Source organism: Streptomyces sp. NPDC047072 (assembly GCF_040643855.1).
Taxonomy (GTDB): domain Bacteria; phylum Actinomycetota; class Actinomycetes; order Streptomycetales; family Streptomycetaceae; genus Streptomyces.
Genome location: NZ_JBEYVC010000081.1, coordinates 1 through 43,342 on the forward strand (window position 1 = coordinate 1; position 43,342 = coordinate 43,342).

Here is a 43,342-nt window from a genome sequence, read left to right on the forward strand (position 1 = left end):
GTCGGCGACGGTCGGTGTCGTCGCGGCGGTCGGACTGGTGGCGGCGATCGTGCTGGGCGGGTGCGCGGGTGCGGTCATGGGCCGGTTCGAGGGCGTGGTCCCGGGCGGGCACGACGGCCTGGCCACAGCCCTGCCGGTCGCCTGCGCGGCCGTGCTCGTCGCGGTGCTGTGCGCCGGGCGCGGTCCGGTGGTCCGGCTGCTGTCGGGCGAACTGCTCACCGAGGTGGGGCGGCTGTCGTACAGCCTCTTCCTGCTGCATCTGCCGGTGTTCTGGCTGCTGCGGGACGGCCGGCCGGGCCTCGGTCCGCTCCCGTTGTTCCTGGCCGGCGGTGTGGTCGCGTGGTTCCTCGCGATGCTCGTCCACTACCTGCTCGTGGAGCGCCTGGCCACCCGGCCGTGGCGCCGGTCCGCCGGACGGGATCCGGCGGACCGGGTGACGAACCGCTGAACTCGGCCGGCGGCGGGATCAGGCCTCGTCGGCCCACTTCTTGAGCGCCGCCTTGCTCGCGAAGTCCGCGACGTTCTTGTCGACCGGGTCGTCGGTGTACTGGTGGAAGCGCCACTTCGCCTTGATGCGGGGCTTGCCCGCGGTGACGTAGTCGGCGATCCAGAGGCCGTCGCCCGCGTAGGACGTGGTGTCGACGTTGAGCCAGTAGTGGCGGTTGGCGTACAGGATCACCCGGTTGTCGGGCCGCAACTCCCGTACCTTGCGGATGAAGTTGTCCTTGTCCGCGTTGCTCGCGTGCGTGCCGTCGCTCGTCGTCTCCCAGTCGACGGCGAGGATGTCGCCGGTCTTCTCGGGGGCGTGCTTGACGAAGTACTCGGCCTGGGCGGTGAGGTTGCCGGGCCACAGGAAGTGGTAGAAGCCGACGACCAGACCGGCGTCACGCGCGTGCTTGGTCTGGGCGGCGAGCTTCGGGTTGACATACGAACGCCCCTCCGTCGCCTTGATGAAGACGAAGGAGAGGCCGTCCGTGTCGAAGGAGGAGGACTGGTAGGCGCTGACATCGATGCCACGGAGCATGTGGGGGCTCCTTGAAGCCGAGGAGGAAGTCGAAGTGGGGGGACGGTAGTTGATGATGCCCCACATGCCGCCGGGGGAACCTCAGCCTCGCGTGGCCACCGAGGAGAGCACCGACGCGGACTTCGCGGACCAGTCCGAGGTGATGACGCTCGCATGGTCCGCCGCCAGCAGGGACAGCCGCGCGGCCACCTCGGCGTCCGTGGGATCGGTGGAGGAGATTGCGGGGGACACTCCGTACGCGTCCGTCATGATGAGGATGTAGTGGTTTGTCGAGTAGAACGACGTGTCGTAGGCGTTGTTGACGTAGGTGGCCGCGTCACCGTCGAAGAAGACGAACCAGGGGCGGATCGTGGTGTCCGAGTAGCGCGTGCGCGGGTCGCCCGCGGCGGCGCCCAGCACCGCCGGGAAGGCCTGCGCCGCCGCGATGTTCCCGGCCGCGTAGAGGTCGCGCAGGTGGTCGGCGTACTCCTCGTCGGTCCAGTAGGAGTCGAGCGGGTTGGACTCCTCGACGGTGCCGGGAATCAGCTCGAAGACGAACTTGCCTTTGAGGGCGTCCCTCGTCGGCCAGGCGTTCGCCTTCGCGGCCGCGTCCGGCGTGGAGTACGACGAGCCGAGCAGGTCGGACGGTTTGTAGACGCTGCTGCCGAGCTTCTGCGAGACGAGCGTGTCGAACTCGTCGGGGCCGAGGCCGGCGTCGTTGTCGAAGCCGACCTTCATCTCGACCTTGACGACGATCGGCGCGTGGTCCGGGTGGAGTTGCTCCCAGGCCGCCATGTTGTCGAGGCAGCTGCCGAGGTCCTGGTTGCGGTCCTTGCTGTACAGCTCGCTCGGCTCGTCCGCGTACTCGCAGTTGTTGTCGTTGGCGAGCGGCTTGTCGTGGCTGACCCGCCAGCGCTTGTTCACGCTGTCCGCGTACACGTCCAGTTCGAGCAGCGAGGCGCCCGAGTCCAACGCCTGGGCCCAGTAGGTGTACTTGTCCTTCTCGTACGCGTTGTGCGTGCCGATCGTCGTCGTCTCGCCGAACGTCGGTGTCGCCGCGTGGGCGTTGCCGGGGATCGCGATCAGTATCGCCGCCGCGCCCGCGAGCGCCGCCAGCCGTCTCACCACTCGCATGCGTCACTTCTCCTTCGCTGTCACCGAGTTGGCGGCAGCGTAGGAGCAAGCGGTTACTGCGCGGTAGACCCAAGGGGAACATCATCTTCCGCAATACGGGCCGCGAGCGCCGAGAAGGCCGCCGACAGCGCCTGCGGGGGCCGTCCGAGGTCCACGGCGTGGGCGGTGACGGTGACTCCGGAACGGCGGATGACGTGGTCCTTCGCACCGCCCTCCGAGGCGCCCGCGTACACCAGATGACCGCGCGGGAGGCCCAACGCCGTGCAGTATCCAAGGAGTTGGTAAAGATGCTCGACGCGGGGCGCGGCGGTCCGCAGGAAGGCGTACTTGGCGTCCACGACGGACACCGGACGACCGGCCCGGTAGAGCACGAGATCCGGCCGGAAGCGCACCCGCCCCGCCTCGTCCAGCCGGTGCCGCGTCTCCTGCGCGGCACACCGCACCCGGTACCCGGCCAGGGCGTCGCCGAGGGCCCGCTCGACGAACCGCTCGAACACGTCCGGCATGTCGAGCACGAAGCCGTCCACCGCGGCCGGCTCCCCTCCTTCGGGTCGCACCGACCGGCCGGCCAGGACCAGCTCGGCGAGCCCGAGGGCGTGTGTGTAGCGGGAGTTGAGCCGGCTCGGGGTCCACTTCGGGAGCGGCTCGCCCGCCCGTGGCGGCCGTACGCCGGTCAGGTGGTCGGCCAGGTGACGCAGGGCCCGGCGGGTGGTGCCGGGGACGCCCGGCAGCCGGGCGGCGAGGAGCAGGGCCGCGAGCAGGACGCGGTTCTCGGCGATGTCCGGGGTGTGGTCGTCGTAGCTGACGGCGACGGGCAACGGCAGTCCGACGCGGCGCAGTTGGTCCGCCGTACGGATCCGGCCGCGCAGCAGGGAGAGGTCCTCCTCGACCGTGCGGTAACCGTGCAGGACACCGCCCTCCAGCGTGCGCCGTGCGCTGCGGGCGAGCAGGTCGGCGACGGCCGGCAGCAGGTCGTCGGCCGCGGCCGCGGTGACCGGCTCGGGACGCCAGGGGTCGCCGGGGGCGTAGGAGAGCAGGAACAGCAGGTCCCGGACCGCGATCTTCGGGCGCAGGCGCAGCTGGACGGCCCCGCCGGACGGGGTGCGCACCCGGACCAGGCCCGCCTTCTGGTTGCCGGACACCCGCCAGCGGCCGCCGGTCATCGGGGTGAGCCGGACCAGCCCGGGGACGGTGAGCAGCGCGGCCACCTGGTCGCCGGTCAGCCCCGCCACCGTCCCGGGACCGGTCTCCGCCACCTCCAGATCGAGGTGGGTCACGGCTCCACCGTCGCGCGCAGGGCGGCGAGGCCGTACTCCTCCTCGACGTCCACGCCCGTGCCGTACAACTGGTCCTCCAGCAACGGCAGGATCTGGGTGCGCCAGATGAGTTCAAGGCCCTCCGGCCGGGCCACCGAGGGCTTCATCAGGTACGACGGCCCGATCGCGCGGTCGGCGTCGCCGAGCCGGGAGTTGAGCTCGGCCAGGATGCGGGCCGGGGTGTCCGGCAGGCCGCGGGAGTCCAGCCAGCGCTCCAACAGGCCCTGCACGGGAGGGCGTTCGGGCGAGAGCCGGCGGAAGGCGAAGCGGCGGCGCATCGCCGCGTCGACCAGGGCGATGGAGCGGTCGGCGGTGTTCATCGTGCCGATGAGGAACAGGTTGGCGGGCAGGTGGAAGGGGTCGTGCGGGCTGTACTGGGTGGTGACCGGCTCCTCCCGGTACTCCAGCAGGAAGTACAGCTCGCCGAAGACCTTCGCCAGGTTGGCCCGGTTGATCTCGTCGACGATCAGCACGTAGGGGTTCGCCGGGTCCTGGCGGGCGCGCTCGGCGATCAGCTTGAACGGGCCCGGCTGCACCTCGAACACCACGGACCCGGCCTCGCCGCGCACCGGCCGGAAGCCCTCGAAGAAGTCCTCGTAGGTGTAGGAGGGGTGGAACTGGACGAGTTCCACCCGGTCCGGTCCGGCCAGATGGCGGGCCAGAGCGCGCGCGAGGTAGGTCTTGCCGGTGCCGGGCGGGCCGTGCAGGACCAACTGGCGCTGCTCCTGGAGCTGTTCGGCGGTCTCCCGCAGCCAGGGCAGCGGCATCAACAGCTGCGCCGCCAACTCCTCCGTCACCGACGGCAGTTCGAGGGGCTTGAGAACGTCCGCCTCGATCAGCGGCTCGGCGACGGCGTCCTCCAGCCCCGCCCGCTCGGCGAGTTCGGCGGCCACGCTGCTGATGTCGTACAGGGCGGGCGGCCGGGTCAGCTTGGACTGTACGGTCTCCGGCAACTCGGCCCTGGGCAGCGGCCGTTCGGAGGTCGCCCAACGCACCGGGCGGCGGCGGGCGTTGTCCGGGCCGTCCGAGGCGTCGTAGGAGGCGGGGCCCTGGACAGTGCCGACGTGGACCTCGTCCGGGGTGACGGTGACGACGAGGTCGCCGGGCTGTACCAGGGTGAGGAAGGCGTGCAGTTGGTAGGCGGCCTGGCCGCGCAGCTGGGCGGTGGACTCCGGCATCGCGTCGGCGACCGCCCGCTGGACCGCGCGCTTGTCGGACCCCGCGGGGATGTCGGGCACCTCCGACCAGGACAGCGAGCAGTAGCCCCGGTCGAGCCAGTCCGGGACGAAGTCGTGCCCGTCCACGTTGTTCCCGCGCACCAGCCAGCCGCGTTGGCCGTGCTCGGTGGAGCCCACGCGCCACCGGCCCACCCAAGGGTCGTCGTAGAACTCCACGCGACCGCCCGCCTCGGGCCGCAACCGCTCTTGGAGCGCGAGCAGGTCGCGGTCGTCGTCGCCGGTGAGGCCGGGCAGTTCGTCGGCGAAGGCCTTCACGATGCGCTGCTTGTGATGGACGCTGGCGATCGGCTCGAACACGTCGGGGAAGAGCAGGTACAGCAGGACGTGGATCTGCGCGCGGCCCTTTTTGTGCCCTACCGAACGCTGCACGTCCAGGCACTCCTCCCGGAAGCGCCACGGGTCTTCGAGGACGGCCTTCCGGTCGGGGCCGGACATGTCGGTGAGCCGTTCCACCAGCAGCACCAGGATCTGGAACTGCGCCCACCGGTAGTTCAGGAAGCCCTGCCCGCCGTTCATGAAGCCCTTGAGGGACGGCTTGAACTCGTCGGGGACCGTCAGCCGGTCCATGTGGGTCCAGGACAGCACCTCGCCCAGGATCTGCAGCTTTTTCGTGACGCCTATCTGCGCGGGCACCAGCGGCGCCATGTTCACGAACAGCAGCTCGGCCGCGAGCACGATCGTCGAGTCGGGCGCGCCGTCCAGCTGGCGGCGCAGCTTGACGAGGAAGGTGTCGGTGCCCTCGTCCGGCTGGTCCACGAACCGGGCCCGCAGATCCAGCGCCCTGGGCCGGGTCCACGCCTGGTGGTCCGGTGCGAACGCGGACTTCCCGGTCAGCAGCCCGTCCCGGAAGACCCGCTGCACGACCGCCACGGTCTCCGCCCCCACGGGCTGCTCCGCCGCCATCCGACCCCCTGCGTCCGTCGCGTCGCTCGAAGATCCCAGCGTAGAAGGGGCCTTGAGTGGTCGTCACCCGTTCGGGCCCGGGCGATCGTCACCCGTGCTCGGGCCCGAACGGATCCTCCAGCTCCCCCCGCAGAATCTCCGCCGCCCCCTCCGCGTCCCCCTCCGCAACCGCCCGCACCAGCGCCGCGTGGGCCTCGTCGGCCGCGTTGGGGTCCTGGTCGCGCAGGCCCGTCAGGGCGAGGAGGTCGAGGAGGCCGGTGCGCAGGGACGGGGTGAACTCCCGGAAGAGGTCGGCGAGTACGGGGTTGTGGGCGGCGGCGACCACGGTCGCGTGGAAGGCGATGTCCGCGTCGATGAAGGCCGCGTCGTCCCTCGCGGCCGCGGCCCGGCGTGCTTCCAGCGCCGCCTCGATCGCCTCGATGTCCTCCGGCGTACGGCGCCGTGCCGCGAGCCGCGCCGCGTGGACCTCCACGGCCATCCTGACCTCGTAGACGTCCGTCACCGCCGCCCTCCGCAGCCGCGTCGGCCAGTCCTCCGCCGGCTCCGTTGCGACGACGAAGACGCCCGCGCCCTGGCGGGCTCGCACCAGCCCCGCCCCGGCCAGCGCGCGCAGCGCCTCGCGGACCGTGGAGCGGCCGACCCCCAGCTCTTTCGCGAGGGTCGTCTCGCCGGGCAGCCGGGTGCCGACCGGCCACTCGCCCCCGGTGATCTGCGCCCGCAGCCGGGCCGCGGCCTGCTCGACCAGGGGGCTGGGGCGGACGGCGCCTAGCGGGGGCATGGACTCACCGATCTGTCGAAGGAGAAGGGAGGAGAGGGGAGGGCCCTTCCGGCGGAACAGCAGGAACAGCAGGACCCTGTACGGGAATTCTCACTTGTCTGAGGACCTGAGGTGTGGATAGCGTACCGATCATGACGCTCCGCGGTCTCCTTCTTCTCGGCTGCCGCGGCGGGGCCTGACGCGACCGGCACCCCGCCGCGGGTCGCCGTGCTGCCGGTCCCCGACCGACCGAAGCCGAAGGACACCCCGTGACCGTCGAAGGACACACCGCGCCTTCCGTCTGGAATCCCCAGCGGACCGGTGGCATGCCCCACCACCGCTACCGCCCCTACGACCAGCGTGTGAACGTACCGGTCACCGACCGGAGTTGGCCCTCCGCCCGGATCCTGCGGGCCCCGCTGTGGGTCCCCGTGGACCTGCGCGACGGCAACCAGGCGCTGGCCGAGCCCATGGACACCGCGCGCAAGCGCCGCCTCTACGACCTGCTGGTCGCGACCGGGTTCAAGGAGATCGAGGTCGGCTATCCGTCCGCCAGCCGCACCGACTTCGACTTCGTCCGGCATCTGGTGACCACGGACGCCGTACCCGACGACGTCACCCCCGTCGTGTTCACCCCCGCCAGGACCGACCTGATCGACCGCACCTTCGAGTCGGTCGAGGGAATGCCCCGGGCCGTCGTCCACCTGTACCTCGCCACCTCACCGGTGTGGCGGGACGTCGTCCTCGGCCGGGACCGGCGCGAGCTGCGGCAGACGCTGGAGAAAGCCGCCGGGCACATGGCCCGGCGAGCCGGGAACAGGCCCGTACGCTTCCAGTTCTCGCCCGAGACCTTCAACCTCACCGAACCCGACTTCGTCCTCGAACTGTGCGACCTGCTCACGGAGTTGTGGGACGCGAGCCCCGACCGGCCGGTCACCCTCAACCTCCCGGCCACCGTCGAGATCGCCACCCCGAACGTGTACGCCGACCAGATCGAGTACATGCACAGAAACCTCTCCCGCCGCGACTCGGTCATCCTCTCCGTCCACCCGCACAACGACCGCGGCACCGGCGTCGCCTGCGCCGAACTCGCCGTGCTGGCAGGCGCCCAGCGGGTGGAGGGCTGTCTGTTCGGCAACGGCGAGCGGACCGGGAACGTCGATCTGGTGACCCTCGCGATGAACCTGTACGCCCAAGGCGTGGACCCCATGGTCGACTTCAGCGACATCGACGCCGTGCGGGAGACCGTCGAGCACTGCAACCGGATCCCGGTGCACCCGCGCCACCCGTACGCCGGCGACCTTGTGTACACCGCCTTCTCCGGCACCCACCAGGACGCCGTCAGCAAGGGCCTCGCCCACCGCGACGCCCACCCGGACGCGCCCTGGCAGGTCCCGTACCTGCCGATCGACCCGGCCGACGTCGGGCGGACGTACGAGGCGGTCATCCGCGTCAACTCCCAGTCGGGCAAGGGCGGAACGGCGTATCTGCTGCGCACGCACCACGGCCTCGACCTGCCGTCCCGTATGCGACCCGACTTCTCCCGGGCCGTCCAGGAGGCCACCGACGCGAGCGGCCGGGAGATGACTCCGAAGGAGCTGTACGAGCTGTTCCGGGCCACCTATCTCGTCGAGGGCGAGGTCCGGCTGCGCGACGGGAGGGCGTACGAGGAGGCGCCCGGCGTCCACCGCTTCGTCGGCACGCTGGAGTGCGGCGACCGCGTCGGCGACCACGAGGGCACCGGCACCGGCCCGGTCTCGGCCTTCGTGGACGCGCTCGCCGGTGCCGGGTACGCCGTCGAGGTCACGGACTTCGCAGAGGACGACGAGGCGGCCTACGCCGAATGCCGGGTCGACGGCCGTACGACCGCCTGGGGTGCCGGCACCGGCCCGGCCGCCGCCGTCGACGCCGTGCTGTCCGCCGTGAACCGGGCGCTGCGGTGACCGAGGTCCTGCGCGCCGAGGACGTGCACGTCACCAGGGACGGGCGGCCGATCCTCCGGGAGGTCTCGCTGACCGTCCGGACCGGCGAGCACTGGGCGCTGCTCGGCGCCAACGGCGCGGGCAAGTCCACGCTGCTCAGGCTGCTCGGCGCGCTGGTCCACCCGACCCGGGGCACGGTGGAGGTGCTGGGCCACCGGCTCGGCCGGGTCGACCTCAGGGAGCTGCGCGCGTACGTCGGTCACGTCGATCCCCGCCATCCGCTCACCGCGCCGCTGCGGGTCCGGGACATCGTGCTGACCGGGCTGACCAACTCGGTTGCCCCGCTCCCTCGTTGGCGGCCCGGCGGCGAACAGCGGGAGAGGGCCGACCGGCTCATCGGCACCCTCGGCCTCGCCGACCTCGCGGACGCCCGCTGGCCCACGCTCTCCCAGGGGCAGCGCGGCCGTACGCTCATCGCCCGCGCGCTGATGCCGAAGCCCCGGCTGCTGCTGCTCGACGAACCGGCGACCGGACTCGACCTGCCGGGCCGCGAGCAGCTGATCGACGCGCTGGACTCGCTGCGACGCGCGCATCCGACGCTCGCGACGGTCCTGGTCACCCACCACCTGGAGGAACTCCCGCCCGGCACCACCCACGCGATGCTGCTCCGCGAGGGCCGCGTCCTCGCGCAGGGCCGGGCGGCCGAAGTCCTCACCGGCGACCGAGTCGGCAAGTGCTTCGGCCTGCCGCTGGTGCTGGACCGGCACGACGGCCGCTGGAGCGTACGGATCACGGGCCGGGCATGACGAAAGGGGGCGCCTCGCGGGGCGCCCCCTTTGCGTACGTCCTACTTGTTCAGGAACGCCCAGAACTCGTCGAACGAGAGGAGGTGGTCGCCGTTCAGGTCGCGGCTGTTGATGATCGCCTCGGCGACCGAGTCGGTCACGTTCCAGTCACCGCCCTGGGCGAGGGCGGACTTGAACTCGGCGGCCGTGATCGAACCGTCCCCGTCCGCATCGATGCGCTCGAACTGCTTGCGTGCTTCCTCGATGTCGATGTGCGCCACCGATCCGCCCCTTTTCGTCGTGCCGTGTCCTGGGTGTCTTGTTGACGGAGGTCAGATTAGCCGTCCGTCCGGGCCCGCAGTGCGGCGACCACCCAGGCCACGTCCTCGGCGTGCATCGTCCCGGGCTCGTGGCCCTTCAGTACGGCGATCAGCCTCCGGTAGCGGTTGGCCTCGGTGTGGAACGCCGACTCCAGGCGTTCCAGGACCACGGCCCGGTCGGCGTCCGGCCCGAACAGCTCGTCCAGGACCGGCCCGGCCTCCGGTGCCCCGGGCACGACACCGTCCTCGCGGGCCCGCCCGGCCAGGTCGACCAGCCGCTTGAAGAACTGCATCGAGGCGCCCACCGGCACGTCGGGACCACGGTCCTGGGTGTTGTACTCGACCATCTGCCGCATCCGGGCCCGGAACTCCGGGTCCTGCACCAGTTCCGCCAGCTCCACCCAGGCGTCGACCTGCCGCGGTGTCGGGTCGTCGGGCAGGTCGACGGCGGTGTGCCGCAGGCGGCGCTCGATGTCCGGGTCGGCCATGTCGAGCCCCTGGAACACCTCCGTCACGAACTCCTCCATGATCCGCCTGCGCTCGGCCGCCGACAGCCGTGCCAGTTTGTTCATCAAGGTCATCTCCTCCGCGCTCGAATCGCGTCTCGCGACCGTCGACAGCACCGCACGGATCACCTTCAGCGAGCGGATCTGCGCGTCCAGGGCCACCACATGCGTGGCGGCGACCTGCGCGAGACTCTTCTCGCCGGCCAGTACCTCGCGTACGGCGTCCAGCCCGAGCCCCAGCTCCCGCAGCGTGCGGACCAGCTCCAGGCGGGCGACGGACCCGGCGTCGTAGAGCCGGTAGCCGCCGGAGGACCGCGTGACCGGGTGCAGGACACCCTCGTCGGACCAGTAGCGGATGGTCCGTACGGTCAGTCCGGTGGTCCGGGCCAGCTCGCCGATGGTGAGGAGTCCGGTGCTGTCGTCGATCACGTCTGCGAGTCTGGGCCTTCCAGTGGGTGGAGACTCAAGGAGCGCGGATGGAGACCTTGCGGGACATTCTCGACGCTGCGGCCCGCGGTGTCCTCCCGCCGGCGGACGGCGCCACGACCGTCGTGGCGCAGCCCTCGCACCGTGACGCCGGGGTCTTCGCCTTCACCGCGCACACCGTGATCGCCACCGACGAGGACCCCGACTGGGTGTACGAGACGCTGCGCGCCGCCGACTGCGACGCGCTCGCCGCGCCGCTGAACCCGTGGTTCCTGGCGGCGCTGATGGAGCGGACCGGGCGTGCGGCCGAGACCGTGGACGCGATGCTGGTGGCCGATCCGCTGCCCGGGGCGCCGGAGGTCGCGCTGCGGGAGATCGAGGACGCGGACCACCCCCGGATCGGCTACGCCCGCGGCCGGCGCGACGACGTGCGCGCCTGGACGGCGGAGGGCGGGGTGGTGGTGACGGGGCGCGGGATCGGCGGGCGTCTGGAGGTCTCGGTCGAGGTCGACGAGGGCGTACGGCACCACGGTCTGGGCCGGTCCCTGGTGGCCGCCGCCCGCCATCTGGCCGACGAGCCGCTGTGGGCCCAGGTCTCGCCGGGGAACGCCCGCAGTCTGCGGGCGTTCCTGGCGGCCGGTTACCGGCCCGTCGGCTCGGAGCTGCTGCTCAGTGCCAGGCCTCGAAGTGCGGGTTGCTCTCGCAGCCGCTCATGATCTCGACCTTGGTGGTCTTGTTCACCGGGCAGACGCCGACGATGTACTTGCGGTCGATGCCGCCCGGGAAGGCCACCTCGACCTGGTCGGCCCACTTGTGGGTGTCCCCGATGGTCCTGTTGACGTCGATGCCGCCGGGCGCGTCGATGTAGTAGTTCCAGCCCGACTTCCACCACTTCTTGTACAGGTCGTGGTCGTAGGTCGTGGAGACGTACGGGGAGGGCTGGTTGACCAGCACGTACTGCTCCAGGTCGTACTGCCCGTTCACCACGTCCTTGGGCAGGAAGCCCTCCTCGAAGACGACGGTGGGCCCTCGGCCGTCGGCGCGGTACAGGGTGCCGCAGGTCCTGCGCCAGACCGGCTCGGGGGTGATCCGCCCGACGTCCACCCGGCGGTCGGCGGCCGCCTTGACCGGGTCGTCGTACTGGACGCCGCACTCGGCGGCGGCCTTGGTGGGGGTGGTGGCGGCCGTGGTCGCGAAGACGGCGGCCAGGGACAGGACGGCGGCAGCGGCACGCCGCCGGAGACGAGTTGTGATCATGGGAGCACAATCCCGGCTCCCGGACGGCCAGTTGTGGATCATCACCCGTGCGGGGGCGTGTCACAGGTCCGCGGCGGCGAGGATCCCGTACATCCGGGCGGGGCTCAGGGCGGGGTGCGACGCGGCGTCGTTGGCGACGTTCGGGTCCGGGTCCGCGAGCAGCCGGTCCAGGAGGTCACCGCTGACGCGCGGGTGGCGGGCGACCGCGCGGCGCACGAAAGGCTCGGCGTCCGCGGCGAGTTGCTCCAGGAGCGGCTCGGGCAGGTCGGGGTCCTTCAGCGCGAGTCGGCGGGCGTTCGGGTACGGCTCGTCGGCGAAGGTGCGGAGCCGGTGCCGGGGGAAGTTCGGGTGCTCGACGAGCGTCGGGCGGATGTGGGACACGTCGCCGTGGGCGCGCAGCAGCCGTTCCAGGACGTCGGCGGGGGCGTCCGGCCGGCGGGCGGCGGCCCGGCGGACGCCGAGGTCCGGGTCCTCGTCCAGCCGGCGCCACGCCTCCTCGGGCAGGCCGCGGGAGGAGGCCAGGACCCGCCGGAACACCGGGTACGGGCTGTCCAGGTGGCGCAGCCGCTCCGCGAGCGGGGCGGTGCGCAGCCAGTCCGGCGCGATGAAGTTCCAGGTCAGCGCCGACTCGGCAGCGATGCTCCCGGCCGCTCGCTCGGCTTCCACGAGCGCGTACAGCCGCGCGCGGGTCTCGTCGTCCACCTGCCGGTTCTGGGCCAGCGCGACCCGTACGAGCGGGTCGGCGCTGTCGAGGAGCCTGGCGACCGTGTCGGGGGTCAGGTGGGGGTTCGCGGCGAGGGCCTCCCTGACCTCCTCGTCGTCGACCGTGATGAGCCGGGCGAACTGCTCGGCGGTGAGCGGGACTTGGCGGGCCGCGTTGGCGCGGGTGGCCGGGTCGGCGAGACAGCGGTCCGCCGACTCCGGTGGGATGCCGGGATGTCGGCCCTCGGAGGCGACCGCGCGCACCGCCGGCTCGGGGTCGGCGAGCAGGCCGGCCTGGACCGTGAGCGGGCGGTCGTACCAGGACCGGGCGAGCGCGGCCCGTACGTCCGCGTCGGCCGCGCGGGCGAGTTCGGTCCGGGAGAGCCCGTAGGTCTCCTCCAGATCGGCGAGGCTCACCCGCGTCCCGCGGCGCACGCAGCCCCGGACGTACTCCGCGTGCGCGTCCCGGATCTCCGGGTCGGGGTGCTCCGCGATCCGGCGGCGCATCGCCGGGGAGATCCGGTCGCCGTGCAGGCGTACCGCGCTGTCGGCGCCGCCGTGCGTGAGCAGCGCCTCGGCGACGGCGTCCGGCAGGCGACCGCGCCGCAGTTCCATGCCGTGCCGGCCCGCCGGGTGGGCGGCCAGGCGCACCAGCACGTCGTCCGGGGCCACCGGGTTGCCGCCCAGCCCGGACAGCCGGGGCTGATGGAGGTGCACCATGCGCCCACCCTAGAGCCCTGTGGATCAGCGGAAGATGCCGGTGTGCCCCAGCGAGTAGCGGCCCGGCTGCGGGTACACCGCGAGACCGTGCGGTCCGCTGCCCACCTTGATGCGGGCCAGCTGCTTTCCGGTGCGGGTGTCGATGGCGTACACCTCCGCGTTGTAACGCCCGGACAGCCACAGGACCTTGCCGTCGGCCGAGACGCCGCCCATGTCGGGGCTGCCGCCGTCGGGCAGGTGCCACTTCTTGGTGAGGCGGTTCTGCGTGAAGTCGAAGACGGAGATGCTGCCCTCGCCCCGGTTGGAGACGTACATCTCGCGGGAGTCGCGGCTGACGTAGAGGCCGTGGGTGCCCTTGCCGGTGGGCAGGAGCGTCGGCACGGTGAACCTGTCGCCGTCCAGGACCCACATCCCGTCGGCCATCATGTCGGCGATGTAGAACCGCTTCCCGTCCGGCGCGACCTTGACGTCCTGCGGCATCGCCCCGTCGAAGGGCAGTTTCAGCTGCCCGATCACCTTCATCTTCTCGGTGTCGACCTTGAGCAGTTCGCCGCTGAACTCGCAGGAGACGATGAAGTACCGCCCGTCCGGCGAGAAGTCGGCGTGGTTGACGCCGTAGCAGCTGACCGGCACGGTCTTGGCGACCTTCATGGTGTGCGGGTCGCGGAAGACGAGTTCGCGGTCGAGGGAGGCCATCACGACCGCGTACTTGCCGTTCGGCGTGAAGTAGAGGTTGTAGGGGTCGTGCACCTCGACCGGCTCGCCCGCCTTCCCGGTGCGCGGGTCGATCGGGGTGAGGATGTGGCCGCGGTTGTTGTTGACCCAGAGCGTCTTCAAGTCCCAGGAGGGCACGACGTGTTGGGGCTGCCGTCCGACCCGGACGGTCTCGACGACCTGGTACGTCGCCGGGTCGATGACGGAGACGGTGTCGGACTCGGTGTTGGGCACGTAGACCCGGGACGGGAAGTCCCTGACCACCGGGGAGAGCCGGTTCGGCCGGTCGGCCGCGTAGACGTCCCGCGGGTCGAGGACGGGTGGCATCCCGGGCAGCCCCCGGACCTGCTTCTTCTCCGGTACGGCGGGAATCGCGGCCTGGGTGGCGCGGTGCGGGGCGTGGTCGCGGGTCTCGGTGCCGCAGGCGGCGAGGGCGACCAGCGCGGCGGCCGCGATCAGGGTGTGCTTGAGGAGGGTGCGGTGCATCAGCTGAACAACTCCGTGGTCGTCACCGCGGACAGGCCGCGGCGGTCGAGTTCTTCCAGTACGGCGGGGAGGGCGGCGACCGTGTCGTCGTAGCCGAAGTGCAGGCTGACCACGGATCCTTCGCGCACCTCCCCCAGCACCGTGCGGGCGACGGCCGCCGCGCCGGGCGAGGTGAAGTCGAGGGAGTCGACGTCGTAGGAGAGGACGTGCGGGTAGCCGGCCTCGCGGGCCAGGCGCTCGACGAGTGGGGAGGCGCGGGTGGCCCGGGAGGGCCTGAACCAGTTCCCGGCCGACCCGGTCAGCCGCCGCAGCCGCTCGGCGCAGCCGGCGATCTCCTGGCGGGCCTCGGCCTCGGGCATCGCGTTGATGTCGAGGTGGCGGAGGGTGTGGTTGCCCAGTTCGTGGCCGCCGTCGAGGACGCGCCGGGCCAGGCCGGGGTGGGCGTCGAGCCAGGTGCCGACGGCGAGCACGGTGACGCGGGCGCCGTGCCGCTCGGCCTCGGTGAGCAGGGCGCGGGCGGTGGCGGGGTCGCCGCCGCCGTGGAAGGTGAGGGCGAGGCGGGGGCGGTCGCGGGGGCCGTGGGCGAGCTGGGCGGGGAGGGGAGCGGAGGAGGGAGGGGGGCTGGCGGCCGCGCGCACGGGGTGGGCGACGGCTCCGGTGGTGCCGGTGGTGCCGGTGGTGCCGCATCCGGCGGTCAGTGCGAGACCGGCGGTGGCGAGCAGCACGGTCCGACGATCGGTTGGGGTCACTCGCCCCATTTAAGGGGGTTTGACGCCGCTTACCGGTCAGCCACCCGCATCTCGAACCAAGTCGTCTTCCCGCGGGGCAGCAGATCGACCCCCCACCGGTCGGAGAGCTTGTCCACCAGGAACAGTCCGCGCCCGCTGAGGTCCATCTCCTGCACCGGCATCAGACAGGGCAGCCCGCGGGAGGGGTCGCGCACCTCTATCCGGATCCAGCCGCGCCGCCGCCGCATCCGGAGGCCGAAGACCCGCGCCCCGGTGTGCCGTACGGCGTTCCCTACCAGTTCCGACACGAGTAACACGGCGTCTTCGGTCATCTTGGGCGTGAGCCCCCACTGCCGGAGGACGATCACCTGGGTGAGACGGCGGGCGGTGGCCGCGGACTCGGGCCGGGAGGGGAGCGGGACCTCACCCTCGGTAGGGTTTCCGAACAGTTCGAGCGCCTTCAGTGCATGCTCGTCCTCGACCGCCGGAGACCAGCGCGCCGCCGTCGCACGGCCGTCTCCCCGCGGCTGTTCGAAACCCTCCAGCCCCGCCATGACCCCATCATGGCCGCCCGACCGCCCCTCCGGGGCCGTTCCCGACGAATACGCCCCCCGCAATGCGCCGCCCCCGGAGGTTCGATCGGCATATGACAGCGGCACATCGGTGGCCCCGACAGCCTTACTGACCTGCGGTGAAGGCTCAATCGGAGGCAATCGACAGACTCCCTCGACAAGACAGACTTAAGGGTGACTTAAGGCTCCCATAAACCGCCCCATCGAGGGACCCGAATCAGACATCGCGTCAATTGCAAGTGGTTCAGAGGAATTTCGCCTTACCGGGGCCCTCCTCCACGAAGCTCTTCATACCCCGCTCGCGGTCCTCGGTGGCGAACAGGCCCGCGAACCAGTTGCGTTCCACCGCGAGGCCCGTCTCGATGTCCGTCTCCAGGCCGGTGTCGATCGACTCCTTCGCCGCGCGCAGCGCGATCGCCGGGCCCTGCGCCAGCTTCGCCGCCCAGGCGTGCGCGGCGGTGTACACCTCGTCGGCGGGGACGACCCGGTCCACCAGGCCGAGGGTCAGCGCCTCGTCGGCCTTGACCATCCGGCCGGTGAAGATCAGGTCCTTCGCCTTGGAGGGGCCGACCAGGCGGGCCAGCCGCTGGGTGCCGCCCGCGCCGGGGATCAGGCCGAGCAGGATCTCCGGCTGGCCGAGCTTGGCGTTCTCGGCGGCGACGCGGAAGTCCGCGCACAGGGCCAGCTCGCAGCCGCCGCCCAGGGCGTAGCCGGTGATCGCGGCGACCACCGGCTTGGGGATGCGGGCCACTGCCGTGAAGGAGTCCTGGAGGGCGCGGGCGCGCAGGACCATCGCGGTGTGGTCCATGGTCTGCATCTCCTTGATGTCCGCGCCCGCCGCGAACACCTTCTCCCCGCCGTACACCACCACGGCCCGCACGTCCGCGCGCCGGGTCGCCTCCTCGGCGAGTTCCTTGAGCCGGTCCTGCGTGGCCACGTCCAGCGCGTTCATGGGCGGCCGGTCGAGCCGAATGGTGCCGACACCTTCGGCGACTTCGAGATTCACGGTCATGGAGGCCAGGTTAACGGGCACTAACGGCGCGTGGCCGGGTGCGGTGGCTCACATTCGGCCGGGGGGCCGGGGGTTGCCCCCCAGGCAGGCACAGCACGGGGACCAACGGTGCGTCGCCGGGTGCGGTGACTCACAATCGGCCCGGGGTCCGGGGGTTGCCCCCCAGGCAGGCACAGCACGGGGACCAACGGCAGCGGCCCCGGTGTCGTGGATCAGAGCACCGGGGCCGCTGGTCGTCGTAGGGGCTACGCCTTCCACTTCTCCCAGGACATGTTCCAGCCGTTGAGGCCGTTGTCCGGGGCGACCGTCGCGTCGTCGGAGTTCTTCACGACCACCACGTCGCCGAGCAGGGAGTGGTTGAAGAACCAGGCCGCCGGGACGCCGCTGTCGTAGCCGCCCTTGACGTCGCGCAGGCCGACGCAGCCGTGGCTCGCGTTGTAGTTGCCGAAGGCGTCGCCGCCCCAGTAGTTGCCGTGGATGAAGGTGCCGGAGTCGGTGAGGCGGGCGGCGTGCGGCACGTCCTTGATGTCGTACTCGCCGCCGTAGCCGACCGTCTCGCCGTTCATCCGGGTCACCGCGAGCTTCTCGCTGATGACCATCTGGCCGTTCCAGGTGTCGTAACCGGGCTTGCCGGTGGTCACCTTGATGGTCTTGATCGTCTTACCGTCCCGCGTGACCTTCATCGTGTGCTTCTTGGCGTCCACGATCGAGACCTGGTTGCGGCCGACGGTGAAGGAGACGGTCTTGTCCTGCTTGCCGTAGACGCCGTCGCGGCCCTCCACGCCGTCGAGATCGAGGTCGACGGTGACCTTGGTGCCCTCCTTCCAGTACTTCTCGGGACGGAAGTCCAGGCGGTCGTTGCCGAACCAGTGACCGGCGACCTCGACGGCCGGCTCGGTCTTGATCGTGACGGCCTTCTCGACGGCCTCCGGGTCGGTGATGCCCCGGGTGAAGCGGAGGGAGAACGGCATTCCGACGCCGACGGTCGAGCCGTCCTCGGGCGTGAAGATGCCGATGAAGGTGTTCTTCGGGGTGAGGGTGGTGAAGCCGGAGTCCTCGGTGGCCGTACGGCCCCTGCTGTCCTTGGCGACCGCGTGCACCGTGTAGGCGGTGCCGGAGGCCAGATGGATCGACGGCGTCCAGGAGGCGCCGTCCGCGGCTATCTCCCCGGCTATCGCGCGGCCCTCGGCGTCCTTGACCTCGACCTGGCTCAGCTTGCCCTTGGTGGCGCTGACCTTGAGCGCGCCGCTGGTGTCGACGGACTTCGCGCCGTCCTGCGGGGCGATGGTGACGACCGCCTCGGACTGCTTGGTCTCGGCGGCCGCGGAATCCCCCTTGCCGCCCTTCGCGTTCTCGGACCCCGAGTCCGAGCCTCCCCCGCCGCACGCGGTGACGGCCAGCAGGAGGACGCCGAGTATCAGCGCCAGCAACCCCCTGGGCCGTACGGTCCCCCGCCCCCGCGCGTCAACCGACGCCCCCGGTATCGGTCGCACGTTCAAGTCGTTCTCCCCTCGCCGGGCCTGGTCAGACCCGCATTGCGCCTGCGCTCCAAGCGCGGTCGGCGCATATTAACCGCATAATTTTGAGTTTCACGTCAGTCAAATGTCACTGTTCAGTCACTGCCCGACTTCCACTGCTTCCAGCCCATATTCCACCCACCCAACCCGTTGTCGGGAGCGACCTTTTTGTCTTTGCTGTGGACGACCTCGACGACGTCACCGACGAGGCTGCGGTCGAAGAACCAGCCCGCGGGAGTGTCCGAGCTGCCGCCCTTCACGTCCCTGAGGCCCACGCAGCCGTGGCTGACATTGACCCTGCCGGGGGCGTTCGGCGCCCAGTAGTTGCCGTGCAGGAAGGTGCCGGAGTCGGTCAGACGCAGGGCGTGCGGGACGTCCGGGATGTCGTACTCGCCGCCGAAGCCGACCGTGCGGCTGTTCATACGGGTCACTTCGAGCATCTCGGTGACGACCATCTTGCCGTTGTAGGTGGTCGTCCTCGGGGCGCCGGCGGTGATCGGCACGGTGGTGATCAGTTCGCCGTCACGCCGGACCTGCATGGTGTGCGCGGCCGCGTCCACGAGGGAGACCTGGCTGCGGCCGACGGTGAAGGAGAACGTCTTGTACTGGAGGCCGTAGACGCCGGGTGCGCCCTCGACGTCCCTGAGCCGCAGCGCGACGGTCACCTGGGTGCCGGGCTTCCAGTAGTGCTCGGGGCGGAAGTCGAGGCGGTCCTTGCCGAACCAGTGCGGGCGGATCTCCACGGGGGGCTTCGCGGTGACGTGTACGGCGCGCTGGACGGCGGCGCGGTTGTCGATCTCGCGGTTGAACTCCAGGGAGACGATCATTCCGGTGCCGACGGTGGAGCGGTTCTCGGGGGTGACGTAGCCGATGAAGCGCTCTTCGGGGACGTGGGTGGTGAAGGTGGTGTGCCGGGCGGAACGGCGGCCGCGGCCGTCCAGGGCGACGACGTCGACGGTGTACTTGGCGGCGAGGGCGAGGCGTTGTTCGTCGGGGTCCCAGTGCAGGCCGTCGTCGGAGATGTGGCCGGGGACGGGGGAGTCCTGTGCGTCCTGGGACTTGGTGACGGTGACGGATTCGAGGCGGCCGTTGGGGATGTCGATGCGGAGCCGTTGGTCGGGGGCGGCGCCCTTTGTTCCGTCGTCGGGGGTGACGCGGATGACGTCTTCGGGGGCGGGGGGTTTGCCGAAGTCGCCGACGTCCGTGGTGCAGCCGGTCAGCAGCGCCACGAGGGTCAGAGCTGCGATTCCCACACGTTCATGTACATGCCTCACGAAGGGATCAACGACAAATGGGGCCTCAGGTTGTTGGAGGCCACAGGCCTGGGTGGGTGAAGGCAACGATCGTTTGGGCAGAACTGTGGGGAGGACGACGCGAGGGGGTGTCGCGGTCGGGATGCCGTGCGCCCTTTTCCGGTCGTTCCGTGAGCCGTGGGAGGCTGACCGAGGTGTCCAGCGCAGCCGAGCAGGAGGCGGTGAGCGTCGCCGCGCAGGAGCGGGCCGCCGCGCCGGTGAACGGTGTGCGGCGCACGGCCCCGCCGCCGTCCGTGCCCGTGTGGCCCGGCACGCCCATGCCGCTCGGGGCCCGGTTCCGGGTCGGGCCCGACGGGGTCGCGGGGACCAACTTCGCGCTGTGGGCGGGTGGCGCCGAGGCCGTCGAGCTGTGCCTGTTCGACGCGGACGGCAAGGAGACCAGGGCCCGGCTCAGTGAGCTGACGCACGAGATCTGGCACGGGTTCGTGCCGGGCGTGATGCCCGGTCAGCGGTACGGCTATCGCGTGCAGGGCCGCTGGGACCCGTGGACCGGCGCCCGCTGGAACCCCGCGAAGCTGCTTCTCGACCCGTACGCCCGCGCGGTCGACGGCGACTTCGGGCTGCCGCCAGAGGTCTACGGCCATGTCCGGGACTGGCCGCAGCAGCAGGTCGCGGACACCGTGCGCGACGACCGCGACTCGGCGCCGTACGTCCCCAAGGGCGTGGTCGTCCAGGACGACGACGACTGGAGCGACGACCGCCGCCCGAAGACGCCGTGGGCGGACTCGGTCATCTACGAGGTGCATGTACGGGGGTTCACGGCGCTGCACCCCGGCATCCCGGAGGAGCTGCGCGGCACGTACGCCGGTCTCGCCCACCCCGCCGCCATAGAGCACCTGGTCCAACTCGGCGTCACCGCGGTCGAGTTGCTCCCGGTCCACCAATTCGCCCACGAGGACCACCTGTTGCGCCGCGGCCTCAAGAACTACTGGGGCTACAACTCCATCGGCTACTTCGCCCCGCACGCCGCCTACGCGGCCTCCGGTACGACGGGACAGCAGGTCGGCGAGTTCAAGCGGATGGTGCGCGCGCTGCACGCCGCCGGCATCGAGGTCATCCTCGACGTGGTCTACAACCACACGGCGGAGGCGGGGGAGTTCGGGCCCACGCTGTCCATGAAGGGCATCGACAACCGGGGTTACTACCGCCTCCAGTCGGACGCGCGCCGGTACGCGGACTACACGGGCTGCGGCAACACGCTGCACGTCGTCCAGCCGCACGTCCTGCGGCTGATCACGGACTCGCTGCGCTACTGGGTGACCGAGATGGGCGTGGACGGCTTCCGCTTCGACCTGGCGGCCGCACTGGCCCGCTCGATGCACGACGTCGACATGCTCTCGCCGTTCCTCGCGGTGATCGCGCAGGACCCGGTGCTGAGGCGGGTGAAGCTGATCGCCGAGCCCTGGGACGTGGGCTCCGGCGGCTACCAGGTGGGCGCCTTCCCCCCGCTGTGGACGGAGTGGAACGACCGCTATCGCAACGCCGTCCGCGACTTCTGGCGGGGCGCGCTGCCGGACGTACGGGACCTCGGCTACCGGCTGTCCGGCTCCAGCGACCTGTACGCGTGGGGCGGGCGCCGGCCGTACGCCTCGGTCAACTTCATCACCGCGCACGACGGTTTCACGCTGCGCGACCTGGTGTCGTACGAGCGCAAGCACAACGAGGCCAACGGCGAGGGCAATCGGGACGGCACGGACGACAACCGGGCCTGGAACTGCGGGGCCGAGGGCGAGACGGACGACGAGCGCGTACGGGCGCTCAGGCGCCGCCAGTTGCGCAATCTGCTGACCACCCTGCTGCTGTCGACGGGCGTGCCGATGCTGGTCGCGGGCGACGAGCTGGGGCGCACTCAGCGCGGCAACAACAACGCGTACTGCCAGGACAACGAGATCAGTTGGGTGGACTGGAGCCTGCTGGAGGAGCCGGGCTGGCAGGCGCTCTGCGACCTCACCGCCCGCCTGATCGACCTGCGCCACCGCCACCCGGTGCTGCGCCGTCGTGCGTTCTTCTCCGGCCGCGCCCACTCGGCGGACGGCCTGCGCGACCTCGCCTGGTTCACGGCCCGCGGCACCGAGATGACGGAACGCGACTGGTACGCGCCCGCCGCCACGCTGGGGATGTACCTGTCCGGCCGTGACATCCCGGGCCGGGACGAACGCGGCGCCCCCATCCTCGACGACAGCTTCCTCACCCTGCTCCACGCGGGCGACCGCCCAACAAGCTTCGCCCTGCCGGGCCCGCCGTGGGCGGAACGGTACGAGGTACTCATCGACACCTCACGCGAGGACCAGACGGAGGCCCCGGGGGTGGTACACCGGGCGGGGGCGGCGATCACGGTGCCGGCGCGGTCGGTGCTGTTGTTGCGGGTCCATGAACTCCCGACCTGATCCCTGGGCCAATACACCGACCGGCTGATCAGACTCGGTCGTCGGCGGCGGTGCCGTGACGGCCGTCGCCGGTACGGCCACCGCCGCTGAAGCCGTCCCGACCGCCGAACATCCTCGGCGCCGACCTGCGCGAGCAGGGCGATCTCGCCCCGGACCGGCCGGAGTTGCCGGCCGAGCTGAAAGCCGCGTGGGAGAAGGTCGACGCGACCCTGCTGCCGTACCCGAAGTAGCCGGGCTAGCCGAGAATCCCCCGCTGATACGCCGTCGCGACCGCTGCCGCGCGGTCGTTGACGCCCAACTTGGCGTACAGGTGGGTGAGATGGGTCTTCACGGTCGCCTCGCTGATGAAGAGTTCGCGGGCGATCTCGCGGTTGGAGGTGCCCTTGGCGACCAGGGCGAGGACCTCGCGCTCGCGGGCGGAGAGGGGCTCGTTCGCGGGTGTCTTGGGTGAGCGGACGGCGGAGACCAGGCGGGACGCCACCGCCGGGGACAGGACCGTACGGCCCTCCGCCGCCGCCCGTACCGCCGTGAACAGCTCGTCGCGCGGGGCGTCCTTCAGCAGGTAGCCGGTCGCGCCCGCCTCGATGGCGGGCAGGGTGTCCGAGTCGGTGTCGTACGTCGTCAGCACCAGGATCTTCGCGCGGGCGGCCCGGCGGGTCAGCTCGCGGATCGCGTCCACGCCTCCCCCGCCCGGCATCCGCAGATCCATCAGGATCACGTCGGGGTCGAGCACGGCGGCCCGCTCGACCGCCTCGACGCCGTCGGCGGCCTCGCCGAGCACGGTGAAGCCGGGCGCGGACGCGAACATGCCGCGCAGACCGTCCCGTACGACGGGATGGTCGTCGACGATCAGCACCGAGATGTCACTGGTCATGGCGGACCAACGGTACGCGAGCCGACAGCGCGGTGCCGTGACCCGGTTCGGACTCGACGGTGAGGGCGCCGGCGATGCGTTCGGCGCGGGCGCGCATGCCGTCGAGGCCGAAGCCGCCCGCGTGGGTGCGGGCGGGGAGGGCGAGCGGGTCGAAGCCGCGGCCGTCGTCGCGGATGTCGAGGATCACCTCGTCGGTGAGGAAGGTCAGGGTGACGCCGAGCCGGGTGGCCCGCGCGTGCCGGGCGGCGTTGGAGAGGGACTCCTGGGCGATCCTGAGCAGCGTCGCGGAGACCTCGTCGTGGAGCTGCTCGGCGGTGCCGGCGAGCGTGAACTCGGCGCGGACGCCGGTGCGTTCACCCCACTCGGCGACCGTGTTCTTCAGCGCCTCGGGCAGTCCGTCGTGCTCCAGGGCGACGGGGGCGAGGTTGTGCACGGAGCGGCGGGCCTCGCCGAGGCTGTGCCGGGCCAGGTCCATCGCGCGGGTCACGTGCTCGCGGGCGAGGTTCTCGTCGGGGGTGCCTACGACGACCTGGAGCTGGGCGATGATCCCGGTCAGGCCCTGGGCGATGGTGTCGTGGATCTCGGCGGCCAGCCGCCGGCGCTCGTCGGCGACCCCTGCTTCCCGTGCCTGGACGAGGAGTTGGGCGTGAAGGGCGGCGTTCTCGTCGAGCGCCTGCTGGAGCGCCTCGATGGTCTCGGCGCGCTCCTTGGAACGCCGTTCCTCCTGCTCGGTGAGGTGGGCGACGACCACCTGGATGCCGTAGTTGGCCACCATGAGCGCGCCGAACGCCAGCCATTGGGCGATGCTGCCCGGCATCAGCCCACCGGCCTGCGCGCCCGCCACGGTGACCGCGCTGGCGAACAGTCCGAGGCGCCGCCACATCCCCGGGATCAGCTCGTCGGCGTCCATGTAGCCGGCGGCGGCGTAGAAGGCGAAGAAGGGGTTGATCCAGGTGAGCAGGAAGGCGATCGCCCAGCGCAGGATGTAGTACGCCGTTCCGGCCGGGGTGGGGGTACGGCCGCGCCGGGGCCGTCGGTGCCGGGTGGCGTGCCACCAGAGCTGGAGCAGGAGCGCGGCCGCGATCAGGCCCCCGAGGGCGTACCAGTCGGGCGGGCCGTCCATCAGGTCGGCGGCGGGGACCGCGAGGGCGACACTGATGCCGAGCAGCCCGTACGGCCCCCAGACGTGCAGTTGCTCCCAGCGCCGCTCGATCTGCGCATCCGTCGCGCTCATGTCCCCAGTCTGCACGGCGACGCCCCTACTCCCAGCGGAACCAGCGCACGGCGGCACCCGTGAGCAGCAGGATCCAGACGGCGACCACGCCCAGGTGGCCCCAGCCGGGCCAGTGTCCCGCGGCGGCCTGGTTGAGGGCCTCGGCCGCCGCGCCGAAGGGCGTGTAGCCGACGGCCCTCGCCAGCGCGTCCGGCATGGTCTGCACCGGCATCCAGACGCCCGCGCAGAACATCGAGGGGAAGAACACCGCGGAGCCGATGGCACCGGCGATCTTCGTCGTCCGGGAGAGCGAGGAGACCACCGCGCCGAGCGCGAGGGCCGCGAGGACGGTCAGGAGGAGGGCGAGCAGGTATCCGGCGGGCTGCTTCGGCAGGCGTACGGCGAAGGCGGCCCGGCCGACCACGAGGGCCAGCAGCGCGGAGGCCAGCGCGGCACCGCCGTAGACCACCATCTGCGCGGAGAGCAGGGCGGACGGGCGGACCGGGGTGGCGGACATACGGCGCAGGATGCCGCGCTCGCGGTAGTCGGTCAGGGTCTGCGGCATGGACTGGATGCCGCCGACGATCAGGCCGAGGAGCACGGCCACCGGGACGTAGGCGTCGACCGGGCGCAGGCCGCCGAAGTCGCCGTCGGGCTGCCGGAAGGACGGGATCGAGCCGAGGATCACCAGCAGCAGGGTCGGGAAGAGCAGGATCCAGAAGAGGGCACCGGGTTCCCGGCGGAAGAGGCGGGCTTCGGTGCGCAGTACGGCGGTGCTCATGCGGCTGCCTCCGTGTCGGTCGACGGGTCGGTCGCGGTGCCGGTCGACGGGTCGGTCGACGGGTCGGTCTTCGTCAGGTCGAGGAAGGCGTCGTCGAGGGTGGCGTCGACGACCCGGAGCTGGTGGGCGGTGACGTGGCGGCGGGCGAGGAGGGTGATGACCGCGTTCACGGTCTCGTCGGTGCCCGTCAGGGTGATACGGCCGTCCCGGTGCTCGACGGAGGCGAGCGCGGGCAGCGCGTTCAGCTCGTGGTCGTCGAGCGGGGTGGAGGGGGTGAAGCTGATGACCGTGGCGCCCGCCGAGCGGTGGATGAGACCGGCCGGGGTGTCCAGCGCGGCGATCCGCCCCTTGTCGATGACGGCGATCCGGTCGCAGAGCCGTTGCGCCTCCTCCATGAAGTGGGTGACCAGCAGGACGGTGACACCGTTCGCGCGGATGTCCTCGATCAGTTCCCAGGTGTCGCGGCGGGCGCGCGGGTCGAGGCCGGTGGTCAGCTCGTCCAGGACGACGATCCGCGGGTCGCCGACGAGGGCGAGCGCGATGAACAGGCGCTGCTTCTGGCCGCCGGAGAGCTTGCCGAACCGGGCGGTGAGCTTCCCGGTGAGGCCGAGGCGTTCGGCCAGCGGCCGCCAGTCGGCGGGGTGTTCGTGGAAGGAGGCGTAGAGCTCCAGCGCCTCCCGGACGGTGAGCTTGTCCTGGAGCTCGCTCTGCTGGAGCTGGGCGCCGAGGACGCGGGCCACGCGCGCGTGGTCGGCGACGGGGTCGAGACCGGTGACCCGGATCCGGCCGGAGTCGGGCACCCGCAGGCCCTCGACGCACTCGACGGTCGTGGTCTTCCCGGCGCCGTTCGGGCCGAGGATCCCGAAGATCTCGCCCTCCTCGACGGCGAAGGAGACACCGTCGACGACGGTCCGGCCGCCGTAGGACTTGCGCAGTTCGCTGACTTCGATGACGGACATGGCTCCAGCGTCCCGGCCCGGCCCCATGCACCACATCGCCCGTCGCGCTCGACCCGGCATCAGCCGATCGGTGGATGCGGCCGTACGACCCCTCGAACGCGCAGGTCGTAGGTCCAGCGGCCGACCCGGGTCCGGCCAAAACTCGGTGGGCGTTGTCAGTGCCGGTCCGTAGGCTCGCAGCTGATGTCCCTCACACGTGCAAACACCCAGGAACACTCCGCCGTCCGCACCCTCCTGCGGCTGTGGCCGTACGTCCGGCCCGCCCGCGTACGGCTGTTCAGCGCCGCGTTCGTCGCGGTCCTCGCCTCCTGTACGGGGCTGGTGATCCCGCTCGTCCTGAAGTGGATGGTGGACGGGCCGGTCGCCGACCACGACACGGCGGGCGTGTGGCTGGGCGCGCTGTACCTGCTGCTGCTCGGCTTCGCGGAGGCGCTGCTGTTCGGGCTGCGGCGGTGGCTGGTGGCCCGGCCGCTCACGCATGTCGAGGCGGAGATGCGGGCGGGCCTGTACCGCCACCTCCAGCGGCTGCCGGTCGCCTTCCACGACCGGTGGGCGTCCGGCCAGCTGCTCTCCCGGGGCACCACGGACCTGATGCTACTGCGCATGTTCCTGGCGTTCCCTTTGACGTTCCTGCTGGTCAACAGCGTGACGATCGTCGTCGGCGTGATCATCATGCTGCTCCAGGACTGGACGCTGGGCCTGGTCATCCTGGGCCCCGCGATCCCCGTGATGATCACCTGCGTGATCTTCGAGAAGCGGTACCACCACGTGGCGCGGCTCGCCCAGGACCAGGTCGGCGACCTGACGACGGTCGTCGAGGAGAGCGTGCTGGGCATCCGCATCATCAAGGGCTTCGGCCGCCACAGGTCGCAGGCGCGGGCCTTCAGGGACCTGACCGGAAAGCTCCGGGGAACGGAGCTGGCCAAGGCCCGCCTCCTGGCCACGATCTGGGGCGTCATCACGACCCTCCCGGAACTGGCCATCGGGGCGGCACTGGTCCTGGGCTGCGTCCAGGTGGCCGACGGCGACCTGTCGGCGGGCACGCTGGTGGCTTTCTTGTCCACAGCTCTGGCCCTGCGCTGGCCGGTGGAGTCGATCGGTTTCCTGCTGGCGATGAGCCAAGAGGCGGCAACGGCGACGGAACGCTATTTCGAGGCTGTGGATGAAGTACCGGAACAGGAAGACGCGCCCCAAAGGGGCGCGGGGAACTGCGCGACCAGCCCCCACCAAGCCGCAGACGGACTCCGTTTCCACAACGTCCGTTTCCGCTATCCAGACGCCCTCGAAGACTCCCCACCCGTCCTCGACCAGATCGATCTGCACATCCGCCCCGGCGAATCCATGGCCCTGGTCGGCGCCACCGGCAGCGGCAAGACCACCCTCACCGCCCTCGTCCCCCGCCTCCACGAACTGACATCGGGCCGCATCACCCTCGACGGCGAGGACATCACCGCGATGTCCCGTGACGAACTCCGCTCAAAAGTCGCTGTGGCCTTCGAGGAACCCACCCTCTTCTCCACCACCGTCGCCGACAACGTCCTCATGGGCACGGACGAGCGAGAACTGCAAAGAGCCCTCTCCGTAGCCCAGGCCGACTTCGTCCACGCCCTCCCCCAAGGCACCGAAACCCAGGTCGGCGAACAGGGCCTCAGCCTCTCCGGCGGCCAGCGCCAACGCCTCGCCCTGGCCCGAGCCGTGGTCGACCGCCCGAGGTTCCTCGTCCTCGACGACCCCCTGTCCGCCCTGGACGTCCACACGGAAGCCGCGGTGGAGGCCGCCCTACGGGACGTCCTCGCCGACACCACCGCCCTGATCGTCGCCCACCGCCCCTCCACCGTGCAGCTCGCCGACCGCGTCGCCCTCCTCTCGGACGGCCGCATCACAGCCGTGGGCACGCACCACGAACTCCTGCGTACGAACGCCGCGTACGCACACCTGATGTCCGGTTCCGCAGCGGAGGAGGACGCCCGATGACCGCCCCCACGACATCCGCCCCCACCGCCGACGACGAACCGGACCTGCCCGACCCGACGAGCGCCACCGCCGACGACGCCTTCGACGACGACCGCCTCCCCACTCCCCCGCGCGCCACCACCCTCCTCCTGCGCTCCCTGCTCGCCCCGATGAAGGCGAGGGTCACCGTCACGACCCTCCTGCTCCTCCTCCAGCAGGCCGCGGTCCAGGCGGGCCCGCTGCTCGTCGCGTACGCCATCGACAGTGCCGTACCGGCGTTCCGGCACAACGACAACGGCCCCCTGATCGCGGTCGGCGTCGGCTACGCGCTGTGCGCGCTGGCCTCCGGCGGCCTCCAGTACGCGTTCATCCTGGTCTCCGCCCGCGTCAACCAGGACGTCCTGCTCGACCTGCGCGGCCGCATCTTCCGGCACGCTCAGGCGCTGAGCATCGACTTCCACGAGCGCTACACCTCGGGCCGGCTGATCTCGCGTTCGACGACGGACGTGGAGTCGCTGCGCGAGCTGCTCAATGAGGGCCTCCAGGAACTCGTCACCGTCGTCCTGTCGTTCCTGTACATCTCCGCGCTGCTGCTCTGGCTGGACCTCGGGCTCGGCGCGGTCGCGGTCGCGTCGTTCGTGCCGTTGTACGGGCTGGTGCGGATCTACCAGCGCAGGGCGGGCCGGGTGTACCGCAAGCGGTCGACCGCCATCGCCGCCGTCATCGTGAAGTTCGTGGAGACGATGAACGGCATCCGGCCGGTGCGCGCGTTCCGCCGCGAGGCCGCCAACGACGCCGACTTCGCCGTACTCAACAAGCGGCACGAGCGGGTCAACGGCGACGCGCTCCTGGAGATGGCCCGCTATGTCGTCGGCTCCCGGCTGGTCGCCAACACGGCCGTCGCGGTGATCGTGCTGTGGGGCGCCTACCGGGTCGCGCAGGGCTCGCTGGACCTCGGTGTGCTGGCGGCCGCGGTGCTGTACCTGCGGCGGCTGTACGACCCGATCGACCGGCTCGGGATGTTCCTGAACTCCTACCAGTCGGCGGCCGCCTCCCTGGAGAAGATCGCCGGGCTGCTGGCGCAGACACCGACCGTCCCGGAGCCGTCAACACCCAGGCAGCTACCGGCACTTGCGTCGGAGCACCCCGGCCGCGAGGTGGTCTTCGACGGCGTCCGGTTCGGCTACCGCACCGGCGGCGAGGTGCTGCCCCGCTTCGATCTCACGCTCCCCGCCGGGCAGACGGTCGCGGTGGTCGGCTCGACCGGCGCCGGCAAGTCGACGCTCGCCAAGCTCCTCGCCCGCTTCTACGACCCCTCGGGCGGCCGCGTCCTGCTGGACGGCGTGGACCTGCGCGAGCTGGCCGTGCCCGAACTGCGGCGCGGGGTGGTCATGGTGACCCAGGAGGCGTTCCTGTTCTCCGGGACGGTCGCCGAGAACATCGCGATCGGACGGCCGGACGCGAGCCGGGAGGAGATCGAGCGGGCGGCGAAGGCGATCGGCGCGCACGACTTCATCAGCGCGCTGCCCGACGGCTACGACACGGACGTCCGCAAGCGGGGCGGCCGTATCTCCGCCGGGCAGCGCCAACTCGTGGCGTTCGCACGAGCGTTGCTCGCCGATCCGGCGGTGCTGATCCTGGACGAGGCGACCAGCTCGCTCGACATCCCTGGCGAGCGGGCGGTGCAGCGCGCGATGACGACGGTGCTGCGCGGCCGTACGGCGGTCGTGATCGCGCACCGGCTCTCCACGGTCGAGATCGCCGACCGGGTACTGGTCATGGAGCACGGCCGGATCGTCGAGGACGGCAGCCCGGCCGAACTGATCGCGGGTACGGGCCGGTTCGCGGATCTGCACCGGGCGTGGCGGGACAGCTTGGCGTGAGTCCACAACAGCGGGACAGCTCGGCGTGAGCACACGACAGGGGGACAGGTGATCGACGCTTACGAGGAGCCCGGCACGCCCGACCGCCGGGGCGGCTGGCGGTACTTGTGGTGGCTGGTGCGCCGCCAGCCGGGCCGGTCCGTGGCCGGCGCGCTGCTCGGCAGTACCTGGATGGTGCTGCTCGCGGCGACGCCGTACCTGATGGCGAAGGCGATCGACGAGGGGCTCGAACCCGGCGACTGGGGTGCGCTCACCTGGTGGTGCTGCGCGCTGTTCGCGGTCGGGTCCTTCAACGCCTGGCTGAGCATCATGCGGCACCGCACGATGACCCGGGTGCGAATGGACGCCTACTTCCGCACGGTCAAGGTGATCGTCGGCCAGGCGGTGCGACTCGGTGCCGCGCTGTCGCGGCGGACCGGCGCCGGTGAGGTCGTGACGATCGGGGTGAGCGACGTCCAGACGATCGCCTCGGCGCTGACCGTCGTCGGCCCGGGCGTCGGCGCGGTGGTCGCCTACCTCACGATCGCCGCGATCCTGGTGTCGGTCTCCGCCGTCCTGGCCGCCGTGATCCTGCTCGGCATCCCCCTGATCGTGCTGCTCGTCGGCCCCTTCCTGACCCGGCTCCAGGGCACCGAGACGGAGTACCGCGAGCTTCAGGGCGTCCTCACCGCCCGGATCGCCGACCTCGCCGGCGGCCTGCGCGTCCTGAACGGCCTTGGCGGCAAGTCCCTGGTCGCCGACGCCTTCCACCGCGACTCCCAGCGCCTGCGCGCCCAGGGCTACCGCGTCGGCGCGGTCACCAGCTGGGTCCAGGCCCTCGGCATCGGCCTGCCCACCCTGTTCCTCGCGGTGGTCACCTGGCTGGCGGCCCGCCTGGCCGCGCAAGGGACCATCACGGTGGGCGAGTTGGTGGCGGTGTACGGCTATGTGGCGGTCCTGATCGGCCCGGTGGCGTTCTGGGTGGAGTGCGGCTACCAACTGAGCCGGGGGGTGGTGGCGGCGCGAAGGGTCGTACGGTTCCTGGAGCTTGAGCCGATGGAGGACAGGGGTACGAGGGACGCCCCGGCGGAACCGTCGGTCCTGCACGACCCGGACTCGGGAGTACGCGTCCTGCCGGGCCGCCTGACCGCGCTGGTCTGTGCAAGCCCAGCGGATGCGACGGCGGTGGTCGACCGCTTGGGCCGGTACGCACCATCGACGGCGACCTGGGGCGGAGTACCACTGGACGAGATCCGGCTTGCCCAGATCCGAGAGCACATCCTGGTGGCGGACCACGAGGCAGACCTGTTCGCAGGCAACCTACGTGAGATGATCACGCCTTTCAGGGGCGCGGGGAACTGCGCGACCAGCCACAACGAACTCGCAGCCGCCATACACGCAGCAGCGGCAGACGATATCGCGCAATCCCTCCCCACCGGCCTCGACTCCCCCATAGACGCCCAGGCCCGCAACCTCTCCGGCGGCCAACGCCAACGCGTAAGACTCGCAAGGGCGTTGCAAGCAAACCCCGCCGTACTCCTGGCCGTGGAACCGACATCCGCCCTGGACGCCCACACAGAAGCAAGAGTCGCGAACCGCCTCCACTCATTCCGCGAAGGCCGCACAACGGTGATCACCACCACCTCCCCCCTCATGCTCGACCAGGCCGACACAGTCCACTACCTGGTCGACGGAAAGCTCGCAGCATCCGGAACGCACCAACAACTCCTCACGACAGAACCCGGATACCGCGAACTGGTGGCCCGAGACGCGGAGGTCATGAAGTGAGCGAGACCCACCTCCCGGTCGCCGATCCGGCCACCGTAAGACGTGCGGCGACCCACCTCGTACAAGCCGACGCAAGAGCCTTCACCACCGTCCTCGCCCTGAACGCCGCCGCCGCACTCACCGGCCTCGCCGGCCCCTGGCTGCTCGGCCGCATCATCGACGACGTCCGCAGCGGCGAAGGCGTGAACACGGTCGACCACCTCGCCCTGATCCTCATCGCCTGCGCGATCGCCCAACTCCTCCTCGCCCGCTGGGCCCGCTTCGTAGGCCACCGCTTCGGCGAACGCACCCTCGCCCGGGTCCGCGAGGAGTTCGTGGACCGTACGCTCGCGCTGCCCGCGTCGGTCGTGGAGCGGGCCGGCACCGGCGATCTGACGGCACGCGGCACCGCCGACGTGGCGACCGTGGGCACCACGCTCCGCGACGCCGGCCCCGAACTCCTCATCAACACCGTGCAGTTCCTGTTCCTGCTCGGCGCGGTCTTCCTGCTGGACCCGTTGCTCGGCCTGGTCGGGGTGTGCGGGATGCTGCCCATCTGGGTGGTGCTGCGCTGGTATCTGCGGCGGGCCAGGGACGGCTATCTGGCGGAGGGCGCGGCCACCTCCGACCTCGCCGAGATCATCGCGTCCACCGCGTCCGGCGCGCGCACGGTCGAGGCGTTCCGGCTCCAGGAGCAGCGCACCACCGCGAGCCGCGACGCCATCGAGACGGCGCGGCGCACCCGCTTCTACACGCTCTTCCTGCGCAGCGTGTTCTTCCCCGTGGTCGAGGTGGCGTACGTCCTTCCCGTGGCCGGCGTCCTGGTCGTCGGCGGGATGCTGCACGCGCGGGGCGTGATGAGCCTCGGCTCGGTCGTGGCGGCGGCCCTGTATCTCCAGCAGTTGGTCAATCCGCTCGACCAGATCCTGGTGCGGATCGAGCAACTCCAGTCCAGCGGTGCCTCGTTCGCCCGCGTGGAGGGCCTGGGCGGGGCGCCGCGCGCCGACGCCGGCGAGGCTCCCCGTCCGGCGGACGACCGCATCGACGTGACGGACGTGCGCTACTCCTACGGGCCGGGCGGCCGCGAGGTGCTGCACGGCGTGGACCTGACCGTGCGGCCCGGGGAGCGGCTCGCGGTGGTCGGTCCGTCCGGTGCCGGGAAGACCACGCTGAGCAGGTTGCTGGCGGGCGTGGACGCGCCGACGAGCGGGTCGGTGACCGTCGGCGGGGTGCCGGTGGTGCGCCTGGACCCGGAGCAGCTGCGCCGCCAGGTCGTCCTGGTCACCCAGGAGCACCATGTCTTCCTGGGCACGGTCCGCGACAACCTCCTGATCGCCGAACCCGGCGCCGGGGACGAGGAGTTGTGGGCCGCCCTGGCCGCCGTAGGAGCGGACGGGTGGGTGCGGGAGCTGGCCGAGGGGCTCGACACCGCGCTGGGCGAGGGGGGTTGCCGTACGGACGGTTCGCAGGCGCAGCAACTCGCCCTGGCCCGGGTGGTGTTGGCGGACCCGCACACGCTGATCCTGGACGAGGCGACGGCGTTGCTGGATCCCACGACGGCCCGGCACACCGAGCGCGCCCTGGCCGCCGTACTGGAAGGGCGGACCGTGATCGCCATCGCGCACCGGCTGCACACCGCGCACGACGCGGACCGGGTGGCGGTGATGGAGGACGGGCGGCTGACCGAACTCGGCACGCATGACGAGCTGGTGGCGGCCGACGGGGCGTACGCGGCGCTCTGGCACTCGTGGCACGGGGACCGGTCCGGTGCCGACGGGTCCGTATAGCGAACATGAACTCCCGGACAACGAACGATTTCCGGCCAACTTCCTGACGCGCCCCTGACAGAAACCGCGATCTCCTGCCACTCTTCCCACGGCCGCGTCACAGCAACCCCACAGGCACTTCACAGGTGACGGCGGTCGAACTCCCGCACGCGTACGCCCCGTTCTGCCCGGACGGCCCACCCGCCGACCGGTCTCCCCCGGCCGCGCGATCCGCGGCCCGCAGAAGGAGTCAGTGTTGAGAGAGAGTTCCTCCCACAGACGCACCTCCCACACCCTGAACCGCAAGGCCGCCGCCGTGGCCCTCGTCGGTGTCTCCGCCCTGATCGCCGCGGCCGTCCAGTCCGGCGCCGCGAACGCCGTCCCGGGAGCGGGCAAGGTCATCCCGGGCGCCGAGTCCGTCAGACTCACCCCCTCCCAGCGCGCCGAGCTGCTCCGCACGGCCGACGCCGGCAAGGCGGACACGGCCAGGGAACTCGGCCTGGGCGCCAAGGAGAAGCTGGTCGTCCGCGATGTCCTCAAGGACGGCAACGGCACGATCCACACGCGCTACGAGCGCACGTACGACGGTCTGCCTGTCCTCGGCGGCGACCTGGTCGTCGACAGCACCGAGGCCGACGCGACAGCGGCCGTGCGCAAGGCGACCGGCGCCACGATCAAGGTCGCGTCCGTCACTCCGAAGGTGACCGCCGCCAAGGCCTCGGCGCAGGCCCTGAAGGCCGCGACGGCCGCCGACGCCAAGAGCCCGGACGTCAACCGCGCCCCGCGCAAGGTGATCTGGGCGGCGAACGGCACCCCGACGCTGGCGTACGAGACGGTCGTCGGCGGGCTCCAGGAGGACGGCACGCCGAACGAGCTGCACGTCGTCACCGACGCGGCGACCGGCGCGAAGCTCTACGAGTACCAGGGCATCGAGACCGGCACCGGCAACACCATGTACAGCGGCACGGTCACGCTCGGCACCTCCCAGTCCGGCTCGACGTACAACCTGACCGACGCGGCGCGCGGCAACCACAAGACGTACAACCTCAACCGCGGCACCTCCGGCACCGGCACGCTCTTCTCCGGCCCGGACGACATCTGGGGCAACGGCAGCGCCTCCAACACGGAGACGGCCGCGGCGGACGCGCACTACGGGGCCGCGCTCACCTGGGACTACTACAAGAACGTGCAGGGGCGTTCGGGCATCCGCGGGGACGGGGTCGGGGCGTACTCCCGGGTCCACTACGGCAGCAACTACGTCAACGCGTTCTGGTCGGACAGCTGCTTCTGCATGACGTACGGCGACGGCTCGGGCAACACGCACCCGCTGACGTCGATCGACGTGGCCGGGCACGAGATGACGCACGGTGTCACGGCGAACACCGCCGGCCTCAACTACTCCGGAGAGTCGGGCGGATTGAACGAGGCCACCTCCGATATCTTCGGCACGGCCGTCGAGTTCTACGCCAACAACTCCTCCGACGTCGGTGACTACCTCATCGGCGAGGAGATCGACATCAACGGCGACGGCACGCCGCTGCGTTACATGGACCAGCCGAGCAAGGACGGGTCGTCCAGGGACAGTTGGTACTCGGGGCTGGGAAACCTCGACGTGCACTACTCGTCCGGTCCGGCCAACCACTTCTTCTATCTGCTGAGCGAGGGCAGCGGCACCAAGACCATCAACGGTGTCACCTACAACTCGCCCACCTCGGACGGCCTTCCGGTCACCGGCATCGGCCGCGACAAGGCGGAGAAGATCTGGTTCCGCGCACTGACCACGAAGTTCACCTCGACCACCAACTACGCGGCGGCCCGCACCGGGACGCTCGCGGCGGCGGGTGAGCTGTACGGCACCACGAGCGCCGAGTACACGGCCGTACAGAACGCCTGGGCGGCGATCGCGGTCGGCTCGCGTCCCGGTGGCGGCGGCGGTGGCGGTACCTCCTTCGAGAACACCGCCGACGTATCGATTCCGGACAACGGCGCGGCGGTCACCTCGTCGATCGCCGTGACCGGCCGGACCGGCAACGCGCCGTCCAACCTCCAGGTCGCTGTCGACATCGTGCACACCTACATCGGCGACCTCCAGGTGCAGCTGGTCGCCCCCGACGGCACCGCCTACACGCTGAAGGCGTACGGCACCGGCGGCAGCACGGACAACATCAACACGACGTACACCGTCAACGCGTCCTCCGAAGTCGCCAACGGGACCTGGCAGTTGCGGGTCCAGGACAACGCGGCCGTCGACACGGGTTACATCAACAGCTGGAAGCTGACCTTCCCGTAGGCCCGCACCCGCACCAAGACAGGGCGCCGCCCCGGTGGTTCGACTCCCCGGGGCGGCGCCCTCTTTTTGCCATCCCATGACCGACGGCCTGTTGGCGCTTTACCCAGGTCAACCCCCTTTACATGCCCGCAATGTTCATCCAGCCGTCGACTTTCAGCCAACATCACTTGAGGGTCCTGACATGTACGCGCCTTGATGCCACGCTTCCTCACAACCGCCGCACAACTTCACAGCAACCCCGGAAGGCAACCCCACGCCGTCCGGGCTCCCCCACGAAGGAGCTTGTGTGACCCCCCTCTACGCGCGTCACAAGCGCACCACCCTGGCCATCGCGACCGCCGTCGCCGCCGGTGCCCTGCTCACCACCGGCCTCACCGCCGGTGCCGCCTCCGCCGAGACCCCGGCGGAAGCGGGCAAGGCCGCCCTCTCCGCCGCGCCGCTCCAGCTGTCCGCGGCCGCGCGCACCTCGCTCATCAAGGAGCGCCAGGCCACCGCCGCCGACACGGCCCAGGAGATAGGCCTCGGCGCCAAGGAGAAGCTGGTCGTCAAGGACGTCGTGAAGGACGCCGACGGCACGGTGCACACCCGCTACGAGCGCACCTACGACGGCCTGCCCGTCCTCGGCGGCGACCTCGTCGTCCACGAGTCGAAGTCCGGTGCCACCGAAGGCGTTTCCAAGGCCACGACCAAGACCATCAAGGTCTCCTCGCTGACCCCGAAGCTCACCGTCGCCAAGGCCGAGCAGCAGGCGCTGACCGCCGCCAAGGCCGCGGGCTCGGACAAGACCGCCGCCGACGGTGCCCGCAAGGTCATCTGGGCCGGCTCGGGCACCCCCGTCCTCGCCTACGAGACGATCGTCGGCGGCTTCCAGGACGACGGCACCCCGAACCAGCTGCACGTCATCACCGACGCGGCGACCGGCAAGAAGCTCTTCGAGTACCAGGGCATCGAGAACGCGACCGGCACCGGCAAGAGCCTGTACTCGGGCACGGTCAGCCTGGAGACCACCCTCTCCGGCTCGACGTACCAGCTGACCGACGGCACCCGCGGCAGCCACAAGACGTACAACAAGTCCCACACCACCAGCTCTTCGGCCGGCACCCTGTTCACGGACGCCGACAACACGTGGGGCACCGGTGCCGCGTCCAGCTCCACCACCGACCAGACGGCGGCCGTCGACGCCGCCTACGGCGCGGCGGAGACCTGGGACTTCTACAAGAACACCTTCGGCCGCAGCGGCATCAAGAACAACGGTGTCGCGGCCTACTCGCGCGTCCACTACGGCAACGCGTACGTCAACGCGTTCTGGGACGACAGCTGCTTCTGCATGACCTACGGCGACGGCTCGGGCAACACCCACCCGCTGACCTCGCTGGACGTGGCCGGCCACGAGATGAGCCACGGCGTCACCTCGAACACGGCGGGCCTGAACTACTCGGGCGAGTCCGGCGGCCTGAACGAGGCCACCTCGGACATCTTCGGCACGGGTGTGGAGTTCTACGCGGCGAACTCCTCCGACCCCGGTGACTACCTCATCGGCGAGAAGATCAACATCAACGGCGACGGCACCCCGCTGCGCTACATGGACCAGCCCAGCAAGGACGGCGGCTCGGCCAACTACTGGTCCTCCTCGGTCGGCAACCTGGACGTCCACTACTCGTCCGGCGTGGCGAACCACTTCTTCTACCTCCTCTCGGAGGGCAGCGGCGCGAAGACGATCAACGGGGTCTCGTACAACTCCCCGACGTCCAACGGCTCCACGGTCACCGGCATCGGCCGCGCGAAGGCGCTGCAGATCTGGTACAAGGCGCTGACGACGTACTTCACGTCGACGACCAACTACAAGTCGGCGCGCACCGGCACGCTCTCAGCGGCGACGGCCCTGTACGGCTCCGGCAGCACCGAGTACAACGCGGTGGCAGCGGCCTGGTCCGCGGTCAACGTGAGCTAGCACCAAGGGTCTTGGCGGGGCGGCACCCGGGCCGAAGGCATTCCCGGGCGCCGCCCTACTCTTGTTTCCCATGCACTTCACGTACGACGAGGTCGGCGCGACCCGTCAGCAGGGCTACTGCCCGCCCGGCTTCCACTCCCTACACGTCCGCTCCCGCATAGGCGAGGGCGAGGCCGTCTTCCAGGCGGCCTCCGAAGCGGTCCTCACCTGGGAGATGCACCGCGCGATGGGCGTGGGCATCGAAGCGACGTCCCCCCGCGCGGCCCCCGACGTAGACGTGACGGTCACCCTCGCGGGCCTCATCAAGGCCCCTTGCCGAGTGGTCTGGACCGTGGAGGAACACCGCCGCACGGGTTGGGCCTACGGCACCCTCACCGGCCACCCCGAATGCGGCGAGGAATCCTTCATGGTCGACCGCACCGGCGACGGCACGGTCTGGCTCACGGTGTCCGCCTTCAGCAAGGCGGCGAAGTGGTACGCGCGGGCGGCGGGGCCGGCTACGCGGGGGTTGCAGCACGCGTACGCGCGAAGGTGCGGAACGGTCCTGCGGAAGCTGTGCGGCGGGGAGGACGCGGGCTGAGCCCACGCCCTCCGGCGGCCCTCCGCCATCACCGCATCAACACCCCAGCCCCCTCCACCGCCTCCTCCGAAGGCACCGCCACCACCCCCAACTCCGCCCCCGACGCCAGCAGTCGGTGGGACGGGAGGATGCGGATCGTGTAGCCGAAGGGGCCCGTGCGGTCCAGGGAGAGGGGGCCCTCGTAGAGCCAGCGGCCCTCCTCGTCCGGGCCCGACGTCGGTTTGAGGGCGATCGTCGCCGGGTCCGTGATGCGGTCCTCCTCGTCCACGCGGCCCGAGGCCGCCTGGATCTCCACGTCGTCGGGGGTGAGGGCGCCGAGGCCTACGCGGACTCGGAGGCCCAGGGTGGTGCCGAGTTCCGCCGTCGCCAGAGGGGTCGTCGTCTCCACGTGGTCGACGGTGACGTCGTGCCAGGACGCCCGTACCCGGGACTTCCAGGAGGCGAGTTCGCGGGCCGTGTCCTGGGTCATCGTGCGGTGGGCGTGGGCCGCGGGGGCGTAGAGACGCTCCACGTACTCGCGGACCATCCGGCCCGCCAGGACCTTCGGGCCCAGCAGGGTGAGGGTCTGGCGGACCATCTCGATCCAGCGGTCCGGCAGGCCCTGCTGACCGCGCTCGTAGAAGCGCGGCGCCACCCGCTGCTCCAGCAGGTCGTACAGCGCGTCCGCCTCGATGTCGTCCCGGCGGTCCGCGTCCGTGCCCGCGCCGTCCGCCGTCGGGATCGCCCAGCCGAAGTCCGGCTGGAACCATTCGTCCCACCAGCCGTCCAGGACGGAGAGGTTGAGGCAGCCGTTCAGCGCCGCCTTCATACCGGACGTGCCACAGGCCTCCAGCGGCCGGAGCGGGTTGTTCAGCCAGATGTCGCAGCCCGGGTAGAGCTTCTGCGCCATCGCCATGCCGTAGTCGGGCAGGAAGACGATGCGGTGGCGGACCCGCGGGTCGTCCGCGAACCGGACCAGCTCCTGGACCAGGCGCTTGCCGCCGTCGTCCGCCGGGTGCGCCTTGCCCGCCACCACGATCTGGATCGGGCGTTCGGGGTGCAGCAGCAGGTCCATCAGCCGGTCCCGGTCGCGGAGCATGAGGGTCAGTCGCTTGTACGACGGGACCCTGCGGGCGAAACCGATCGTCAACACGTCGGGGTCCAGCACCCCGTCGATCCAGCCCAACTCCGCGGTACCGGCGCCCCGTTGCCGCCAGGACGCCCGAAGCCGCTCGCGCACCTCGGCCACCAGCTTCTCGCGCAGCACCCGCCGCAGCTCCCAGATGTCCTGGTCGGGGATGTCGCCGACCGCGTCCCAGCGGTCCGAGCCGCCCACGGTCAGCGCGTCCTCGGTGCGCTGGGCGCCGATCTGCCGGGCGCCGAGCCGGAAGACCTCGGGGGCGACCCAGGTCGGCGCGTGCACACCGTTCGTCACGGAGGTGATCGGCACCTCCTCGGGGTCGAATCCGGGCCAGAGTCCGGAGAACATCTCCCGGCTGACCTGACCGTGCAACAGCGAGACCCCGTTGGCGCGTTGGGCGAGCCTGAGGCCCATCACGGCCATGTTGAAGAGGTTCGGCTCGCCGCCCGGGTAGGTCTCCATGCCCAGACCCAGGATGCGTCCGACGTCCATGCGCGGGAGTTCGGCGTCGGCGCCGAAGTGCCGGGCGACCAGTTCGCGGTCGAAGCGGTCGATGCCGGCCGGGACGGGCGTGTGTGTGGTGAAGACCGTGCCCGCGCGCACCGCCTCCAGACCGGCGTCGAAGTCCAGCCCCTGGTCGCAGAGTTCGGCGATCCGCTCCAGGCCGAGGAAGCCGGCGTGGCCCTCGTTGGTGTGGAAGACCTCGGGTTCGGGGTGGCCGGTGAGCCGGCAGTACGTCCGTACGGCCCGGACGCCCCCTATGCCGAGCAACATCTCCTGGAGCAGCCGGTGTTCGCTGCCGCCGCCGTAGAGCCGGTCGGTCACCCCGCGTTCGCCGAGGTCGTTCTCCTCGACGTCGGAGTCCAGCATCAGCAGGGGCACACGGCCCACTTGGGCGAGCCAGATGCGGGCGTGCAGCTGCTTCCCACCGGGCGCGCCGGGGAGGGCGAGGGAGACCTGGGCGGGGCTGCCGTCGGCCTCCTCCAGGAGGGCGACGGGGAGTTCGTTGGGGTCGAGGACCGGATAGTGCTCCTGCTGCCAGCCGTCCCGGGACAGGGACTGGCGGAAGTAGCCGTGGCGGTACAGGAGTCCGACGCCGATCAGCGGGACGCCGAGGTCACTGGCCGCCTTCAGATGGTCGCCGGCCAGGATGCCGAGCCCGCCGGAGTACTGCGGAAGGGCGGCGGTGATGCCGAACTCGGGCGAGAAGTAGGCGACGGCGGCGGGCAGTCCAGCGCTCTGGGCCTGGTACCAGCGCTCGCCGGTGACGTAGTCGGACAGGTCGTCGGCGGCCGCGGTGAGCCGGCGCAGGAAGCGGCGGTCCTCGGCGAGTTCGGCGAGCCGCGCCGGGCGCAGACTGCCGAGCAGCCGTACCGGATCACCGCCCGAGGCGGCCCAGCGCTCGGGGTCGACGGACTGGAAGAGGTCGCGGGTCTCCGCGTGCCAGGACCAGCGCAGGTTGCGCGCCAGGTCGCTGAGCGGCCGCAGGGGCTCGGGGAGGACGGGCCGGACGGTGAATCGACGGATAGCTTTCACTGGCCACCTCGTCAGGCGTGCGGAAAGGGCGGAAGGGACGCACCGCGATGTGTGTCCCGTCGTCACCCTCGACCGTATCCGCGTCGGGGGCCCCGTAACCACGGCGCGGTTCCGGGCAGAACATCGCAGAAGCCCGTCCGAAAATCACCGCAACCTCTCCACATCTCTCATAGCGGATATGGCCGATTCCGCCCCCGTAGGCGTCCTTGTGGCGTTTCGGTCCACACGAGAGGCTGCCAGTGGCGTACCGGCCGACGTCGAGTGCAACCGGGGGACCGCGGCCGCCGTACGCCGACCAGAGGAGGGGAATTCACGCCATGGCACGGACGCGAACACGGCGTCTGCGCTGGCTGGGGGGCCTGACGGCGGTGACCTGCGTCGCCGCGCTTTCGGCCATCACCCCGCCCGCGCACGCCGTACCGGAGGGGCGGATACTCGGGGCCGGAGACCCCGGTTCCGTCAGCGGAAGTTACCTGGTGACACTCAAGGGGGGAACGAGGGCTCCGTCGGCGACCGGAAAGGGCCTCGCCGAGAAGTACGGGGCGAAAATAAGCCATACCTACGGCACGGTCCTGAACGGCTACGCGATCCGGGCGGACGAGAGACAGGCCCGGCGCCTGGCCGCGGACCCGCAGGTCGCCGCGGTCGTCCAGGACACCCGGGTGACGCTGGAGGGCACCCCACTGGAGCGCACCCGCGTGGAGCGCGCCCGTCCGGAGCGCACCCAGAAGAACCCGCCGTCCTGGGGCCTGGACCGCATCGACGAACCGGGCCTGCCGCTCGACAGGAACTACAGCTGGCCGGAGTCCGCCGGTGCCGGAGTGACGGTGTACGTGATCGACACCGGCATCCGGATCACCCACAAGGACTTCGGCGGCCGCGCGAGCTACGGCCGGGACTTCGTCGGCGACGACGGGTCCGCCGGGGACGGCAACGGCCACGGCACCCATGTCGCGGCCACCGTCGCGGGCACCAAGTACGGCGTCGCGAAGAAGGCGAAGGTGGTCGCCGTACGCGTCCTGGACGACAAGGGCTCGGGCACGACCTCGCAGGTCATCGCCGGGATCGACTGGGTCACCAAGAACGCCCGGAAACCGGCGGTGGCCAATCTCAGCCTGGGCGGCTACCGCAACAGCCAGCTGGACGCGGCCGTCCGCACCTCGATCGCGTCCGGTGTGACGTACGCGGTCGCGGCGGGCAACGACGGACTGCCGGCCTCGCTCTACTCGCCCGCGGACGTACCGCAGGCGATCACGGTCGGCGCGAGCGACACCAAGGACGCCCGGCCGGGCTTCTCCAACTACGGCTCCGCCCTGGACCTGTTCGCGCCGGGGGTCTCCATTACCTCGGCGGGGATCACCGGTGACACCGCCAAGGCGACCTATTCCGGTACGTCGATGGCGACCCCGCATGTCGCGGGCGCGGCGGCGCTGTATCTCGCCGACCGCCCGAAGGCCACACCGGCACAGGTGGGCAAGGCACTTGTCGGCCTGGCCACGACCGGGAAGATGTCCGGGCGTGGCGCCGGATCACCGGACAAAATCCTGCGAGTGCCGGGATCGTAGGGGAAGCGTCCGCAGACCGGCCCCGTTCGGCCTGAACGGGGCCGGTCTTGTGCGTAGACATACGCGTGAGTAGTTAACAAAGTGCCGGATTGCCCACCCGAATAGGGTGGGAAGGAACCTCCGGTACCACCCCCCGCAGGCCCCCTCCCCCACTGCCATCCGCCCACCCACGTTGACGCGGACAGGAGCGGTCATGCCCGCCACGCACCACTCGTCAGCACCCCCGACATCCAGCACCGGGGAATCCCCCACGCATCCCGTCGAGACCGGACCACCGGCCACGGAGCGATCCTCCGCGAGCGGAACCCCGGCCAACGGCCACACAGAGAGCCCGGCCGTCGAGCCCGCGGCGGCCCCGGCCATCGGCCGCATACCCGTCCTCGACGTCCGCCCCGTGGTCCAGCGCGGCCACCGGCCCGCCAAGGCCGTCACCGGCGAGACGTTCGAGATCTCGGCCACCGTCTTCCGCGAGGGCCATGACGCCGTCGCCGCCAACGTCGTACTGAAAGACCCGCGGGGTCGCCCCGGCCCGTGGACGCCGATGCGGGAGCTGGCTCCGGGCACCGACCGCTGGGGAGCCACTGTTACGGCCGGCGAACCGGGGTACTGGACGTACGCCGTGGAAGCGTGGGGCGATCCCGTCACCACCTGGCGGCACCACGCCCAGATCAAGATCCCGGCGGGCATGGACACCGAGCTGGTCCTGGAGGAGGGCGCGCGATTGTACGAGCGGGCCGCCACCGAGGTACCGAAGAAGGGCAAACGGCAGATCCTGCGCGCCGCGGTCGACATCCTCAGGGACGAGACCCGCCCCGCGGCCGCCCGCCTCGCCGCCGCCCTGACCCCGGAGGTGGACGAGGTGCTCGCCCGCCATCCGCTGCGGGAGCTGGTCACGTCGTCGGAGACGCTGCCGCTGCTCGTGGAGCGCGAACGCGCCCTGTACGGCTCCTGGTACGAGTTCTTCCCCCGCTCCGAGGGCACGCCCGAGCAGCCCCACGGCACCTTCCGCACCGCCGCCCGCAGACTCCCCGCGATCGCGGCGATGGGCTTCGACGTGGTCTACCTGCCCCCGATCCACCCGATCGGCACGACGTTCCGCAAGGGCCGCAACAACACCCTCACGCCGGGCCCGGAGGATGTCGGGGTGCCGTGGGCGATCGGCTCCCCCGAGGGCGGCCACGACGCCGTGCACCCGGCACTCGGCACCATCGAGGACTTCGCCTGGTTCGTCGAGCAGGCGCGGCACCAGGGTCTGGAGATCGCCCTGGACTTCGCGCTCCAGTGCTCCCCGGACCATCCCTGGGTGCAGAAGCATCCGGAGTGGTTCCACCACCGCCCGGACGGCACCATCGCCTACGCCGAGAACCCGCCGAAGAAGTACCAGGACATCTACCCGATCGCCTTCGA

Annotated in this window: 34 protein-coding genes; 14 read left to right on the plus strand and 20 right to left on the minus strand. The window is 71.1% G+C overall.

What is annotated here, in order from left to right; translation table 11 throughout:
* The coding region (locus ABZ896_RS29435) for a hypothetical protein (RefSeq protein WP_360935651.1) at positions 1-448 on the plus strand (448 nt) is incomplete at its 5' end.
* A gap of 18 nt (positions 449-466) precedes the next feature.
* Here ABZ896_RS29435 and ABZ896_RS29440 read toward each other — a convergent pair.
* The 5 genes from ABZ896_RS29440 to ABZ896_RS29460 all read right to left on the minus strand — a co-directional run bounded on the left by ABZ896_RS29440 (position 467) and on the right by ABZ896_RS29460 (position 6,372).
* A complete protein-coding gene (locus ABZ896_RS29440; protein WP_360935654.1) occupies positions 467-1,024 on the minus strand; it encodes a GH25 family lysozyme in 558 nt (185 codons plus the stop codon).
* A gap of 81 nt (positions 1,025-1,105) precedes the next feature.
* Complete coding sequence (locus ABZ896_RS29445) at positions 1,106-2,137, minus strand: phosphatidylinositol-specific phospholipase C domain-containing protein (RefSeq protein ID WP_360935657.1); 1,032 nt, start codon at positions 2,135-2,137, stop codon at positions 1,106-1,108.
* A 53-nt stretch (positions 2,138-2,190) separates the two neighbouring features.
* Positions 2,191-3,414 (minus strand): restriction endonuclease, encoded by a 1,224-nt coding sequence (locus ABZ896_RS29450; protein ID WP_360935660.1) that lies wholly within the window; start codon positions 3,412-3,414, stop codon positions 2,191-2,193.
* The gene (locus tag ABZ896_RS29455) at positions 3,411-5,594 is read right to left on the minus strand and encodes an AAA family ATPase (protein ID WP_360935663.1); all 2,184 of its coding nucleotides are present in this window, start codon (positions 5,592-5,594) and stop codon (positions 3,411-3,413) included. Before ABZ896_RS29455 ends, ABZ896_RS29450 begins: the two co-directional genes overlap by 4 nt.
* Before the next feature lie 88 nt (positions 5,595-5,682).
* On the minus strand, positions 5,683-6,372 hold the full coding sequence (locus ABZ896_RS29460; protein ID WP_360935666.1) for an FCD domain-containing protein: 690 nt from the start codon (positions 6,370-6,372) through the stop codon (positions 5,683-5,685).
* A gap of 305 nt (positions 6,373-6,677) precedes the next feature.
* Between ABZ896_RS29460 and ABZ896_RS29465 the strand changes: the two genes are divergently transcribed.
* Entirely contained in the window at positions 6,678-8,294 is a 1,617-nt protein-coding gene (locus ABZ896_RS29465) for a 2-isopropylmalate synthase (RefSeq protein ID WP_360935742.1), read from the plus strand.
* Entirely contained in the window at positions 8,291-9,079 is a 789-nt protein-coding gene (locus tag ABZ896_RS29470) for an ATP-binding cassette domain-containing protein (protein WP_360935669.1), read from the plus strand. The genes ABZ896_RS29465 and ABZ896_RS29470 overlap by 4 nt, the downstream gene beginning before the upstream one ends.
* Positions 9,080-9,120: 41 nt before the next feature.
* On the opposite strand, the gene ABZ896_RS29475 is transcribed toward ABZ896_RS29470, so the two are convergent.
* Positions 9,121-9,339 carry an EF-hand domain-containing protein gene (locus ABZ896_RS29475; protein WP_360935672.1) on the minus strand — a complete coding sequence of 73 codons (219 nt, stop codon included), beginning with the start codon at positions 9,337-9,339 and terminating at the stop codon, positions 9,121-9,123.
* Positions 9,340-9,395: 56 nt separating this feature from the next.
* Positions 9,396-10,313, minus strand: coding sequence for a MerR family transcriptional regulator (locus ABZ896_RS29480; RefSeq protein ID WP_360935675.1), 918 nt, complete (start codon positions 10,311-10,313; stop codon positions 9,396-9,398).
* 47 nt (positions 10,314-10,360) lie between these two features.
* On the opposite strand from ABZ896_RS29480, the gene ABZ896_RS29485 reads away from it, so the two are divergent.
* Positions 10,361-11,026, plus strand: a complete 666-nt coding sequence (locus tag ABZ896_RS29485; protein ID WP_360935678.1) for a GNAT family N-acetyltransferase — start codon at positions 10,361-10,363, stop codon at positions 11,024-11,026.
* Here ABZ896_RS29485 and ABZ896_RS29490 read toward each other — a convergent pair.
* The 8 genes from ABZ896_RS29490 to ABZ896_RS29525 form a co-directional block, all read right to left on the minus strand.
* Positions 10,980-11,567, minus strand: coding sequence for an ADP-ribosyltransferase (locus ABZ896_RS29490; RefSeq protein ID WP_360935681.1), 588 nt, complete (start codon positions 11,565-11,567; stop codon positions 10,980-10,982). The two genes, ABZ896_RS29485 and ABZ896_RS29490, sit on opposite strands and share 47 nt — an antisense overlap.
* A 60-nt stretch (positions 11,568-11,627) precedes the next feature.
* Positions 11,628-12,989 (minus strand): hypothetical protein, encoded by a 1,362-nt coding sequence (locus ABZ896_RS29495; protein ID WP_360935684.1) that lies wholly within the window; start codon positions 12,987-12,989, stop codon positions 11,628-11,630.
* 24 nt (positions 12,990-13,013) lie between these two features.
* Positions 13,014-14,189 (minus strand): beta-propeller fold lactonase family protein, encoded by a 1,176-nt coding sequence (locus ABZ896_RS29500; RefSeq protein ID WP_360935687.1) that lies wholly within the window; start codon positions 14,187-14,189, stop codon positions 13,014-13,016.
* A complete protein-coding gene (locus ABZ896_RS29505; RefSeq protein WP_360935690.1) occupies positions 14,189-14,947 on the minus strand; it encodes a polysaccharide deacetylase family protein in 759 nt (252 codons plus the stop codon). Before ABZ896_RS29505 ends, ABZ896_RS29500 begins: the two co-directional genes overlap by 1 nt.
* A 20-nt stretch (positions 14,948-14,967) precedes the next feature.
* Positions 14,968-15,471 carry an ATP-binding protein gene (locus tag ABZ896_RS29510; RefSeq protein ID WP_360935693.1) on the minus strand — a complete coding sequence of 168 codons (504 nt, stop codon included), beginning with the start codon at positions 15,469-15,471 and terminating at the stop codon, positions 14,968-14,970.
* 262 nt (positions 15,472-15,733) lie between these two features.
* Positions 15,734-16,501, minus strand: coding sequence for an enoyl-CoA hydratase-related protein (locus ABZ896_RS29515; protein WP_360935696.1), 768 nt, complete (start codon positions 16,499-16,501; stop codon positions 15,734-15,736).
* Between the two features lie 245 nt (positions 16,502-16,746).
* Positions 16,747-17,994 (minus strand): Ig-like domain-containing protein, encoded by a 1,248-nt coding sequence (locus tag ABZ896_RS29520; RefSeq protein WP_360935745.1) that lies wholly within the window; start codon positions 17,992-17,994, stop codon positions 16,747-16,749.
* A gap of 119 nt (positions 17,995-18,113) precedes the next feature.
* Entirely contained in the window at positions 18,114-19,265 is a 1,152-nt protein-coding gene (locus ABZ896_RS29525) for an Ig-like domain-containing protein (RefSeq protein WP_360935748.1), read from the minus strand.
* 200 nt (positions 19,266-19,465) lie between these two features.
* Here ABZ896_RS29525 and glgX point away from each other — a divergent pair, with 200 nt between their 5' ends.
* The gene (gene glgX / locus ABZ896_RS29530; protein ID WP_360935699.1) at positions 19,466-21,718 is read left to right on the plus strand and encodes a glycogen debranching protein GlgX; all 2,253 of its coding nucleotides are present in this window, start codon (positions 19,466-19,468) and stop codon (positions 21,716-21,718) included.
* A gap of 235 nt (positions 21,719-21,953) precedes the next feature.
* On the opposite strand, the gene ABZ896_RS29535 is transcribed toward glgX, so the two are convergent.
* From ABZ896_RS29535 to ABZ896_RS29550, 4 genes are read right to left on the minus strand one after another with little or no spacing between them, the layout of a single operon-like run.
* On the minus strand, positions 21,954-22,592 hold the full coding sequence (locus ABZ896_RS29535) for a response regulator transcription factor (protein ID WP_360935702.1): 639 nt from the start codon (positions 22,590-22,592) through the stop codon (positions 21,954-21,956).
* Positions 22,582-23,826: a sensor histidine kinase gene (locus tag ABZ896_RS29540; RefSeq protein WP_360935705.1), complete on the minus strand. Its 1,245-nt coding sequence runs from the start codon at positions 23,824-23,826 to the stop codon at positions 22,582-22,584. Before ABZ896_RS29540 ends, ABZ896_RS29535 begins: the two co-directional genes overlap by 11 nt.
* 25 nt (positions 23,827-23,851) lie before the next feature.
* Complete coding sequence (locus ABZ896_RS29545; RefSeq protein ID WP_360935708.1) at positions 23,852-24,586, minus strand: ABC transporter permease; 735 nt, start codon at positions 24,584-24,586, stop codon at positions 23,852-23,854.
* Positions 24,583-25,545 (minus strand): ABC transporter ATP-binding protein, encoded by a 963-nt coding sequence (locus tag ABZ896_RS29550; protein WP_360935711.1) that lies wholly within the window; start codon positions 25,543-25,545, stop codon positions 24,583-24,585. The genes ABZ896_RS29545 and ABZ896_RS29550 overlap by 4 nt, the downstream gene beginning before the upstream one ends.
* A gap of 183 nt (positions 25,546-25,728) precedes the next feature.
* Between ABZ896_RS29550 and ABZ896_RS29555 the strand changes: the two genes are divergently transcribed.
* The 7 genes from ABZ896_RS29555 (at position 25,729) to ABZ896_RS29585 (ending at position 37,714) form a co-directional block, all read left to right on the plus strand.
* A complete protein-coding gene (locus ABZ896_RS29555; RefSeq protein WP_360935714.1) occupies positions 25,729-27,519 on the plus strand; it encodes an ABC transporter ATP-binding protein in 1,791 nt (596 codons plus the stop codon).
* Complete coding sequence (locus ABZ896_RS29560; protein ID WP_360935717.1) at positions 27,516-29,381, plus strand: ABC transporter ATP-binding protein; 1,866 nt, start codon at positions 27,516-27,518, stop codon at positions 29,379-29,381. Before ABZ896_RS29555 ends, ABZ896_RS29560 begins: the two co-directional genes overlap by 4 nt.
* Positions 29,382-29,429: 48 nt before the next feature.
* Complete coding sequence (locus ABZ896_RS29565; protein ID WP_360935720.1) at positions 29,430-31,148, plus strand: ABC transporter ATP-binding protein; 1,719 nt, start codon at positions 29,430-29,432, stop codon at positions 31,146-31,148.
* Positions 31,145-32,914 (plus strand): ABC transporter ATP-binding protein, encoded by a 1,770-nt coding sequence (locus ABZ896_RS29570; protein ID WP_360935722.1) that lies wholly within the window; start codon positions 31,145-31,147, stop codon positions 32,912-32,914. Before ABZ896_RS29565 ends, ABZ896_RS29570 begins: the two co-directional genes overlap by 4 nt.
* Positions 32,915-33,149: 235 nt before the next feature.
* Positions 33,150-35,183, plus strand: coding sequence for a M4 family metallopeptidase (locus tag ABZ896_RS29575; protein WP_360935725.1), 2,034 nt, complete (start codon positions 33,150-33,152; stop codon positions 35,181-35,183).
* Positions 35,184-35,469: 286 nt separating this feature from the next.
* Positions 35,470-37,134: a M4 family metallopeptidase gene (locus ABZ896_RS29580; protein WP_360935728.1), complete on the plus strand. Its 1,665-nt coding sequence runs from the start codon at positions 35,470-35,472 to the stop codon at positions 37,132-37,134.
* A gap of 70 nt (positions 37,135-37,204) precedes the next feature.
* Positions 37,205-37,714, plus strand: a complete 510-nt coding sequence (locus ABZ896_RS29585) for a DUF1990 domain-containing protein (RefSeq protein WP_360935731.1) — start codon at positions 37,205-37,207, stop codon at positions 37,712-37,714.
* A 28-nt stretch (positions 37,715-37,742) separates the two neighbouring features.
* Here ABZ896_RS29585 and ABZ896_RS29590 read toward each other — a convergent pair whose 3' ends face one another.
* Entirely contained in the window at positions 37,743-40,370 is a 2,628-nt protein-coding gene (locus ABZ896_RS29590) for a glycosyltransferase family 1 protein (RefSeq protein ID WP_360935734.1), read from the minus strand.
* A 317-nt stretch (positions 40,371-40,687) separates the two neighbouring features.
* Here ABZ896_RS29590 and ABZ896_RS29595 point away from each other — a divergent pair, with 317 nt between their 5' ends.
* Both ABZ896_RS29595 and ABZ896_RS29600 read left to right on the plus strand, forming a co-directional pair.
* Positions 40,688-41,935, plus strand: a complete 1,248-nt coding sequence (locus ABZ896_RS29595; RefSeq protein ID WP_360935736.1) for a S8 family peptidase — start codon at positions 40,688-40,690, stop codon at positions 41,933-41,935.
* Positions 41,936-42,128: 193 nt separating this feature from the next.
* On the plus strand, positions 42,129-43,342 hold a 1,214-nt coding region (locus tag ABZ896_RS29600; RefSeq protein WP_360935739.1), incomplete at its 3' end, for a maltotransferase domain-containing protein.

What these genes read in the sequence shown, in the direction of transcription:
- ABZ896_RS29510 (WP_360935693.1), bottom strand. Translation starts at nt 15,471, where the DNA reads ATGGCGGGGCTGGAGGGTTTCGAACAGCCGCGGGGAGACGGCCGTGCG.
- ABZ896_RS29555 (WP_360935714.1), top strand. Translation starts at nt 25,729, where the DNA reads ATGTCCCTCACACGTGCAAACACCCAGGAACACTCCGCCGTCCGCACC.
- ABZ896_RS29500 (WP_360935687.1), bottom strand. Translation starts at nt 14,189, where the DNA reads ATGCACCGCACCCTCCTCAAGCACACCCTGATCGCGGCCGCCGCGCTG.
- ABZ896_RS29440 (WP_360935654.1), bottom strand. Translation starts at nt 1,024, where the DNA reads ATGCTCCGTGGCATCGATGTCAGCGCCTACCAGTCCTCCTCCTTCGAC.
- ABZ896_RS29455 (WP_360935663.1), bottom strand. Translation starts at nt 5,594, where the DNA reads ATGGCGGCGGAGCAGCCCGTGGGGGCGGAGACCGTGGCGGTCGTGCAG.
- ABZ896_RS29540 (WP_360935705.1), bottom strand. Translation starts at nt 23,826, where the DNA reads ATGAGCGCGACGGATGCGCAGATCGAGCGGCGCTGGGAGCAACTGCAC.
- ABZ896_RS29445 (WP_360935657.1), bottom strand. Translation starts at nt 2,137, where the DNA reads ATGCGAGTGGTGAGACGGCTGGCGGCGCTCGCGGGCGCGGCGGCGATA.
- ABZ896_RS29515 (WP_360935696.1), bottom strand. Translation starts at nt 16,501, where the DNA reads ATGACCGTGAATCTCGAAGTCGCCGAAGGTGTCGGCACCATTCGGCTC.
- ABZ896_RS29485 (WP_360935678.1), top strand. Translation starts at nt 10,361, where the DNA reads ATGGAGACCTTGCGGGACATTCTCGACGCTGCGGCCCGCGGTGTCCTC.
- ABZ896_RS29585 (WP_360935731.1), top strand. Translation starts at nt 37,205, where the DNA reads ATGCACTTCACGTACGACGAGGTCGGCGCGACCCGTCAGCAGGGCTAC.
- ABZ896_RS29595 (WP_360935736.1), top strand. Translation starts at nt 40,688, where the DNA reads ATGGCACGGACGCGAACACGGCGTCTGCGCTGGCTGGGGGGCCTGACG.
- ABZ896_RS29495 (WP_360935684.1), bottom strand. Translation starts at nt 12,989, where the DNA reads ATGGTGCACCTCCATCAGCCCCGGCTGTCCGGGCTGGGCGGCAACCCG.
- ABZ896_RS29535 (WP_360935702.1), bottom strand. Translation starts at nt 22,592, where the DNA reads ATGACCAGTGACATCTCGGTGCTGATCGTCGACGACCATCCCGTCGTA.
- ABZ896_RS29545 (WP_360935708.1), bottom strand. Translation starts at nt 24,586, where the DNA reads ATGAGCACCGCCGTACTGCGCACCGAAGCCCGCCTCTTCCGCCGGGAA.
- ABZ896_RS29460 (WP_360935666.1), bottom strand. Translation starts at nt 6,372, where the DNA reads ATGCCCCCGCTAGGCGCCGTCCGCCCCAGCCCCCTGGTCGAGCAGGCC.
- ABZ896_RS29560 (WP_360935717.1), top strand. Translation starts at nt 27,516, where the DNA reads ATGACCGCCCCCACGACATCCGCCCCCACCGCCGACGACGAACCGGAC.
- ABZ896_RS29490 (WP_360935681.1), bottom strand. Translation starts at nt 11,567, where the DNA reads ATGATCACAACTCGTCTCCGGCGGCGTGCCGCTGCCGCCGTCCTGTCC.
- ABZ896_RS29465 (WP_360935742.1), top strand. Translation starts at nt 6,678, where the DNA reads ATGCCCCACCACCGCTACCGCCCCTACGACCAGCGTGTGAACGTACCG.
- ABZ896_RS29550 (WP_360935711.1), bottom strand. Translation starts at nt 25,545, where the DNA reads ATGTCCGTCATCGAAGTCAGCGAACTGCGCAAGTCCTACGGCGGCCGG.
- ABZ896_RS29505 (WP_360935690.1), bottom strand. Translation starts at nt 14,947, where the DNA reads ATGGGGCGAGTGACCCCAACCGATCGTCGGACCGTGCTGCTCGCCACC.